The sequence below is a fragment of the Micromonospora palythoicola genome, assembly GCF_036689795.1.
GTDB classification, from domain to species: domain Bacteria; phylum Actinomycetota; class Actinomycetes; order Mycobacteriales; family Micromonosporaceae; genus Micromonospora; species Micromonospora palythoicola.
Genome location: NZ_JBAGKI010000027.1, coordinates 1 through 53,971, shown reverse-complemented (window position 1 = coordinate 53,971; position 53,971 = coordinate 1). Strand labels below are relative to the sequence as shown.

Below are 53,971 nucleotides of genomic sequence, written 5' to 3'. Positions count from 1 at the left end.
AGCTGACCGGGCTGGACGGCAGCACCCTGCCCCGTCCCGGTGACCAGGTCGCGGTGCTTGCTGACGAGCCGCCACGGCTGGTCGCGGTGGGTCGGGTCGCCGGCCCGGCCGCCGGTCGTCCGGAGGACCCGGACGATCCGCAGTCCGACCCGGTGCCCGACACGCTCGTCGTCGCGTACACCCGGCGGGCCTTCGACGAGCCGGTGCCGGCCGACGCGCTGCTCCTCGGCGGGCCGGTCACCCCACTCGACGCGGCGACGTTCCGCGAACTGGTCGACCGGCTCGGTCCGGCCCCGCAGCGCCGCACCTGGCTGGTCAGCCTGGACCTGCCGATCGAGGCCGACTCGCCGGCGGAGGCGGTCCGGCTGTTCTGGGCGTACGTGCAGGAACTCGGCCCCCGGGAGTTGCCGGCCTTCGTCTCGCCGTCGGGCGACGAGTTGGCCATGCAGGCGTTCGTGCTCGGCGCGGAGGCCAACCAGGACCCGGAAGAGGACGACTGACCGACCCGGTGCCCGTCACTGGACCGGCGCGGGCTCAGCGGCCCTCGAAGACCGGCTTCTGCTTGTCGACGAAGGCCATGGTGGCGGCCCGGTGGTCCGCAGTCGCGCCGCAGATCGCCTGCGCCTGCGCCTCGGCGGCCAGCGCGTCGGCCAGGGTGCCGGCGTCGGCGACGGAGAGCTGACGCTTTATCGCCCCGTACGCCACGGTCGGCCCGGCGGCGAGGCGGGCGGCCAGTTCCTGCGCGGTCGGTAGCACCTGCTCGTCGTCGCCCGTCAGTCGGTTGAGCAGTCCCAGCCGGCAGGCTTCCTCGGCGCGTACCGGCTCGGCCAGCATCAGCAGCTCGACGGCCTTGGCGTGGCCGACGAGCCGGGGCAGCGTCCACGAGGCGCCGGTGTCGGCGGCCAGCCCGACCTTGGCGAACGCCATCAGGAAGCTGGTGGACGGACCACCGATGCGGATGTCGGCCAGGAAGGCGAGGGAGGCCCCGGCCCCGGCGGCCATGCCCCGGACGGCGGCCACCACCGGCTTCGGCAGGCTCGCCAGCCGGGCGGCGATCGGGTTGTAGTGCGCCCGCACGGTGTCCAGCGGGTTGTCGTCGCCCGCCCGGAGGGTGTCGACGTGCTCGCGCAGATCCTGGCCGGCGCAGAACGACCCGCCCGCCCCGGCCAGCACCACCGCCCGGCAACCACGGTCGGACTCCAACTCGGCGAGGGTGTCCCGCAGTGCCTCCTTGAGCGCCACGTCGAGCGAGTTCATCGCCGTCGGGCGGTTCAGGGTGAGGGTGACGACGGCGTCGGTGCGGTCGACGAGCAGCGGCTCGGTCACGTGTGGCGACCCTTCTGTCGGGCTAACCGGTGTCCACCGTCGAGGCACTGCTCGACGTACCGGTCGGCGGCCGGTCGGAGCCGGGCCGCGTGGCGGTCGAAGAAGCTGGCCGCGGCGGTGCCGGGCCAGCGCTCGGGCAGCAGCGCCGGTGGCAGCTGCGGATCCCGGAACAGGAAGGTACGCCATGCGTGCACCAGCCGGAACCGGGCCGCGTACGCCTCCTCGTCGCCGCTGCGGGCGGTGACGCCGGTCAACAGCGTCCGCTGCTCGGCGACGAACTCCTCGTACGCCCGGCCGATCTCGGCCAGGTCCCAGGCCCGGCGGACCAGACCCATCGCGCCCGGCGTGCCGGCCGCGTGCGCCGCACTGAACCGCTCGAAGCGTACGCCCGCCTCGCTGAGCAGCAGGTCGACGTCCTCGGCCGGACGGGTGGCCACCCAGGTCTGCTCGTCCAACGTGCCGTAGCCGAGGTACCGCAGGTTGGCGGCGAGACGCTGACGGTCCCGGCGTGCGGTCGGTGCGTCCAGCACCAGCAGGTCGAAGCGCCCGTCCCAGGTGACCCGACCGGTGCGGTAGATCCGGGAGGCGGCCTCGTCGAGTCGGCGGGCCGCCTTCGGTGTGATCGAATATCCCGGTCCGGAGGTGAGCCTGATCGGTTCGAGCCAGCCCTGGCGCACCATTCGGGAGACCGCCGTCCGTACGGCAGGTGGCGCGATCCCGAGCGGCGCCAGCAGCTTGACCAGCGCGGCAACGGGTGCGCGACCACCCCGGGGCCGGAGGTGGTCGCCGTACAGGTCGAAGAGTGCCGACCGTGCCTGCATGACCGCACATTGTGACAGGCCATCTAAGGATAAGCTAGATGCTGTTACATCAATGCTGCTTCGGTTTGGGTCCGGCGGTGTTCATCAGGGAAAATCGTCGGTCGACACCCACGTGCAAGTTGCGGGTGGTCATGGCGAAGTGGCTGTGGGGCAACCCACCGACCCTGGTGTAGGTCTGAGGGGAGACAACATGGCGGCGATGAAGCCGCGGACGGGCGACGGTCCGCTGGAAGTCACCAAGGAGGGCCGGGGCATCGTCATGCGGGTCCCGCTGGAGGGCGGTGGCCGGCTCGTCGTCGAGATGACTCCCGACGAGGCGACTGCTCTCGGTGACGCGCTGAAGGCGGCCGCCGGCTGAGTGTGGCCGGCGCGTCGGCGACGCTCGCCGCCGCGGACAGTTCGTCTGGTTCCTGGCTCTGAGCCACCGGTCCCACCGGTGGCTCAGAGCCGTCACACCTTCGCGCGGTCCGACCCACCGCGCGTCCGTCTCCAGGAGGTACGGCTCCGCGTGCTCGCCATTCGTCTGACCGCCGAGCCGGAACGGCTCGACACCCTGATCGTGCCCGTGCGGCCCGGCGCCGCCGACGACACACCGGCCGAGGCGGTGCCGACCGCGGTGGCCCCACCCGACGGGATCGCCGACGAGGTGGCCGCATTGATCCCGGCGGCGCGGTTCTCGGGCCGGGCCGGCGAGGTGCACGTTCAGCTGCGCCCCGGGGGCGGTCCCGGGCGGCTGCTGCTGCTCGGGATCGGCGCGGCCGACGAGGCGGCGTGGCGGGCGAGCGGCGCGGCACTGGCCCGGGCCACCAAAGATGAGACTCATGTCACACTCGCGCTGCCGAGCGGGGTGGCACCCGAGGCGGTGCGCGGCCTGGCCGAGGGGCTGCTGCTGGCGTCGTACCGGTTCCGGCTGGGTGCGGACGCCGACGCGCCCGCGCTCGCCGACGTCGACCTGGCGGTCACCGACCCCGAGGCGTACGAGCAGGCCGTCGAGGTGGCGCGGACGACCGCCCGGATGACCCGACTGGCCCGGGACCTCACCAACATGCCCTCCTCGGTGAAGAACCCGCAGTGGTTCGCCGAGCAGGTCACCGCGGCCGCGGCCGACCTGCCCGGGCTCACGCTGCGGGTCCGCGAGCCGGAGCAACTGGCCGCCGAGGGCTTCGGCGGCATCCTCGCCGTCGGTGGCGGATCGGCCAGCGGCCCGCGCCTGGTCGAGCTGGACTGGCGTCCCGCGGACGCCCGGACCCATGTGGTCCTGGTGGGCAAGGGCATCACCTTCGACACCGGCGGCATCTCGATCAAGCCCGTGCCGGCGATGAAGCTGATGCGCAAGGACATGGCCGGTGCCGCCGCCGTCGTGGCGGCCACCCTCGGCGCCGCCACGCTGGGCCTGCCGGTCCGGGTGACCACGCTTGCGCCGCTGGCCGAGAACATGGTCAGCGGGGCCGCGTTCCGGCCCGGCGACGTCGTGCGGCACTACGGCGGGATGACCAGCGAGACGACGAACTCCGACGCCGAGGGGCGGCTGGTGCTCGCCGACGCGCTGGCGTACGCCGTCCAGGAACTCAAGCCCGACCTGCTTGTCGACCTGGCCACCCTGACCGGCGCCAACGCGGTGGCGCTGGGCACCCGCACCGGCGCCCTCTACAGCGACAACGACCAGCTCGCCGAGGATCTGCTGGCGGCGATCAGATCGGCCGGTGAGTCGGCCTGGCGGATGCCGCTGCCCGCCGACTACGTCGAGCACCTCGGCAGCGACCTGGCCGACCTGCACAGTGCGCCGACGCAGGGCGGCGGTTCCGTGCTGGCCGCGCTCTACCTGCGGGAGTTCACCGGCGAGCTGGCCGACCGGTGGCTGCACATCGACATGTCCGCACCCTCCTGGTGCGAACGCGACGACGCGGAGCTGACCCGGGGTGCGACCGGCTGGGGCGTACGCGGGCTGCTGCGCTGGTTGGCCGCGCTGGACTGACCCTGGAGTGCTGCCGGCCGGTCGGGGGGCCGCCAGCCGGACGGGCCGCGAGTGTGTGGGCTCAGCAGCGCACCGCGGCCAGCAGCCCGTGGCCGACCGGCAGCAGCGCCGGAATCCAGTGCTCCGACTCGCGGATGGCCTTCACCGTCTCGCGCACCAGCACCGTCTCCGAATCGCGGGCGGCCGGGTCACCGATCCGGCCGCCGGCCAGCGCACCGTTGAGCACCAGTACGCCGCCCGGCCGCAGCAGCCGCAACGCGGCGTCCACGCAGGCGGTGAAGCCGGTCACCTCGGCGTCGACGAAGACCAGGTCGTACGCGCCGTCGGCGAGCCGGGGCAGGACGTCCAGCGCCCGGCCGGTGATGATCCGGGTGCGGCCGGAGACGTAGCCGGCCTCGGCGAAGATGCGCCGGGCGATCCGCTGATGCTCCACCTCGACGTCGATGGTGGTGAGCACCCCGTCGGCCCGCATCCCGCGCAGCAACCACACCCCGCTGACACCGGTGCCGGTGCCGATCTCGACCACCGCGCGGGCGTTGCCGGCGGCGGCGAGCAGGCGCAACGCGGCACCCGCGCCTGCGGTGACCGCGTCCAGGCCGACCTCGCGGGCGAGGCTGCGGGCGGTCCGCAGGACGAGGTCCTCGGTGACGTACGACTCGGCGAACTGCAGGGCCGGGTTCGTCGAACTGCCGGAACCGGCGACCGTGGCGATGGGGCACCTCCGGGCGACGAGCATGATGCGCAGGGTGGTTGGGCACTGTGACTCTAGAGGCGGCCAGCTCTGAGCGCAGCGGGGCATCCACCCGCGGTGACAACCGCTGACCCGGTGCGGCGCATCCGTGCAATCCTGGAAGCGGTGTCCGTAGCCCGCGCCGGACCGCGGACGCGTGGACACCGGGGGACGGGAGTGGGAGGCACCGAGTGACCGACGGCTGGGACTGGCGCCAGCCCGGCGTGGGCGGAGCACCGGCCGGGCATCCGACGGCCGGGCATCCGACGGCCGGTGGACCGGGGACACCGCAGGACGGCGGCCATGCCGGGTCGCCGTGGTGGTCCGACGCGCTCGCCGATCCGTGGCGGGATCCGCACGCACCGGCGGCGGTGGTGCTGCCCGCGGCACCGGTCGTCGGCAGCGAACCGGAACCGGTCGTCGATCCCGACGCGGCTGGCCGGCCGAGACTCCAGCAACTGCTGCTCATTCCGCTGGTGATCGCCCTGCTCGCCGGCGCGCTCGGTGGTGCGCTGGGCTACGCCTTCGCGATCCGTGGTGGTGCCGGTGCGACGGTGCTGGGCGCGGTCCCCGGTGCGGCGCCCACGCTCGCCCAACGCCCGCCGGAGTCGCTGGCCGGCGTCGCCGAACGGGTGCTGCCCAGCGTGGTCACCGTCCGGGTCGCCGGCCTGGGTGGCACCAGCGAGGGCTCAGGCTTCATCGCCAGTGCCGACGGCCATGTGATCACGAACGACCACGTGGTGGCCGGCGGCACCGGCAAGGCGTCGGTCATCTTCAACGACGGCAGCTCGGCGTCCGCGACGGTGGTGGGACAGGACGCGGAGTCCGACATCGCGGTGATCAAGGTCTCCCGCACCGGGCTGCGCCCGGTGGAGTTCGGCGACTCCGACGCCCTGGCCGTCGGCGATCCGGTGCTGGCGATGGGTTCGCCGCTGTCGTTGGCGAACACGGTCACCGCGGGCATCGTCAGCGCCCTGGACCGGACGATGCACGCCGGCGAGCCGGGCGGACCGACGCGCTACTACGCCGCCATCCAGACCGACGCCGCGGTCAACCACGGCAACTCGGGCGGCCCGCTCGTCGACGCGGCGGGACGGGTCATCGGCGTCAACTCCACGATCAAGTCGCTGGTCGCCGAGGGCCAGGAGGCCGGCAACATCGGTCTTGCCTTCGCGATCCCGATCAACCAGGCGAAAAGGATCACCCAGGACATCATCGGCACCGGGAAGGCCCGCCGTACGGTGATCGGCGCCCAGGTGGGCGGGCCCGGCTCGGGCACCAACGGTGCCGGCGTACGCCTCGCGACGGTCGAGCCGTCCGGCCCGGCCGCCGGTGCGGGACTGCGCGCCGGTGACGTGATCCTGAAGCTGAACGGTCGCCCGATGACCGAGCCGACCGACCTCATCGCCCTGGTCCGTAAGTACGCGCCCGGCTCGGTGGTGACCGTCGAGTACCGCCGGGGCTCGACCCGACAGAACGCCTCGGTCACCCTCGCCGCGGACGCGAAGTGACCCCTCACCCTCTTCTGGCAGCGGCACCGACGTGCGTACTCTGGCTGCGGTAGCCGGGGGAAAGGGGGACCGAGGGTGTTCGAGAACCTGAACGTGTGGGAGGTCGGCGCGCTGCTGCTGCTGGCGCTGCTGATCTTCGGCGACCGGCTGCCGGCGGTGATCAGTGACGGGCTGCGGATGGTGCGCAATCTACGCAACATGGCCCGCAGCGCCACCACGGACCTGAGCAAGGAACTGGGCACCGACATCCAGTTGGAGGACCTGCACCCCAAGGCGTTCATCCGCAAGCATCTGCTCAGCGAGGAGGACGAGCAGGCGATCCGGAAGCCGCTTCAGGGCGTCTACGACGGTCTCCGCGCCGATGTCACCGGTGTGCACGACGAACTCAAGGACGTCGCGAACGCGGCCGACCCGCGCCGGCCCGGTCCGCCCCCGGCGAGCACCACCAGCCCGGTGCCGGCCCCCCGCGCGGTCAGCTACGACGACGTCACCTGACCGCCGCCACGAGAGGCGGCCTCCGCGCCTGAACCGGGTCCGGGCCGGGCGGGGTGTGGACCGGCGCGCTCAGCGTCCGGCCGGCTTGAGACCCAGCGGCTTGCCGAGCAGGGACTCGCGACGCAGCGCGAGCCGGTCGGCCACCTGGCCCAGCGCCTTCGACGCCGGAGAATCCGGCTCGGCGAGCACGATCGGGTTGCCCTCGTCGCCCGCCTCCCGGACCCGGGTGTCCAGCGGCACCTGACCCAGCAGCGGCACCGACGCGCCGATCGTCTGGGTCAGCGAATCCGCCACCGTCTGGCCGCCGCCGGCACCGAAGATCTCCATCCGGGAGCCGTCGGGCAGCTCCAGCCAGGACATGTTCTCGATCACACCGACCACCCGCTGGTGGGTCTGCAACGCGATCGCGCCCGCCCGCTCGGCGACCTCCGCGGCGGCGGCCTGCGGGGTGGTGACCACCAGGATCTCGGCGTTCGGCAGCAGTTGGGCCAGCGAGATCGCCACGTCGCCGGTGCCCGGGGGAAGGTCGAGCAGCAGGACGTCGAGATCACCCCAGTAGACGTCGGCGAGGAACTGCTGCAACGCGCGGTGCAGCATCGGACCCCGCCAGACCACGGCGGCGTTGCCGGCGGTGAACATCCCGATCGAGATGACCTTCACCCCGTGCGCCTGCGGCGGCATGATCATGTCTTCGACCCGGGTGGGCCGGCCGTCCGCACCGAGCATCCGCGGCACCGAGTGCCCGTAGATGTCCGCGTCCACCACGCCGACGGAAAGGCCCCGGGCGGCCAGTGCGGCGGCCAGGTTGACCGTCACGCTGGACTTGCCGACACCGCCCTTGCCGCTGGCCACCGCGTACACCCGGGTGCGAGAGCCGGGCTGGGCGAACGGGATCACCGGCTCCTCGGTCGCACCGCCGCCGCGCAGCTTCGCCTGGAGTTCCTGGCGCTGCTCGGTGCTCATCACCCCGAACTCGATCTCGACGCCGCTGACCCCGCTCACCGCGCCCACGGCCGCGGTGATGTCCGCCCGGAGTTTGTCCTTCAGCGGGCAACCGGCCACGGTCAGCAGCAACTCGACCCGGACCACGCCGTCCTCGCCGACCTCGGCGGAACGCACCATGCCGAGTTCGGTGATCGGCCGGCGGATCTCCGGGTCGTTGACGGTGGCCAGAGCGGCCAGGACGGCGTCGTTGACGGTGCTGACGGGAGCTGACATGCCCGTAATGCTACGTCGGCGGCAGGCTGTCACCGGTGCCGGTGACAGCGGTGTGAGCGAGTCGATCAGCTCTCCGGGCGGTGGGAGGTCGCCGGGTCGTGACGACCGTCACCCGGTTGGTCGCCGTCCACCTCGTCGCGGGGCTCGTCCAGCCCGTCACCACCGGCCCGGACGGCCGGGTCGTCCCGGTGCCGGCGCTCCAGCCGCTGTCGCCGCTGCGCCGCCTCGTCCAGCTCCTCGGCGAGCCGGGTCAACTCGGAGCGGACGAAGTCCCGGGTGGCCACCTCGCCGAGTGCGATCCGCAGTGCGGCGATCTCCCGGGCCAGGTACTCCGTGTCGGCCTTCTGCATGGTCGCCCGGCGTCGGTCCTCCTCCATCGCCACCCGATCGCGGTCGGCCTGACGGTTCTGTGCCAGCAGGATCAGCGGTGCCGCGTACGAGGCCTGAATGGAGAGCACCAGGGTGAGGAAGGTGAAGGTGTACGGGTCGAAGCGCATTCCCGCCGGGGCGAGAGTGTTCCAGAGGAACCATGCGCTGATCACCAGCGTCATGTAGACGATGAAGTTCGCCGTACCCATGCCACGGGCGATGCCCTCGGCCCAGCGTCCGAACGTCTCCTGATCCACCCGGGGCAGCTTGAATCCCCGGGGCTCCCGCGGTAGGTCGAGCCGTTCCGCGCGCCGCTGCTCAGTCATGGCCACCGTCCGTCGCCGGGTCCGGAACGGTCGGGGTTCCGTTCGTCAGGCCGCCCGACGCGGCATCCCGGTCCCGCCAGTCCCGGGGCAGCGAGTGGTCCAGCACGTCGTCGACGGTGACGGCACCCACCAGCCGGTTGTTCCGGTCGATCACCGGCATGGCCACCAGATCGTAGGTGGCCATCCGGCGGGTGATCTCCGGCAGTGGGGTGGTCGGACGCAGTGGATCGATGTCGTTGACCACCACCCCGCCGAGCAGATCGGCCGGGGGCTCGCGGAGCAGCCGCTGGAAGTGCACCATGCCCAGGTAGCGGCCGGTGGGGGTGGCCATCGGCGCCCGGGCCACGAACACCTGCGCGGCCACCGCCGGGGAGAGCTGCGGTTCCCTGATCCGCGCGAGGGCCTCCGCCACCGTCGCGTCCGGGGGCAGGATGACCGGTTCGGAGGTCATCACGCTGCCCGCCGTGCCCGGTGTGTACTTCAGCAACTGCCGCACCGAGTCGGCCTCGTCCGGTTCCATCAGGTCGAGCAGTACGTCCTGCTCCGGCGGCGGCAGCTCGCCGAGCAGGTCGGCGGCGTCGTCCGGGTCCATCTCCTCCAGGATGTCGGCGGCCCGTTCGCGGTCCAGCGCGGCGAGGATCTCCACCTGGTCGTGCTCGGGCAGCTCGCTGAGCACGTCGGCGAGCCGCTGGTCGTCCAGGGCAGCCGCGACCTCGTTGCGCCGGGCGTCGGGCAGGTCCTGGAGCGCGTTGGCCAGGTCCGCCGGGCGCATGTCCTCCAGTACGGCGAGCAGGTTGGCGGTGCCCCGGGTCTCCGCCACGCCGCTGAGCCCGCGTACCTGGTTCCACTCGACCTGGTGCAGGTGGCCCCGGCGAGCCAACCGGCCGGTCTGCTCGCGGACCGCCACCCGGGTCAGCGACCACTCGCCACCACGACTGCACTCCATCGCCACGTCGACCACCGACGCGGCCCGGCCCTCCGGTGCGACCTGCACCCGGCGGTCCAGCAGTTCCTGCAGGACGAGCAACTCGTTCGGGCGCTTCTCGAACCGGCGCAGGTTCAACGTGCCGCTGCCCAGCACGATGGCGTCGGCGTCGATCGAGGTGATCCGGTTGATGGAGAGGAAGATCCGTCGGCGCATCGGCATCTCGGCGACCAGACCGACGACCTCGGGCGGCCGTTGGCTCACGCGCAGCCGGGCCACCGCGTCGCGTACCCGGCCCACCTGGTCGCCGTTGGGGTCGAAGACAGCGACTCCGGAAAGTCGGGCGATGTACACCCGGGTCGGCGTGCTCACGGGCACCAGCCTAGGTGGTGTGTCGACGCCCCGGCCGACGATGCTCCAGGGGCGGCACGGCCGGGCAGTGACCCGGACATACGCCCCGAGGGCCTAGTGTCTATCAACATGTCGACCTTGGCTTACGAGATCGTGGACGTCTTCACCGACCGTCCGTACGCCGGGAACCCCCTCGCGGTGGTCTTCGGCGCCGACGGGCTGGCGACCGACCAGATGCAGGCTCTGGCGCGCGAGTTCAACCTCTCGGAGACGGTCTTCGTGCTGCCCGCCACGCAGGTCGGTGCCACCTACCGGGCGCGGATCTTCACGCCGGTCGACGAATTGCCGTTCGCCGGTCACCCGAGCGTCGGCGCTGCGGTCACCGCCGCTCGCCGAGGCCTCTTTCCGACCGGGCAGGTCAACCAGGAGTGCGGTGCCGGGGTGCTGCCGATCGAGGTGAGCGAGGGCGCCGCCATCCTCACCGGCGGCAGCCCCACCCTCGGGCCCGAACTGGAGCCGGAGCCGCTGCTCGAGATGGTCGGGCTCGGCGCCGAGGACCACCTCGGCCCGGCGCCCCGGGTCGCCGGCTGCGGCCTGGAGTTCCCGTTCCTGCCGGTACGCCCCGACGCCCTCGCCCGGGCCCGGCTGGACCCGGTGGCGGCCGGGCGGTACGGCATCGAGCATGTCAGCGTCTTCTCCTGGAACCCCGCGACCCAAACCGCGCACGCCCGGGTCTTCGTCCCCGGTCTCGGCGTACCCGAGGACCCGGCGACCGGTTCGGCCGCGCTCGGTCTCGGAGTGTGGCTGGTCGCCAGCGGCCTGCTGCCCGGCGAGGGACGATCGTCCTACACCGTCCGGCAGGGCGTCGAGATGGGCCGACCGGCCTCGCTGGCCTGCACCGTGACCGCAGCCGGTGGCGTGGCGGTGGGCACCACCGTCGCCGGTCAGGTGATGCCGGTGGCCCGGGGGGAGATCCTCGTCCCGCCGTTCGTCGGCTGACGGCCGACGCGGACCGGCCCGGATGCGAGAGGATGCCGCGGTGACCGACGAGCCTGAGAACCACCCACTGGTCGACGAGGCGATGAAGAAGGCCTCGGTGGCCTGGGTCGCGGTGGCCGGCAACCCGTCGCTGGCCCTGTGGTGCGTACCCCTGGAGGCCGCGCTGTTCGTGGTCAGCGGCCCCGGGGAGCAGTCCGCGCCGGGCCTGGCCGAGGCGGACGAGGCCCAGGTGACGCAGCGCGGCGATCACGGTGGCCGGATCGTCACCTGGCCGGCGCGGGTCAGCCGGGTGGCACCCGGCACCGAGCAGTGGGAAACGCTCGCCCCGTTGGTGGCGGCCAAACGGCTCAACGCGCCCGGACCCACCACGGAGCTCGTCGCCCGCTGGGCTGCCGACGGATGCGCCCTGGTGCGGCTCGCGCCGGCCGGCAAGCCGGCGCACGGCGACGAGTTGCCGTCCGGCTCGCTGGCCGAGCAGCCCCGGCCGACGCCGGCGGTGCGCGCCACCCGACGGCCGTTCCGGCTGCACCGCGTCCGGCGGCGCTGAGAACCTCGTTCGCGGCGACGTCGGCCCGGGGTGGCCGCGAGCTACGCGGGTGCGCCGACCGGGCTGGGAGCCTCGTCGACCAGGTCGACGACCTCGCAGAGGGATTCCAGGGTCCGACCGGCCCAGTCCGCGTCGAGGTTGAACACCAGATGGTCGGCGAGGTCGGGTGCGGCGAGCCGGACCGCGCTCAGGCCGGCGCGCTGCGCACCGGTCAACTCCTGGCTGCCCCCGTCACCGACGTAGAGACAGTCTGCTGGCGGCAGACCCAGCCGCGCACAGGCGGCCAGGTAGAGGCTCGCGTCCGGCTTGCAGCGCCCCACCTGCACCGAGAACACCCGAACGTCGAGCAGCGGGGCGACCGCCAGCTCCGGCAGGAACGTCGGCAGCTCATGGGTGCAGTCACTGATCACCCCGGTCCGTACGCCCCGCCGCCGCAGCGCCCGCAGGGTCGGCACGGCCTCGTCCCGTAACCGGGTGTCCGCACGTACGGCCTGGTGGCGGGCAACGGCTGCGGCTCGCAACGCCTCCGCCGAAGGGTGTACGCCGACCTGTTCGCACACCCAGCGCAAGGTCCCCTCGACGGTGTCGAAGCGCCCGCTGGCGCGTTCGTAGAAGCTGCGGTCGAGCACCTTGAGAAAGGTGTCCGGCGGACAGCCGAGCAGTTCGGCGGTGCTGAGGTGACCCTCGCCACGCTGAACCGGACGGGTCAACGTGCCGAAGAAGTCGAACAGCACCGCGCGGAACGTGGGCATGGAAACCGACTCCGGGCGGAAGGGAGGAGCCCTGGGTGAGGACGCGCATGATCGTAACCGAACGCTGACGGAAAGTGGTGCCCCTACGGCGTGTGAAGATTGCACCTCGTGGTCACCGAACCCCATCGTCCGCCGCTCGACCTGATGACCGGCGCGGCACTGGCCGTAGCCGTCTTCGCCGTCTCGTCGTCCGCGCCGCTCATCGCGTTCGCCGCCGCGCCCGCCCTGGCGGTCGCCTTCTGGCGCAACATGCTGGCCGTCGCCGTGCTGAGTCCGTTCGCGCTGACCCGCCGACGGTCCGAGTTCCGCTTCGTCACCACCGGCGCGGGCCGCCGCGAGGGCATGTTCTGCGTCCTCTCCGGGGTGGCGCTGGCGGCGCATTTCGCCGCCTGGATGCCGAGCGCGAAGCTCACCTCGGTGGCCGCGGCAACGGCGCTGGTGGCCACCCAGCCGGTCTGGCAGGGGCTGATCGCCCGGGCGCAGGGCCGCCGATTGCCGGTGGGTGTCTGGGCCGGCATCGGGGTGGCCGTGGTCGGGGCGGTGCTGGCGACCGGAGCCGACTTCACGGTCTCGGGTCAGGCCTTCACCGGCGATCTGCTGGCGCTGGCCGGTGGGCTGTTCGCGGCGGTGTACACCGCGCTGGGTGAGCGGGCCCGGGTCACCGTTAGCAACGCCACCTACACCACCATCTGCTACGGCGTGTGCGGCCTGATCCTGCTGGTGGTCTGTCTCGTCGGCCGGGTGCCGCTCAGCGGCTTCGACACCGGCACCTGGCTGGCCGTGCTCGCCCTGGTCGGCGGGGCACAGCTGCTCGGCCACTCGATGTTCAGCTACGCGCTGCGGCGGGTCTCGGCCACCACGGTGAGCGTGCTGATCCTGCTGGAGGCACCCGGCGCGGCGCTGATCGGCTGGGCGTGGTTGGGTCAGCTGCCCGACCCGGTGACCCTGCCCGGCCTGTCACTGCTGCTGGTCGGGGTGGCCGTGGTGGTGTTGTCCAGCGCCCGCACCGCCCGGCGTGCGACACGCGTCAGCACGGCGGTGCCGGCGGACGCGGTGCCGGTCCGCGACTGAGCAGTCGTGCTATCCAGGTTCGCCGCCGCCCGCCTCGGCGGTCACACCGGGCCGGACGGACATCCCTGGACCCCGCCGGCGCGCTACGACGCCACCGCGACCACGGCGGCGGCCAGGACGACAACCGCACCGGTGAACGCTGCCGCCGCGATACCTCGGCGGTCCTTCGGCAGTCGCCGGAACAGACGGGAGATCCGTCCGAGCACGGCCAGCGGCGTGGCCGCCAGCCAGATGTCACGTTCGACCCGACCGCCGGCGAAGGTCACCACCCCGGGCAGGTGACCGACGGCGCGCAGCAGCGGTCCGACCATGGCGCGGCTGCGCCCGCGCGGCGGAGCAGCCCCGGCCGTGATCGCGGCCAGAGCTGTTCGCAGGCCCTGCTCGTCGTTGGCCCAGTGGGCCCGGTAACTGATCACGCCGGTGGCGTCGAGAAGGTACGCCGAGTTGGGCTTCGGGCTCATCGCCCGGTGCAACCCGCCGTCCAGGTCGTCGACGGCCACCTCGAATGCGATCCCGTGGTGCTTGCGCAACTCCTCGGCATGCCGCCACTTGTCCTCGGCGGTCCGGGGCTGACCGAACCGCTCGCCCGGGTGCGCCTCGCGGGTGTTCACCAGAACGAACCGCACCCGATCGCCGAAGTCGCGGTGCAGGGCGCGCAACACCGGCCCGGCGCTCTCGGTGACCGGGCAGGTCCGTGAACCGAAGACCATCAGCACCGGCAGGTGACCGAGGTCGGCGTCGGTGAAGCGGCCGCCGCCCAGGGTCGGCAGGTCGAAAGCCGGCATCCGGTCACCGGGCGCGGGAGCATTCCGGTCGAACGTCAGATCGTCGAGCAGCAGGGCGGTGCGGAAGCGGGTGAACCGGTACTCCTCGCCCGCGTTGGTGGTCGACTGCGGCATGGGACCTCCTCAGTAATTGACCGATCGGTCAACTCAACGTGCATGACGAACGGGCGCTCGTCGCTGGCGAGGGTCAGCCAGACGCCCGCAGCAGCAGCCGGATGTCGGCCTTGGCGAGCAGCACCAGGGATGGGTCGTCGTGCGCCTTGGCCAGCAGCGCCAGCCCCTGTATCAGCGCCAGCGCACGGGTCGCGGCACTGTCGGCATCGACGTCGGCCGGCACGTCGCCGCGCCCCTTCGCCTCGCTGATGGCCGTGGCGAAATAGCCCGCCCAGCCGGACAGCACCCGCCCCGCCCGGGCTCGGCCGTCGTCGCCGTGACCGGCCACCTCGGCGGCCAGGTCGCCGAGTGGGCACCCGGGGGTCGCGCCGAACCGTTCCCGCATGAGCGAGAGCATCCGCACGAAGCTGTCGACGAACCGGTCGACGCGCGCCAGCGGCGGTACGTCCGCGACGAAGGCCTCCTCCAGCACGGCGTGCAGCATCTCCCAGTTGCGGTCCAGCACGGCTCCGCCGAGCGCTTCCTTGGATGGAAAGAAGTGGTAGAGGCTCCCCTTGTGGACACCTGCCGCCTTGCAGATCTCCTCGGTGCTGACCTCGGCCAGCGAGGCGCCGTGAACCAGGTCGCGCGCCACCGCGACGATGCGGTCCCGAGTGTCCCGAGCCACGACTCACTCCCCAGAATTGACTGCTCGGTCTAATTTAAGTCGTCGTTGACCGATCGGTCAAGTCCGAGGGCGCCGACCCGGCGGCCGGTCACACCTCGTGTACCTCGAGCACCCGGGTCTGCGGGGCGGCCTCGCCGAGCGCCACCCGCAGCGCGATCCGCTCCGGATCGGCCAGGTACGACTCGTATCCGGCCCGGGTGTCGAACCGGATGACGTGTACCTCAGCACCCCCGTCACCGGTGCGCAGCCGGCGTTCCAGCCGTCCGCCGTGGCGTGGCAGCAGCGCCAGCACGGTGTCCTCGTACCGTTGTCCGGCCTCGACCGCGCTGGCGGGAAGCTCCACCAGAGCGACCAGGCGCACCACGGCGGCCGGGTCGTTCACCAGCGACTTCCAGAACTGGTGGTCGACGTGACCACCGGGGATGCCCTCCCGACGACCGGTGTCGAGGTAGCCGTGCCGGCGGTAGAAGCCCGGAGCCTGGAACGAGAACGAGGCGACCGAGATCTCGGTGCAGCCCCGCCGTCGGGCCTCCTGCTCGGCCGCCGTCAGCAGCCGACCGCCCCAGCCTTCGCCACGGCGATCCGCGCGGACCCAGACCATGTTGATCCCGGCGCAGCCGCCCCAGGTCCACCCGGTGAGCCCGGCCATCAGCTCACCGCCCGCGTCGGTGACCCGGACGGACAGCGCCGCCTCGTCGGTGGCGCCGGTGGCCCGCTGGTTGAAACTGGTCAGCTCCGCGTCCAACCGGGCGGTCAGTTCCTCGTCCTCGCCCAGCACGTGCAGGTTGACGCCCTCCGCGACGGTCATGGCGCGGAGTATCGCAAGGTTTACCGACCGGGGCGACCCGGTTGCCCGGCCGACGCGACCTCAGGCCGGATGCCCCGGGTGGCCCGGCCCGTCCGGGATGCCCACCGCGGCGGCGCTGGCCGCCCAGAGTCGCGCCGCGAGCCCCGGGTCGGCCGCCTTGGGCCACGGGCGGCGTGGCCGGCAGTCGAAGTAGTAGCCACCGTTCGTCAGCCGGGAGCTGTCCTGGTTGGCGAGCCAGACCAACGTCTGGGCGCCCTTGGCCGGGCTGCGGAACGGCAGCAGACGCATGCCCAGGGCGACCACCCGACTCTCGTTGCCGAACCGGGTCCGCACCACCCCCGGATGGAAGCAGTACGAGTCGACCTGCGACCACCTGCGGGCCGCCTCCGCGGTGAACAGGATGTTCGCCTGCTTGCTGGTGCCGTACGCGGACATCGGGCGGTAACGGCGCAGCGGGGCGTTGAGGTCGTCCGGATCGAGGGCGCCGCTGCGGTGCGCGCCGGAGGCGGTCACCACCATGCGGCGTACCCGGTCGGCCAGGAGGTTGCTGAGCAGGAAGGGCGCCAGGTGGTTGGCCTGGACGGACAGTTCGAAACCGTCGACGGTGGTGACCGGCTGGAGCACGATCGCGCCGGCGTTGTTGGCCAGCACGTCGATCCGGTCGTACCCGGCGCGCAGCCGCTCGGCCAACCGCCGGACGTCGTCGAGGGCGGCGAAATCGGCCCGGAACACCTCGGGCCGCTCCCCGGAAGCCTCGCGGACCTCGTCGGCGGCGGCTCGCAGTCGGGCCGGATCCCGGCCGACCAGGACCAGCCGGTCGCCCCGGCAGGCCAGCTTGATGGCGGCGGCCAATCCGATGCCGGAGCTGGCCCCGGTTATCACGACCAGTCGGCGGTCAGTGACATCTTCCACAGGTCCATTCACCGCGGTCACGGCACGAGGTTACCGTGGCGTCACAAGCACCTCAGAGATCGTTGAGTCAGGGGCGGCGCTGTGGCCGTGCCCCGGAAGGAGCGCCGTCGATGGCGGTTGTCGGGCGTCCCCGCCGGTCCTGTCTGGCCGTGCCCGGATCGAGCGTCAAGATGCTCGGCAAGGCCCAGGGCCTTCCCGCCGACCAGGTCTTCCTCGACCTGGAGGACGCGGTCGCCCCACTGGCCAAGCCGGAGGCCCGCAAGAACATCGTGGCCGCGCTGAACGAGGGTGACTGGGCCGGCAAGACCCGGGTCGTCCGGGTCAACGATCTCACCACCCCGTGGACCTACCGGGACGTCATCGACGTGGTGGAAGGCGCGGGGGCCAACCTCGACTGCGTGATGCTGCCGAAGGTGCAGGACGCGGCGCAGGTGCAGTGGCTGGACCTGACCCTCACCCAACTGGAGAAGACCCTCGGCCTGGAGGTGGGCCGGATCGGCATCGAGGCGCAGATCGAGAACGCCGCCGGCCTGGTCAACGTCGACGCCATCGCCGCCGCGTCGCCCCGGGTCGAGACGATCATCTTCGGTCCGGCCGACTTCATGGCCTCGATCAACATGAGGTCGCTGGTGGTCGGCGCACTCATCCCCGACTACCCGGGCGACCCTTACCACTACATCCTGATGCGCATCCTGATGGCCGCCCGGATGCACGACAAGCAGGCCATCGACGGCCCGTTCCTGCAGATCCGGGACACCGACGGGTTCCGCGAGGTGGCGAAGCGGTCGGCGGCGCTCGGCTTCGACGGCAAGTGGGTGCTGCATCCCGGGCAGATCGATGCCGCGAACGAGGTCTACTCGCCGGCCCAGGCCGACTACGACCACGCCGAGTTGATCCTCGACGCCTACCAGCACTACACCTCGGAGGCCGGTGGCCGGCTGGGCGCGGTGATGCTCGGCGACGAGATGATCGACGAGGCGTCCCGCAAGATGGCGCTGGTGATCGCCGCCAAGGGCCGGGCCGCCGGCCTGACCCGCACCTCGACGTTCAGCCCGCCGGCCGAGTAACCGGGGCGATCACCCCGCGCCCGCCCCGACCTCGGCCGGGGCGGGCGTTCACCGGTCAGGTGGTGGAGGACGAGTTCGCGATGGCGAAGCCGATCGCGATGGCGTAACCGATGATCACCAGTGCGAGCAGGCCGGTGAGGATCCAACCGACGATGATGGCGGCCTTGGCCATCCCCTCGCCGCTCTCGCCGGTCTCCCGGATCTGACGCATGGCCACGTGCCCCATGATGGCGCCGACCGGGGCGGTGATGCACGAGCCGATCCCGATCAGGGAGAGGACCAGGGCGACGATCGCCAGCGAGTTCGTCTTCTGCTGCGGGTAGCCGTACCCGGGCTGGGGGTAGCCGTACCCGGGCGGGGGCGGCGGCGGGTAACCGGCGGGCTGGGCCGGCGGGTAACCGGCCGGCGGGTACGGCGCGGCAGCCGGGTCAGACTTCATCCCGGCGTACGGATCGGCCGGTGGCTGATACGGATCGTATCCGGACGGCTGCGGTGGAACGGCCGGCTGCGAGCTGACCGGCAGCGTCGGGTCGGCGGGCGGGCTGGACGGCTGGCCGGTCGATGCGGGGTCGGGCCAGCCGCCGGCCGGCGGGGGTTGCGTCATCGGGCTTCTCTTCCGTCGCGATGATGTGGCGCAGTCAGGGTAGTCATTGCCGCGCACCTCGCGACGCGCCCGGCACCGGGTGCGCGTTGCCCGACAGCGGCGGGAAAGGGCAGGATCTCGGCATGGGGATTGACGCGCGCGCGGCGGACCGCTCCGGCAACAGACCGAGACGGGACGTCAGCCGGCCGGGCATGAGCCGGCGACCACGCCCTGCCGCGACACCGGAGCCCGGCGACCAGGACGCACCGGCACCACTGCCCGAGCCGGTGACCATGCGGTTGGACGGCAAGGTCGCGCTGGTGACGGGGGCGGGCAGCCCGGACGGCATCGGGTACGCCACCGCTCGCCGACTGTCCGACCTGGGCGCCCGGGTGGCGATCGTGTCGACCACCCGGCGCATCCACGAGCGGGCCGGCGAACTCGGGGTGACCGGTTTCGTCGCCGACCTCACCGACGAGTCGGAGGTGGGCGCGCTTGCCGACGCCGTGGCCGAGCAGCTCGGCGACGTCGAGGTGCTGGTGAACAACGCGGGTCTGGCCAGCCGGGCCAGCCCGGAGGTGCTGCGCCCGGTGGCGCAGCTCAGCTACGACGAGTGGCGGGGCGAGATCGACCGGAACCTGACCACCGCCTTCCTGTGCAGCCGGGCCTTCATCGGCGGCATGGCCGAGCGCGGTTGGGGTCGGATCGTCAATCTGGCCGCCACCGCCGGTCCGGTCAACGCGCTGCCCACCGAGGCGGCGTACGCGGCGGCCAAGGCGGGCGTGGTGGGCCTGACCCGGGCGCTGGCCATGGAGATGATCGCCGACGGCGTGACGGTCAACGCGGTGGCTCCGGGCACCATCTACACCGCGGCCTCGACCATGGCCGAGATCAAGCAGGGTCTGGGTACGCCGGTGGGGCGGCCCGGCACGCCCGACGAGGTGGCCGCGGCGATCACCTTCCTCTGCTCGCCGGCCGCGTCGTACATCACCGGCCAGATGTTGGTGGTCGACGGCGGCAACAGCGTCCGCGAGGCCCAGTTCCGCTGAACGGGCTCAGGTGCTGGTGCCGTCGGAGCCGGCCCAGATCGCCAGGGCCAGCCAGCCGCAGCAGGCCAGCAGGAAGAGGCCGGTGAAGATGTAGCTGAGGATCAGGCCCCAGGTGGCGAGCTGCTCGCCGTCCTCGCCGCTGGTGCGCAGCTGCCGCTTGGCCAGGTGACCGAGGGCGATGCCGGCGGGTGCGAAGACGAAGGCGAAGACCAGCGAGAGGATGGCCAGCACGTTGGTGCCGCGCCCGCCGCCCTGCCCGGCCGGTGGTCCGTACTGCCCGTAGGGCACCTGTGGGGCGTACGGGGGTTGCTGAGCCCACTGCTGGCCGTGCGGCTGTTGGCCCGGATGCTCGTACGACGGCTGCCCGTACGCCGGCTGTTCGCCCTGCTGTCCGTACGGTTGGCCGTACTGCGGCTGCTGCCCGCCCGGCGGTGGCTCGTAGGGCGACGGTGGCTGGTCCGGCTCCGGTGGTTGGCCCACGCTCTCCTCCTACGGTCCCAACGTCCCTGGTGGGCGGGCCCCTCACTGCGGGACGCTACCCGCAGCGGTGAACCATTTCACAGCGGTTGGGTGGACTGGTCGCCTTGGCCCCCAGGGTCGGGCGACCGATACTGATCGAGCGTTTAGTTACCAGTGAGTAGGCGCTGAATCCCCGGAGGCTGAGATGGCTCGACTCGCCCAGACGCCCGGCCTGACCGACGAGCAGCGGGCGATCCTGCAGACCGTCCGGGAATTCGCGGACAAGGAGATCATCCCGCACGCGCAGCGCCTGGAGCACGCCGACGAGTACCCGGCCGACATCCTCGACGGGATGAAGGAGATGGGCCTGTTCGGGCTCACCATCGCCGAGGAGTACGGCGGTCTCGGCGAGTCCCTGCTCACCTACGCCCTCGTGGTGGAGGAACTCTCCCGGGGCTGGATGTCGATCTCCGGCATCGTGAACACGCACTTCATCGTGGCGTACCTGATCTCCCAGCACGGCTCCGCCGAACAGCGGGCCCGGCTGCTGCCGAGGATGGCCACCGGCGAGGTCCGCGGTGCCTTCTCGATGTCGGAACCGGAGTGCGGCTCCGACGTCTCGGCGATCAAGTCGAAGGCCGTCCGCGACGGCGACCGGTTCGTCATCAACGGCCAGAAGATGTGGCTCACCAACGGCGCGTACTCGTCGGTGGTGGCCACCCTGGTGCGCACCGAGACCGGCGCCGACTCGGTCTACGGCAACATGAGCACCTTCCTGCTGGAGAAGGAGCCCGGCTTCGGTGAGACCGCCCCGGGCCTGACCATCCCCGGCAAGATCGACAAGATGGGCTACAAGGGCGTCGAGACCACCGAGATGGTGCTCGACGGCGTCACCGTTCCCGACAGCGCCGTCCTCGGCGGGGCCGACCAGGTGGGTCGGGGTTTCTATCAGATGATGGACGGCATCGAGGTCGGTCGGGTCAACGTGGCCGCCCGCGCCTGCGGCATCTCCATCCGGGCCTTCGAACTGGCCGTCGGGTACGCCCAGCAGCGCCGGACCTTCGGCCAGCCGCTGGCGAAGCACCAGGCCATCGCCTTCAAGCTGGCCGAGATGGGTACGAAGATCGAGGCGGCGCACGCGCTGATGGTCAACGCTGCCCGGCTCAAGGACGCCGGCCAGCGCAACGACGTCGAGGCGGGGATGGCGAAGCTGCTCGCCTCGGAATACTGCGCCGAGGTCGTCCAGGAGGCGTTCCGCATCCACGGTGGCTACGGCTACTCCAAGGAGTACGAGATCGAGCGGCTGATGCGGGAGGCCCCGTTCCTGCTGATCGGCGAGGGCACCTCGGAGATCCAGAAGACCATCATCTCCCGCGGCCTGCTCCGCGACTACAAGCTCTGAGCGGTCAGCTCCGGCGGGTCAGCCCGGCGGCGGCCCGCTCCACGATCAGGCAGCGGTCCTCCACGTAGTCGATGCCGGCCTCCTCGGCGATCCGCCGGGCCTCCGGCGACACGATGCCGAGCTGCAACCACACCGCCGGGGCACCGATCGTCACCGCCTGCCGCACCACGTCCACGGCGTCGTCGGCCGGTCGGAACACGTCGACAAGGTCGACCGGGTGGGGGATGTCGGCCAGGGACCGGTACACCGGCTCGCCGAACAGTTCGTCGGCGGTCGGGTTGACCGGGATGATGCGCCAGCCGTGCCGCTGCATCTCCAGCGGTACCCGGTGAGCAGCCTTGAACGGATCGCGGGACGCACCGACGACGGCGATCACGGCGGCGTCGGCGAGGATCTGCTTGGCGGAACGCATCCGACGACTGTAGCCGCGTCGCTGTCAGGCTGCCCCCGATCGACCTTTCGACAACGCTCAGCCGCACCGCACCGCCGCGCCCCGTTCAGAGCAGGCTCAGCTGCTCCGGTGCTGGTGCGGGCTGCGGCGCAGCACGGTGGCCGCCGGCCTCGGCCCGGATCAGTCCGTGCCGGCGGGCGGCGATGCGGACCCGTGCGGTCAATTCCCGCTGGTAGGACTGCGGCGCGTACGCGCCCGCGCCGAACAGCTCCCGGTAGCGCGGCACCAGCCGGGGATACTCCCGCCCGAGCCACCGCGCGTACCACTCGCGGGCGCCGGGACGTAGGTGTAGCGCAAGCGGCGTCACGCTGGCCGCGCCCGCGGCGGCGATCGCCGCCACGGTGGCCTCGATCGACTCGTCCGAGTCGGAGAGGCCGGGCAGGATCGGCGCCATCAGTACGCCGACCTCGAATCCGGCGTCGGCGAACCGGCGTATCGCGTCGAGCCGGCGGCGTGGACTCGGCGTGCCGGGCTCGACCGAGCGCCACAGTCGCTCGTCGACGAAGCCGACCGAGAAGGAGATGCCCACCCGGGTGACCTCGGCCGCCTGCCGCAGCAGCGGGAGATCACGTTGGATCAGGGTGCCCTTGGTCAGGATCGAGAACGGATTCGCGAAGTCGCGCAGCGCCTCGATGATCGGCGGCATGAGCCGGTAGCGCCCCTCGGCCCGCTGGTAGCAGTCGACGTTGGTGCCCATCGCCACGTGCGCGCCGCGCCAGCGCGGCGCGGCCAGCTCACGACGCAGCAACTCACCCGCGTTGACCTTGACGACTACCCGGCTGTCGAAGTCCGCCCCCGCGTCGAAGTCAAGATAGGTGTGGGTATTTCGGGCAAAGCAGTAAAAACATGCATGACTGCATCCCCGGTACGGGTTGACGGTCCACTCGAACGGGACGCGGGAGGTGCCCGGAACCTTGTTGAGGATCGACTTGGCGCGTACCTCGTAGAAGGTCATCCCGGCGAAGTCGGGAGTGTCGAAGGTGCGGACGACCGCATCGGGCAGCGCCAGCGGCAGGGGTGGCGTCGCTGGCGCTGCCCGTCCGGGATTCTCCTCGACCGGGGGAGCGGTCAGGTTCTCCCAGCGCATGGCCAGTATTCGAACACATGTCCTAGTGGCGTGCAAGTGACTCGCCGGACACCTGTGTGTGGGGTGGCCGACGCTGGGGGGAGGATGAAGGCATGTCGACCTTCGTCTACGACGGGGACTGCGCCTTCTGCACCCGCTGCGCGGAGTTCATCGAGCGCCGGATTCCCACCGACGCCCGAGTGGTGCCCTGGCAATTCGCCGACCTCGACCGGCTCGGCCTGACCGAGGCGCAGTGCGAGGAGGCGGTGCAGTGGGTCGGCTCGGACGGCAGCCGGGCCGCCGGCCCGGACGCCATCGCGGCGCTGCTGGCCAGCAGCGGCCGTGGGTGGCGGCTCGCCGGAGCCGGGCTACGGATCCCGCCGGTACGCGCCGTCGCCTGGCCCGCGTACCGCTGGGTGGCCCGCAACCGGCACCGGATGCCCGGCGGTACGGCCGCCTGCTCGCTGCCCCAGGAAACTCGGGACCGCCTCTACGGCCCCTCCGGCGACTGACACCGCACCAGGGCGGACCGCCCGCCTGTTCCGTGCGTTACGTCTCGCGGGAGCCCTCGCGCCGAGCACGGATCGTGGGCCGGTCAGGGCGCCGTCGGGTCCGGCACCGGCTCGTGGCCACCGCGTCGTGTCCTCGCGGGCGTGGTTATGTCGGCCAGTGGATCCGCGTCGAGCCCGCGCTGATCGGGCGTGGACCTGCGGGACAGCAGCCGTCGCATTGCGACGAGCGGGCGGACCTTCTCCAGCGGTAGGAAGCTGGTCATGGCGACCAGGTGCGGGGCGAACGAGATGGTGATCGTCGCGATCGTCGCCAGGTGGAACGAGTAGAAGAACCCGACCATGGCCAGCCGCCAGCGCTCGGGCAGCACGAAGACCAGCGGGCTGAGCAGTTCGAACGCGAGGATGCCGAACTGGGCGACGAGCAGCAGGTGGGGCACCTGCGCGATCAGGTCCGCCAGGTCGGTGCCGCGTCGGATGATCGCCTTCGCGAGCACCGAGCCGGTGGCCCAGTCCAGGCCGCCGAAACGGAACTTGGCCCAGGCGGCCAGGAAGTAGGTGCAGATCACCGAGATCTGGGTGACCCGCAGCGCCCAACCGCCGGCCTCCGTCCTGGTCGGGTCGCCGTGCCGGGCGCGCCCGGCGGTGGGCAGCACGGCCAGCGCGACGAGCAGGGCGAACCGGTCGTGGTCCACCTTGCCGTAGCTCATCGCGATGATCATCCACTCCAGGTAGAGCGCGAAGACCGTCCAGCCGAGCAGCCGGTGAGCGCGTCCGGTCGCGGCGAGCAGGGCCAGCAGCAGCAGGGCCCAGAAGATCACGCTCACCAGCGTCGCGGTGGGGGTGGGTAGCGGCAGTACGCGCCCGACGAACAGCGGTTGGTAGAGGTTGCCGGGTACGTCGACGCGGTCGCGTACCCAGGGGGTGAACACGACCAGGTCGGCGGCGACGAACAGGTAGACGAGCGTGCGGAACGCGGCGACGCGACCGCGCGGCACCGCCTCGGTGAGCCAGCGGCTCATGGGGTGACCTGCCAGTGGACGACGGTCTCGTCGAGCCACCGGCCGGTGGGTCGACGGTCGGTGACGTCGTGCCACCGGATCACGATCCGGACCTCGGCCAGCTCCGGTGCGTCGGGGTGGCGTCGGCCGTACGCCTCGGCGATCTCGCGCAACCGGCTGGGGTCGGCGACGTACCGACTCTGCTGGCCCTCGATCTCGGCCCGGCGGATGCCGGTCGCCGCCTCACCCAGGTCGACGAGGTCGCCGTTGCGGTCGACCCCTTCCACCCGGGTGTCCGGTGCGTCCGCGTCGGCCGGATCGGAGGTGGAGTACATCCGGAAGGGGCCGAACGGGAAGTGGTCGTCGGCGCCCCAGACCGTGCCGGCGAGCAGGACGGCGAGGCCGAGTGCCGTCACCGCCACCCGGACCGTACGGCCGCGGCTCGTCAACGCATCCATCGGATGCCGAAGATACGGCACCGGCGGGCGTTGCAGTGGCCTGATCGGCGGGCCGTGTCCCAGCTGTGACGGGCCGGCGAGCGGACGGGTGCGCAGACGCCGCTGGCCGGGCCCGATCGGGGCCCGGCCAGCGTGCCGAGGTGAGATCAGTGCTTGTGCTCGGCGAGCTTCTTGCGCACGTCGTCCATGTCGAGCGCCTGAACCTGCTCGATCAGGTTCTCCAGAGCCGACTCCGGTAGCGCGCCCGGCTGGGCGAAGACGATCACGCCGTCGCGGATCGCCATGATGGTCGGGATGGACCGGATGTCGAACTTGGCGGCGAGTTCCTGCTGCGCCTCCGTGTCCACCTTGCCGAAGGTGATGTCCGCGTGCTTGTCCGACGATCGCTCGTAGACCGGAGCGAACCGCTTGCAGGGACCGCACCAGTCGGCCCAGAAGTCGACCAGCACGATGCCGTCGCCTTCGGTCACCTGGTCGAAGTTGGCCGTGGTCAGCTCGACGGTTGCCATGTGAGTCTCTCCGATCACGCGGAACAGCTACGTCTGGTGGAACCCGGGCGTACCCCTTCGCATTCCCGTCGTGGTGCCACCGTAACCCTGGTCGCAGTCCGGATGGGGTGTTTGCCCGCATCGATCGTCGTCGGTCTCCGCAGGCGTCCGCAGATCGCACATGCATGTCGCATTTGCGTGACCGCCCGTAATGGGAGCGTTTCCAATGAGATCAACGCTCTGACCGGGTACGAAGCGGTAACTTTGGCGCTGACTAGCAGCGATTCGACCTGCGGAGATCGCTTTTTGACCGATGATCTGTCACTCAGAGTAATGTAACAAAAAGATAAATGTGACCTCGGTCTCTGTGCGACCGGACCGGCGTGCGGCAGAATCTTGAAGCATCAGAGCGTGGGCGGCGGGTGCCGGGGAGGGCCCCGCCGCTCATTGCGTCCGGCCTCGGTCCAGCCGCGCCGGCCCCGCCCGCTCCGGTGCCTGTCGGTCTCGGCCGGTGTGACATTCCGCCGCCCGTCGCGCCCCCCGGTTCTCCTTAACCCTCGATAAGGCATGCTGTGCCGAACTCCGCCGCCTCCGTCGAGGGAGACCAGGATGCAGTTCGGCCGCTACTACGAGGAGTTCGAGGTCGGCGCGGTCTACCGGCACTGGCCGGGCAAGACGGTCACCGAGTACGACGACCACCTGTTCTGCCTGCTCACCATGAACCATCATCCGCTGCACCTGGACGCGCACTACGCCGAGAACGCGAGTCAGTTCGGGCGCAACGTCGTGGTCGGCAACTACATCTACTCGCTCCTGCTCGGCATGTCGGTGCCGGACGTCAGTGGCAAGGCCATCGCGAACCTGGAGATCGAGTCGCTGCGGCACGTCGCACCCACCTTCCACGGCGACACGATCTACGGCGAGACGACCGTGCTTGACAAGCGGGAGTCCGCCTCCAAACCGGATCGTGGCGTGGTGGCGGTGGAGACGCGCGGCTACAACCAGGACGGCACGTTGGTCTGCGTCTTCCGGCGCAAGGTGATGGTCCCCAAACGGGAGTACGCGGCGACAGCCGTTCCTGACGGCGTCGACCCCGAGCGGCCCAGCTTTCCCGAACCGCGCTGACCCGGGCGGTGGCGTCCCGGACCCGTCGCGGCCGGTCGACCGCGGCCGGCGTGCGTCCTCGGCTATCTGCTGACCGAGCTGTCGTTGACCGTCCTCGGCGCGGCGAGCCTGGGTAGGCGGTGGCACGCCGCGGCGGGTTCCCGCCGTAGGGGTTCGGTCCCCGTCCCGGGCGAATATGCTGGCGCCGGAGGTCCCGCCATGAGCGAGCGAATCACCACCGCCACCGCCTATTCCGCCACCGAGTGGGACCTGCTCACCGGTCTGCCCGGGCGGGTGATCGTGGCCGCCGCCCAACCCGGCCCGGGGCGTCCGCCCCGCAGCGTGGCGGCGGGTCTGGCCGGACTGGACGCGGTGGCGGCCGGACGAGCCTTCGACAGCGATCTGGTCCGGGCGGTGGTGGCCGCGATCTACGCCCGGCACGACGGGCCGTCCCGGCCGGCGGCGCCGCTCACCGATCTGGTGGACGTGCTCGCCGCCTGCCGGGCCGTCGTGCGGGTACTGGCTCGGCATGCCGATCCCGCCGACTCGGCCGCCTACCGGCAGTGGGTGCAGTCGGTGGCCGCCCGCGTCTGTCGCACCGCGTCCTCTTCTGTGCCCGGCGGCGTGCTGGCACCCGCCGACCGTCGATTCCTCGACCGGCTCGGCGGCGCCCTCGCCCTGCGCTGACCGGTGCGGTGACCGCGCACTCGACGGTGACCGCGGTCCGCCGCCGGCGGTCTGCGGGTGGTCCGCGTGTTTGCGGTGCACTGGATGGTGCTCACGGCGCCCAGCCGGTCCGATGACTGGCAGGTGGAGTTGGATCTGCCGGCTGGAAAGGTGATCGCCTGGTCGGCCCGGCCCTGGGGCCGCACCGACCTGCTCCGGGCGGCGGGGCGTAACCTGCGTGACCGTGACCGGTGAGCAGCTCGACGTCGGCGTGGGGCCCTGGCCCGGCGACCCGCCGGAGGATCCCCGCTACGACCCGGAACTGCTCGCCGCGGGGGACCGGCGCAACGTGGTCGACCGCTATCGCTACTGGCGACGCGAGGCCGTCGTCGCCGACCTGGACCGGCGACGCCACGACTTCCACGTGGCGATCGAGAACTGGCAGCACGACCTCAACATCGGCACGGTGGTCCGCAACGCCAACGCGTTCCTCGCGGCCGAGGTGCACATCGTGGGCCGGCGGCGCTGGAACCGCCGCGGCGCGATGGTCACCGACCGCTACCAGCACGTACGCCACCACGAGACGATCGACCAGTTGATCGTCTGGGCGGCGGAGCACGAGCTGCCGCTGGTTGGCATCGACAACCTGCCCGGCTGTCGGCCACTGGAGACCAGCACGCTGCCCCGGCGGTGCGTCCTGTTGTTCGGTCAGGAGGGTCCGGGGCTCTCCGAGGCCGCCCGTTCCGCGTGCGAGCAGGTCTTCTCGATCGCCCAGTACGGCTCGACCCGCTCGATCAACGCCGGGGTGGCGAGCGGCATCGCCATGCACGCCTGGATCCGCGCCCACGCCGACCCACCCCCGACCTGACCCCACCCCCACCGCTGCTGTTGACCATGAAGTTGTTGTCGCGACACGCCGAGGAGCGAGCTGACAACTTCATGATCGCGAAGGTCGGGGACGGGTGGTGGGCGGGGGAGGGGGTTGACGGGGGGCGGTTGGGGGGTGACGGTGGAGTGGTGACGGTTGCGGTGAGTTGTCCCAGATGCGGGGGGTCGGTCCGGTCGCCGGATCTGATGCACCCGGAATCCCGCTGCCCCGACTGTGGGCCGGTCGCGCCCCTGCATGTGCCCGAGCACATCGGCGCGGAGATCGTGGCCAGCGTGGTCGACCACATCCGGGCCACCGCCCAGCCGCAGCAGCCGGCGGCTCCGCTGTGGTGTCCGTGGCCGCTGCCGCCGGGCTGGACCACGACCGGCGTGGCGTGGGCCGGCGATGATCGGCTCGGAGTGCGGGCCACGGTGGTCGCCTGCGCCGGGCCGGCACCGTTGGGTGGTGGCCCGGCGGACCTGGTCTTCGTGGCGGAGGAGCCCGGCGTGGGGCTGGGCACGCGGTACGCCGGAGTGCCCGGGCCGGACGCGGGACCGGAACTGGTCGAGGCGCTGACCGACCCCGGCCCGGGGCATCCCGGCCATGTCGGACGCGCCGGGATCAGGGTGGCCGGTCACCCAACTCCACTGTGGCTGGTGAACTCGCTGCCGGATCGAAGCGCGTACGCCGGCGAGGCTCGGGGAATGTGGCTCTATGCGATAGCCTGGCCGGCGAGTGCGGGGCATCTGCTCGCGGAGGACGTGCTGCTGCACGACCTGGTCGAGTGGACGCCGTCCGAGCTCGTGTACGGCGCTCCATCTCCGTACCTGCACGGGAAGGCTTGACAAGTCTCCCGGAATGTCGGAGAACGGACGCAGATATTCACGGTAAGACACCACGCTGATACTCTGGGTGCCGCTGCGGTAATGGGACCCGGCGCCGCGCGAGAGGATGGCCCGCCATGGTCAAGAAGGTCCTCACCTGGGCCGGAATCGCATTCTTGATCTTCTTTGTCGCCTACCGGCCAAATTCCGCCGCGGACGTGTTCAAGTCGCTGGGCGGCGGCATCATGGACATCGCCCAGGGCTTCGGCGACTTCTTCACCTCACTGGTCGCCTAGCCTCCGATGGGAAGCCCCTCCGGCCCACCCTTCGATCCCGACGATCCCGACCGGGCCCGCCGGGAACGCGACACAGAGCCGATCCCTCGAATCGATCCCGACGACGGGCCGGGCTACGGCGCGGGCCCTCGCCTCTCCGACGGTCCGTCCTTCTCCGACGACGTCGGCTACGGCGACGGCCCGGGGTACGCCGGCGAAGGCCGGTCGGGGCGGGCCTGGGTGCGCGATCCGGAGGCCGGTTACCTCCACCCGGAGATCTCCGAGGAGGAGCTGGCCGGCCTGCGCGCCGATGCCAGCGGTGGCACCCCACGTCGGGTGCTGCCGCTGGAGGACGAACCCAGCTCGTTGGTGGCCCGGTACCTGTTCCCGACCGAGCGGTACCGGGGCGAGTGGAAGCGGCACTGGGTCCACCTCGCCACCCCGATCATCGTCGGCGTCGCCGCGACCTTCGTGCTCGGCTACCTCTCCGGCTTCCTCGCCGGTCAGGACGTCGGCGCGCTCACCACGATCGCGGTGCTGCTCTGGTTCGCGGTGATGGGCTGGGTGGCGTGGCGGGTCGCCGACTGGTGGTACGACCGCTTCATCCTGACCAACAAGCGGGTCATGGTGGTCAACGGGATCATCACCCGGCGGGTGGCGATGATGCCCCTGGTTCGGGTGACGGACATGAAGTACGAGCAGACGCCGGCGGGCCGGGCGCTCAACTACGGCACCTTCGTGCTGGAGTCCGCCGGCCAGGAGCAGGCGCTGCGCGAGGTCAAGAACCTGCCCAACCCCAACGAACTCTATCTGCGCGTCGTCGAGGAGATGTACGAGCCGCAGGCGGTCGAGGCCCGGCTGGGCAAGGAGCAGGACGAGGCGAAGGCCGACGACGGCGCCTGAAACTTCTTGTCCGAACATCGGAGATATTGCGCACCTTTCGTCCTCGACCCGCTGGTCCCGCTGTGGCAGGCTGCGGCAGGATCAGGCACGGAGGTGGTGTGTGGCCAGCAGCAACCCGCTGGAGGAGGAGTTCCGCGATTTCGTCGCGGCCCGCTCCGGCGCCCTGCTGCGGACCGCGTACCTGCTCACCGGCGACTGGGGCACGGCCGAGGACCTTCTCCAGACCGCGCTGACCAAGACGTACCTGGCGTGGAAGCGGCTGGGTGGGATCGAGGCGATCGAGCCCTACACCCGGCGTGTCATGGTCAACACCTCGACGAGTTGGTGGCGGCGTCGCTGGCACGGTGAGCGTCCGACCGAGGTACTGCCCGAGCATGCCGCGGCGGACGAGCTCGAACGCCAGCTGGACCGGGACGTGCTCTGGCGGCATCTGAGGGCCCTGCCCGCCCGGCAGCGTGCGGTGCTGGTGTTGCGCTTCTACGAGGACATGTCGGAGGCACAGACCGCCGCGATGCTCGAGATCTCGCCGGGCACCGTGAAGAGCCAGACCTCCCGGGCACTGGCCACGTTGCGCCGACGAATCGGCGCGGAGGAACCCTTCGGCCTGCGCGCCGGCAGGCCGGAGCCGACCGAGCAGCCGGCTGACCGGACCGGGCCCGGTAGTCCGCAACCGGAGGCCGCCGGGCGCCCCGTGCGGGCCGCCCAGCGCCCGCCCACCGGCGGGGTGGTACCGGCCCGTGGCGCCGGTACCGGTGCCACGGCCTCGCCTGACGGGATCTCCTCGCGCGGCACGCCCGCCTCGGCCGGGGGCGACGGACGTGACGTCCCGGCGACGGCACCCGGACCGGCGGCAGCGCAGCCCGACGCGCTGGTCGGAGAGCGGCGTTGACCCGGAAACCGGCAGCTCATGACAACCAGAGCCGGTTCCCGGATCGTCAATTGGACGTGTCGTCCGACGAGCTGGAAGGCGCCCTCCGGGAGATGCTGTCCCGGCGGGCGGCCGTGACGCGCGCGGTCGCCGCCGACCCGGCCGGTGCGGCGATCCGCCGGGCCGACCGGATCCAACGTCGCCGCACCCTGGCCGGGATGAGCACGGCCGTGCTGGTGGTCGTGGCGGTCAGCGCGGGCAGCCTGCACCTGCGCGACAACCGGCCGCCGGCGGGCGGAACGGTGGTGATCGGCGACCCGGATCAGCGGCCGCTCGTCGAACGCGTCACCGCACCGCCCGGGCCGGACACCGCGGCCCCGATCGCCGAGGTCGACCTGCTGATCGACGGCTCGATCGCCACCGCGCAGGGACGACGGGTGCCGCTGCTCGGCATCGGCGAGGTGGAACGGGTACACCGGCTCACCGACGGCCGTGGCTGGTTGGCGGTCGGGGCACCGACCCTGGCCGGGCGGTTCCTCTGGGCGGTGGCCGCGGATGGCACCGCGCAGGTGCTGCTGGCCGGTGCCGACGAGATCGTCCTGGACGCGGACGGCCGGCAGGTCGCCTGGAAGCAGGGCACGGTGCTGGCCGCCGCCGGGATCGTCAACGGTGAACTCGCCAGCACCGTACGGGCCGAGGCACCGGCCGAGGCGGTGCCGTTGCGGTTCGTCAACGGGGCGGTGCTGGTCAGGTTGGCGCCCGACCGCCCCGGGCATGCGCTGTGGACCCTGCGACCCGGTCCGCTGGACCTGGGCGGTGACCGAGCCAGCACCCACATCTTCGGCGCGCTGCCCGACGGACGCCTGGTCGGCGGGACCACTCCGGGCGTCGGGCTGCCCACCTGCCTGACCCTGCTCGACCCGGCCCGGGACCTGGCACCCAGCCAGCCGGACTGTGGGCCGGAGGCGGCCGGTGACGGCCGAGGTGCGGTGTCGCCCGACGGGCGCTGGCTGCTGGTCAACGGGCGGTCGGCGGGGGAGGACTCGGCGCTGCTGGTGGACCTGGCCACCTTCGAGCTGCCCACCGCCGTACGGCCGGCGGGACCGCCGATGACCGGCACCGTGGTCTGGCGCACCCCCGACACGGCCTACTACGCCGACGCCGCCGGTGGCCTGGTGCGGGTGGCCGTCGACCGGGTCGTCGCCGGCCGTCCCGCCGCACCGACCGCCCTGCCCGGCCTGCCCGCCGGTGAGCTACCGGTGGTGGTGAGCGGTGGCTGACCGGGCGACCGGTGACCGGTGACGATGACCTCCCGGATCGATCTGCACACCCACTCCACGGCCAGTGACGGCACTCTCCGCCCGGCCGAGCTGATGCGCGCCGCCGCGACGGCCGGACTGGACGTGGTGGCGATCACGGACCACGACACCACCGACGGCTGGGAACCGGCACTGCGAGCCCTGCCGACCGGGCTGCGGCTGGTCCGTGGCGCGGAGCTTTCCTGCCGGTGGGACGGTGAACAGCCGCCGGTGCCGCTGCACCTGCTGGCGTACCTCTTCGACCCGACGGATCCGGAGCTGGTCGCCGAGCTGACCAGGGTGCGGGCGGCGCGGTTGGCCCGGGGCGAACGCACGGTGGACCTGTTGCGTGCCGACGGCGTCGACGTGCACTGGCCGGAGATCCTGGCTCTGGCCGGCGGCGGGACGGTGGGCCGGCCGCACATCGCTCAAGCGCTCATCCGGGCCGGGCTCGTTGCCACCACCACCGAGGCGTTCGGGCCGGACTGGCTTGGGCAGCGGTACCGGCTGCCCAAGGAGGACATCGACGTGTTCCGGGCGGTCCGGCTGATCCGGGCGGCCGGCGGCGTGCCGGTGTTCGCCCATCCCCGGGCCAGCCGGCGCGGCCGGATCGTGCCGGACGAGCTGATCGCCGAGTTGGCCACGGCGGGACTGGTCGGGCTGGAGGCCGACCACGAGGACCATTCGCCCCGCGAGCGGGCCCACGTGCGCGGTCTCGCGGCCGAGCTGGGTCTGCTGGTGACCGGCTCCTCGGACTTTCACGGCAGTCACAAGGCGGTACGGCTCGGTGCCTTCACCACCGGTGTCGACGCGTACGAGCGGATCGTCGCGGCATCCTCCGGAGTGACCGAGGTCGCTTCGGGCTGACCTGGGTTTCGACGCCGACCGGCACGGCTACGGTGACCGGGTGGATCTCAAGCTCTTCGGCGAGGTCTTCGTGACCCTGCTGGTGATCGTCGACCCGCCCGGCATGATGCCGATCTTTCTGGCGTTGACCGGCCCGCTGTCCGCGCGGGAGCGCAACCGGGCCGCCTGGCAGGCGGTCGCGTTGGCGCTGGGCGTGATCGTGATCTTCGCGGTGGCAGGACAGACGCTGCTGGCCTACCTGCACGTCGACCTGCCCGCCTTGCAGGCGGCCGGTGGGTTGCTGCTGATCCTGGTCGCGCTGGAACTGCTGACCGGCAAGACCGACGACCCGACCAAGCAGGCCACCGCCAACATCGCCCTGGTGCCGCTGGGCACGCCGCTGCTGGCCGGACCCGGCGCGATCGTGGCGACGATGCTCTTCGTCCAGCAGGGCGACGGACCCGCCGACTTCGCCGCGATCGCCGCCGCCATCGTCGCGGTGATGCTCACCGTCTGGATCGTGCTGCGGTTCTCCGGCGGCATCGTGAAGGTGCTACGCCCCGGCGGCATCGAGGTGCTCACCCGGATCGCCGGCCTGCTGCTGGCGGCGATCGCCGTACAGCTCATCGCGGACGCGATCGCGGCGTTCGTGGCCCAGTACAACGCGGCCGGCTGACCGGGTCGCCCGGTCTGTCGGGGGTGGATGGCAGGATCAGGTGGTGCGACGAGCCTCTCCAGCCGGACGACCCGCCGCCGGTGGCCGCCCGCCCCGGCCCCGCGACGCGCAGCCCGAGCAACTCGGCTTCGAGGGCATGCCGGAGCGACTGTTCGTCTGCACCCCGAGCCGCCTGGGTGCCTACGCCGACTGTCCACGGCGTTACCGCTACTCCTACGTCGATCGCCCGGCGCCGCCGAAGGGCCCGCCCTGGGCGCACAACTCGCTCGGCGCCAGCGTGCACACCGCCCTGAAGAACTGGTACGCGCTGCCCGCCGACCGCCGCCGCCCGGAGGTGCTGCCGACCCTGCTCAAGAGCACCTGGGTACGCGAGGGTTACCGCGACGACGAGCAGGAGCGCGAGTCCTACCGGCGGGCCCTCGGCTGGCTGGAGGCGTACGTCGCCGGGCTGGACCCGGCCGACGAGCCGATCGGGGTGGAGCGGGTGGTGGCGGTGAAGACCGGGGTGCTGGCCTTCAACGGCCGTGCCGACCGGATCGACTCGCGGCCCGGCCCGCAGGGCCCCGAGTTGGTCATCGTCGACTACAAGACCGGCCGCTCCGGGTTGGACGGCGACGACGCGCGCGGTTCGCAGGCGCTGGCGCTGTACGCGTACGCGGCCGAGCGGGTGTTCCGCCGGCCGTGCCGCCGGGTCGAGTTGCACCATCTGCCGAGCGGCACGGTCGCCGCGCACGAGCACAGTGTCGAGTCGCTGGCCCGGCAGGTGACCCGCGCGGAGGAGACCGCCCGCGACATCATGGCCGCCGAGCGGTCGGTCGCCGACGGCGCTGATCCGGACGACGTCTTCCCGACCGCCCCCGGCCCGCGCTGCGCCTGGTGCGACCACCGGCGCACCTGCCCCACGGGTGCCGCCCTGCCGGGCAAGGAGCCGTGGGCGGCCGTGGAACGCTTCGCCGCGCCGACGACGGAGGACTGATCCGCGACCGACCTCTCGCCGGGTGTCAGGTGATGGAGGAAGCGGCGGTGAGACGCGCCGCGCGTTCCTTGGCGGCGCGCTGCATGGGGCCCTCCCGCCAGTCGCGGGGCAGGGCGGTGAGCGCGAGCCGCAGCGCGCGTACCGTCACGTCGGCCGACAGCGCGGTGGTCGACAGGCCCAGTCCGCCGTACAGCCGTCGGGCCCACGGCGGCAGCAGGGCGAGCGCGGTGCCGGCGATGCCCAGGTACGCCCACCGGGGCGGGCCGAGATTCAGCCCGATCCGGGCCGGCAGGCTGAGCTTCCAGGGCAGGGGTGGCGCGGTCAGGAACAGGGCGGTCTCGGCGGCCTCCCGGGTCATCCGCAGCTCTGGCCGGACCCGCCGGTAGTAGTCGGCCACCTCGGCGGCGGTCCCGGGCACGGTCTCGGGCGCCAGCCCGACGAGGGCGGCGGTCCGTCGCTGCTCGGTGTAGTAGCGGTCCACCTCGTCCGCGTCCAGCGGCACGCCGGCCCGCCGCGCGGTGTCGAGGAACGACTCCACCTCGGTGACGTGGACCCAGCGGAGCAGGTCCGGTTCGTCGATCCGGAACCGTTCGCCGGTGCCGGGGTCGACCGCGGTCATCCGGGCGTGCAGCCGACGCAGCCGCCGGCCGGCCCGCTCCGCCTCATCGGTGGTGCCGTAGACGGTGGTGCCCACGTAGTCGGCGGTGCGGATCAGACGCCCCCAGGCGTCCTGGCGGTAGTTGCTGTTCTGCGCCACCCCGGCCATGGCCCGTGGGTGCAGCGCCTGGAGGTAGAGCGAGCGCAGGCCGGCGACGAACAGGATCGGCTCCTGGTGCAGCTTCCAGGTGACCGAGGCGGGACCGAACAGGCCGACGTCGACGGTTTCCACCCGTCAAGGGTGCCACGCGAACCGAGGTGAACCCGTGCGGTCGGGTCTGCGTGTGGAGCAACAGGGCGTTGGGCGGATCAAGCACGGGCCCGTACGCTGACATCCACGATCATCCTCGGAGGTGCCGATGTTCGAGAAGGCGCTGGGCCTGCCCCTGCACGTACTGGTCGTGCACGCCGTCGTCGTGTTCGTGCCGCTGCTGGTGCTGCTCGCCCTCGCGTACATCGTGCTGCCCCGGTTCCGCGCCCGACTGGACTGGGCGGTGGCGGTCCTGGCGGTGGTCGCGCCGATCACCGCGTGGGTCGCCACGGAGTCCGGTGAGGCGCTGCAGGCCCGGCAGATCGCGCGGGGCTTCTCGGGCGAGATCCTCGACAAGATCAACGAGCATGCGGCACACGGCGACGTGCTGTTCCGCGTCACGCTGGGGCTCGGTCTGGCGGTAATCCTGTTGCTGGTCGCCACGAGCGGCCATCCCCGGGTGCCGAAGCTGCCCGGCTGGGTGCCGGCGGTGTTGTCGGTCGTGGTGCTGGGGCTGGGCGTCGCGGCCCTCGTCTACGTCTGGCTCAGCGGCCACTCGGGTGCCGAGATGGTCTGGGGCACCACCTACGAGTAGGCCGGCCACGGCCGTCCCGAGCGGATACACCCACCGCCGCGCCCGGGTGCCCGCTCAGAACAGCAGCCGGGTGCAGAGCAGACAGGTCAGCACCACCAGCACGGCTCCGGCGACCGCGCCGACGGCCCAGGTTACCCGCTGCGCCCGCTGCTCCTGCGCGTCCAGGCTGGCCATGTCCTGAGCCGGCAGCTGGCGGGGCGGTGCTGCCTGCAGGTGCACCGGGGGACGCCAACCGGGCGGCGGAGCGGTGGTGGGTGGCGGGCCGCTGTAGCCGCCCGCCCCACCGGAGGCGACACTCCGGGAACTAGTGCCTGGGATGTCGTTCGGGCCTGGGCCGCCGCTCGGGCCGGGGTCGCCGTTCGGGCCCTGGATGTCGCTCGGGGGCGGGATGTCGCTCGGGGGCGGGGTGTCGCTCGGGGGCGGGGAGTGACTCCCGTCTGGAACAGGGACGGGTACCGACGGGTCTGGGCGGTGACTCGCATCGGCCGTCGCCGGAACGCGCTCCGCGGGAGGGCCGGCGGAGCGCCCGTCGCCAGAGTCGGGCCGGCGCCAGGCGTCGTCCGGATCCGGACCGGATGGGGGCATCGTCACGCTGTCCGACGCTACCAACCACCTCGTCGCCGCTCCGCCAGGCCGCGCCTGTGGCGGTTGATACGAGCACCTTCGGGGATAGTGCTGGGTCTCACGAGACGGAGGCCGCACTATCCCCGAAGGTGCTGCGTCGACTGCGTGGGGCAGAGGGTTAATGTTGTCGTTCGTGAGCGATTGGCGGGGTGAGGACGATCGCGCGGTCGAGTTGACCGACGACTTGGTGGTGCTGCCGGAGCAGACCGCGGACGACACCGACCACGGGTGGGGCGAGCCGGCCGGCGGCAACGACGACTGGCTGCTCGCCGAGCGCCCGCCACACTGGGACTGAGCCCGGCAGGCGCCCGTCACCGTGCCCGCCGGCGCCCCTGCTGCGTCGGGCCCGCCTGCCAGCAGCTGTACTACCCGGCAGCGGTGCTCCTTGACAGGGTGGCCTTGCCGGCCGGCGCCGCAGCTTGCCGGTCACCCCAGCTTGCCGGTCAGCGCCGCAGCCTGCCGGCCAACCCAGCGCCTGCCGGTCAGCGCCGCAGCTTGCCGGCGACCCCAGCTTGCCGGTCAGCGCCGCAGCCTGTCGGTCAGCACCGCAGCCGGGGCGCACCGACGGTCAGGAAGGGCTGGCCGTGGCCGTCGCCTTGCTCGCTCCACCGGAGGATCCTCCCGACGAACCACCGGACGACCCGTTGCCGGAGCCCGACGAGCCGGAGCCGGACGAGCCGGAGCCGGACGAGGCGGAGCCGGTCGACGAGGAGTTCGAGGAGCCGCCGGAGCTGGCGCCGGACGACGAGGACTCCGACTTGGCACCGGAACCGTTCGACGTGGTGTCCGAGCCGGAGGAGCGGGAGTCGGTGCGGTAGAAGCCCGAGCCCTTGAAGACGATGCCGACCGAGTTGAACAGCTTGCGCAGTCGTCCCTCGCACGCCGGGCAGTCGGTCAGCGGCTCGTCAGAGAAGGACTGCACCGCCTCGAGCTGGTGACCGCACGCGGTGCAGGCGTACTGGTACGTGGGCACGTTCCCCTCCGGATCTGGCACGGCCGAATTGGCACTCGACGTATTCGAGTGCCAATGGTGCGTCATCGCCCCCCGGTTCGTCCAGCGGAAGTGTGGGGCACGACACCCGCGAGGGTCAGCAGGCCGCCGGTCGGCGTGACCACCGCCCGTACCGGCAGGTCGTGTGGTTCGGCCGGCACCTCGGAAAGCAGTTCACCGTCGTACAGCGGCACCACCGTGAGGGCGGTTGCCGGTACCCGCGCCAGGGCGCGGTCGTACGACCCGCCGCCGCGACCCAGGCGGATCCCTCGTCGGTCCACGGCCAGGGCGGGCACCACCACCAGGTCGGCGGTGGCCACGGCGGTGACCCCCAGCCGGGGGCCGGTCGGCTCGCGGATGCCCCGCCCGGCGGCGACCATCGCCTGCGGCCCGTCCCAGGCGGCCCAGTCCAGGTCGAGGTCGTCACGCAGCACCGGCAGCAACAGGTCCGCCCCGGCGGGCAGCGCCTCGGCGAGCACCGTCGGCAGCTCCGACCCGCCCGGCTCGCCACCGACCGGGGCGTACGCGGCTGTCCGGCCCGGTCGCAGCCGGCTGACCAGGGACGCCAGTTCGTCCTGAAGGCGTGCTGCGGCGGCGGCGCGCTCAGCGTCGGTGCGGGCGCGGCGTCGGGCGAGCAACTCGATCCGGGCGGCCTGCTTCGCGTCATGCGTCACTTCCGCTCCTTCCGCAAATTCCGGCACGCAACACTCCTCACGCAACGCTTGCCTACCCGTTGCTCTGTGTCAGCATCGCAGGCAACGGTCGCGCAACTTCCGGGGGGAAGGGGAAGCGTTGACGCTACGCGGGCGGTTGACCGCAGCCTTCCTGGCGGTGGCGTTCGGCCCGGTCCTGCTCGGTGCCGTCTTCGTCGCGTCCACCGTAGCGGCGGTCGACCGCAGTCGTGCGACCGAACGGCTGGCGGTGGCCGCCACGGCCGTACGTACCTCGGTCGACGCCCTCTGCCAGCAGCTACGCGCCGCAGCCGACGCGGTCGCCGTCACCGCTGACCACGCCGCGGCGGCCGCGCAGGTGGTCAGCCGGGGCCTGGCCACCGCGGTGCTCGTCACCGACGTGACCGGTCGGGTCGGCTACGCCACGCCGGACCCGCCCCCGGCACCCTGGCGGGACTGCACCGCGCAGAGTGCGCCCGGCGGAGGGGTCAACGCCCTGGTGGCGCGGGTGCAGCTACGCGACGCCGCCGGCGCGTCGCTGGGTACGGTGGCCGCCGCCCAGCCGGTCGACCCGGCCTTCGTCGCGCGGCTCGCCGCGGTGACCGGGGTGGCGGTGACCCTGCTCGACGGAGCCGCGCCGGTTCAGGTGGCCCACACCACGGAATCCGGCAACGGTCGGGACGCGGTGCTCGCCGCCGCGGCCTCGTTGCGCGACGAGCACGTCGCCGGCACCACCGACGGCCGGTACGTACGTCGCGCCGGTCCGACCGTCGGCCAGCCGCTGCCCCTGGTGCTCTCCGTACCCAGTGACCAGCCACCCGGGCTGCACGCGGTGCTGGTCGCCGTGGTGCTGACGGCCGCCCTGCTGGGCGTGGCAGCCGCCTGGCGGCTGGCCCGGGTCACCACCCGGCCACTCGTGGAACTGGCCGGTGCGGCGGACCGGGTCGCCACCGGCGATCTCACCGCCCGGGTGCCGGTACGCAGCCGCGACGAGATCGGCCGGCTGGCCGTCGCCTTCAATCGGATGACCCGCGAGACGGGCGGTTACCTGGCGGCGCTGACCAGCAGCCGGGACCAGTTGCGCGGGCACCTCGCGGTGCTCGGTGACACCCTGGCCAGTACCCACGACCTGCCCCGGATCCTGCGGGTGATCCTGCACAGCGCGCTCGCCGCGACCGGGGCCCGCGCGGGAGCCGTACTCCTCACCGAGCAGGGTGAGCAACTCGTCGCCCGGTGCAGCGAGGGGCTCGACGAGCGCGGTCCCGGCACCGCGCCACTGCGGGTGCCGCTGGGCAGCGGGGTGGTCGGCGCGGTCGCGGCGACCGGTCAGCCCCGTCGGGGTCGGGCCGAAGCGGCCAGTGTCGACCCGGACGAGCCGCGCTGCCGGACGTACATCGCGGTGCCGTTCGCCGCGCCCGACCCGACCGGCGGCGACGCCCCGGGCGGGGGCTCGGCGGCCGCCGCCCCGGCGCGACCGTCGGAGGTGGTGTTGGGCGTGCTGGCGCTCTACGACCGCCTCGGTGGCGACGAGTTCGACGACGACGACCTGGCCACCCTGCGCACCTTCGCCCGGCACGCGGCGGTCGCCGTGGACAACGTGCGCGTGCACGAGGAGGCGCAACGACTGTCGCTCACCGACCCGCTGACCGGGCTGTGGAACTACCGGTACCTGCGCGAGTCGCTGCGCCGGGAGGTGGAACGGGCCAGCCGGTTCGGCCGCATGGTCAGCGTCCTCGCCCTCGACCTGGACCGCTTCAAGCGGGTCAACGACACCTACGGGCACGCGGCCGGGGACACCGTGCTGGCCGAGTTCGCCCGGCGGGTACGCGGCGAGATCCGCGAGGTGGACCTGGCCTTCCGGCGGGGTGGCGAGGAGTTCGTGGTGCTGCTACCGGAGACCGACGCCCGTGGCGCGGCAACCGTCGCCGAGCGGCTCGGCGCGGCCGTTCGCGAAACCCCGGTGACGGTGGTGGGGCACGCCGGTGTCCGCGAGCTGATCCCGGTGACCGTCTCCGTCGGCATCGCCGTCTTTCCCGACCACGCCGACACCGGCCCGCAGGTGCTGGCGGCGGCGGACGAGGCGTTGTACGCCGCGAAGACCGCCAGCCGGGACACCTGGCGCCTGGCGCCGGCCCGGGAGCCGTCGCCGACCCGTGAGGTACCGGTGCCGGCGGTCGCCCGCAGCCCCGCCGACGGACTGCCCAGGGCCGGACCCGACGCGCCGAACACCACCGGCGACCCGTCGGCCGGACCCTGACGGGCCGGCACCGGCATCGACCCGCCGGACTCCGACCCGCCGGGCTTCGACCCGCCGGGCTTCGACCCGCCGGGCTTCGACCCGCCGGGCTTCGACCCGCCGGGCTTCGACCCGCCGGGCTTCGACCCCCGTCGGTCGGCCCGTCGCCCCGGTCCGGGCGGGCTGACCAGCGGCGGTCCGCCGACCCGACCGGGACACCACCGGCAACCGGCAGAACCGGTCCGGCGGGCGGCGCGTCTTCCGGTCCTCACCCGCCGAGTCAGGGCCGTGGCCGATAGTCTCGCGACATGTCGGAGCACTCAGCGAACCCCTCAGCGACCGCCGCCACCGGCCGTCCCCGTGCCGTCAAGGCCGTCATCCCGGCCGCCGGACTGGCCACCCGGTTCCTACCGGCCACCAAGGCCGTTCCCAAGGAACTGTTGCCGGTGGTCGACCGGCCGGTGCTGCAGTACATCGTCGAGGAAGCCGCCCAGGCCGGCATCGGCGACGTGCTGCTGATCACCGGCCGCGGCAAGACGTCGATGGTGGACCATTTCGACCGTCGCCCTGACCTGGAGGAACGGCTCGCGGAGAAGCCCGACCTGCTCGCCGCCGTCAAGCGGACCGAGGAACTGGCGTCCATCTACACCTGTCGGCAGCCGGAGCAGTTGGGTCTCGGGCACGCCGTCGGGTACGCCGAGTCGCACGTCGGCGACGAGCCCTTCGCGGTGTTGCTCGGCGACGAATTCGTCAACCTCAGCGAGCCGTTGCTGCCCGCGATGCTGGAACTCCAGGCCCGTACGGGCGGGGTGGTGCTCGCCTTCTTCGAGGTCGACCCGGCGGAGACGAAGCGGTACGGGATCGCCTCCGTCGAGCCGGCCGAGTCCGAGCTGACCGACATCGGCGAGGTCGTGAGGGTGACCGGCATGGTGGAGAAGCCGAAGCCGGAGGACGCGCCGAGCAACCTCGCCGTGCTCGGCCGGTACGTGCTGCCCGGCAAGATCTTCGACGCCATCCGCCGGACGGAGCCCGGCAGCGGCGGGGAGATTCAGCTGACCGACGCGATGGAGATCCTGCGTACCGAGGGCACACCGGTGCACGCGATCGTCTACCGCGGCACCCGCTACGACACCGGCATGCCGCTTGGCTACCTGCAGACCGTGGTCCAGATCGCGGCCGACCGCGAGGACCTCGGGAGCGAGTTCCGCAAGTGGCTGGCCGAGTTCGTCAACTCCGACGCGTCGGGCGGTCCGAATACATGACCGCGACGGCCGACGCCGAGGCGGCCGAAAACGGGTTGACGCCGCTCGCCGACTACCTGGGCAGCGTGCTGCGCAGGTTACGCGCGCTGCCTCCGCTCGACCTCGACCTCACCCAGGCGTACGGCAACGTCCTCGCCGAGGATGTCGTCGCTCCGCACTCCTTCCCGGCCTTCGACCAGGCGGCCGTGGACGGGTACGCCGCGCGCTGGGAGGACATCGCCGGTGGGGGCCGGGGCGTGGGATACGTCCCGGTCCAGTCGGGTCGGCCGGGTGGTCGCACCGTACGGCTCAACGTCGTCGGTGATCTCGGCGCGGCAAGCTGGCGGCCGGTCCGACTCACACCGGGGTCGTGTTTCTCGGTGGCGGCCGGCGCACCACTGCCGATCGGTGCCGACGTGGTCGTGCCGGTGGAGTGGACCGACCAGGGCATGGCGGCGGTGGAGATCTTCCGGGTCCCGAAACGGGGGTACGGGGTCCGGCGGACGGGCGAGGAGGTGACCGGCGGCGCACTGCTCGCCCGTTCCGGCACCTACGTCTCGCCGGCGCTGGTGGCGGTGCTCGCCGCGACCGGCATCGGCCATGTGGTGGTGCGTCCGAGCCCCCGGGTGGTGATCGTGGCCACCGGCGACGAACTCGTCGACGTGGGGCGGGGCAGCCAGCCGGGTCAGGTGGTGGACGCCAACTCGCACGCCCTGACCGCCGCGGCGGCGGAGGTGGGGGCGTTGGCCTACCGGGTGGGTATCTGTGACGACGATCCGGAGGGGCTGCGCGGGCTGCTGGAGGACCAGACCCTGCGGGCTGATCTGATCATCACGACCGGTGGCACCGGCACCGGGCCGGGCGACATGGTCCGCCGGATCCTGTCCCGTCGAGAGGGCAGCCGCGCGGGTCCGGTCACCTTCACGGACGTGGCGCTCTACCCGGGCACCGCCCTCGGCTTCGGCACAGTCGGTGCCGAGGAGGTCCCGGTGGTGTGTCTGCCCGGCGACCCGGGGGCCGCGATGATCGGCTTCGAGGTGCTGGCCCGGCCGGCGATCAATCTGCTGGCCGGCGCGGAGCCGGTGTTCCGGCCCAGCGTACGGGCGCACCTGCTGGAGACCGTCGCCTCGCCGGCCGGGCTGCGCGAGTTCCGGCCCGCACACGTCGCCGAGCGGCGGGGCGGGGGTTACACTGTCCAGCCGCTCAACGGCGGCCCGTTCACGCTCTCCGGCCTGGCAGAGGCGAACGGACTTCTCGTTCTCGGCGAGCGGGTGACCGCCGCGGCCGCCGGCTCCACCGTCGACGTGTTGCTGCTGGACCGCCGCCGGTGACCCACCGGTGACGCTCGGGAGTGGAGGTTCGGTGTTCCGACGGGCGCCTGGCTGGCCGGCGGTGCTCTCCGACGGCCCGGTACTCCTGCGGCCGTACCGGCGGTCGGACGCGGCGGCCTGGTCGCAGGTGCGCCGAGCCAACCGGGAATGGCTGGCCCCCTGGGAGTCATCGCTACCCGGTGACTGGGACGACCTGAACTCCCCGGCCACGTTCCGCTGGGTCTACCGCGACCAGCGCCGCTCGGCCCGCACCGGCGAGGGGATGCCGTTCGCGGTCTGTCTGCGCTCCGACGGTGTGGAGCGGCTGGTCGGTCACATCAACGTGGGCAACATCGTGCGCCGGGCCTTCTGCTCCGGATACGTCGGCTACTGGGTGGACCGGCGGGTGGCCGGCCAAGGCGTCATCCCCACCGCGCTGGCCCTGGCCGTCGACCACGCCTTCGGCCCCGGCGGTCTGCACCGGATCGAGGTCAACATCCGCCCGGAGAACCGGCCGTCCCGTCGGGTGGTGGAGAAGTTGGGCTTCCGCGAGGAGGCGTACCACCCGCGCTACATGCACATCGACGGTGCCTGGCGCGACCACATCGGCTACGCGATGACCAGCGAGGAGATCGCCGCCGAGGGCGGCCTGCTGGCCCGCTGGCACCGGCTGCGCGCCCGTACCCCGTGAGCCGTCCCACGTGCGGGATCGGCGCGGCGCGGCGGTTCCCGCGACGGTGACCCGTAACCTCAGGTAACTGCAAGCTGCGGCAGGCGCTGCCCGCTCCGCACGATTCACGTCGCCGACGCCGATCGGTGGAAGATCCTGCGGCCGGCTGGCGCTTGCTCCGAATCTGGTGACGGGAGGGGTGAGGGTGCCGACCTCGGTGCTCCTCGCCGTCCTCGCCGCCGCCGGGCTGCTCGCCCTCGCGCCGGCGCTGGTCCGCCGGTACGACGCCGCCGAGCGGCTGGTGGCGGAGCGGGCGCAGTCGACGGCGCGGGTGCTCCAGCGCCGCCGACGTCGCCGCACTGTCCCCGGGCGACGGCCGGTCAACCCGTCCCGCGCCCTGGTCATCACTCTCAGCGAAGATCCCGACTCGGGGGAACTCGCCACCCCGGTCTCCGGTCCGCCCGCCCTGCGGCGTGCGGTTCCCGCCCCGCCGCGCTCGGGCGAGGCACCCGGTCGGGTACCGCGCTCGCGTGCCGCCGGTCAGCCAGGTGACGCCTCCTCCGGCGATGCGGCAGCGCGCGGTGCGGCCGCCGGACGGGCACTACCGCGACGTTCCGGAAGGCCCAGCCGGCTGCGCGCCGTGCCGGCGGGCGGGAACCGTCCCCGCCGTCGCCCCGACCGCCGGCGCCACCACACCCCCGCCATCTACCGCCGTCGCCGGGTTCTGGCCGCGCTGGTACTGCTCAACGCCGTCGAGCTGGTCGGCGTGCTGGTGGTGGGCCCCGGATTCTGGATCAGCTTCGCGGTCACCGCCACCCTGCTGATCGTGTACGTCGTACACCTGCGCGCCCGCGCGGTGGCCGACCGCCGTCGTCGCCGGGCCCTGGCTCGCGAGGCGGCGTGGCTGGCCGCCCGCCAGGCCGAGGTACGCCGGGAGCAGGCCCGCCGGGCGGCGGCCCGCCGGGAGGCGCAGCGCCGCCTGGCAGCCCAGCGGGAGTCCGTCCGGCGCAGTGCGATGGGCCTGGACCGCCCGGCCGACCTGCCGCAGGCAGCCAACGGCGGCTCGGTCTCCTACCGCCGTGCCGGCGGCCTGCGTGGCCGCCCCTACGAGGCCGGCCCCGGCTCAAACAGCGCCTGACCCCTACCCTTCGCTCGCGCCCCTCGGCGGCGAGGCGACAGGTTCGGGGAAAGTGCTGGCTCGGGCCGGCCGAAGACCGCACTATCGGGGAAACTGCGCGGATCTCGCCCACCCGGCCCGGTCGGGTGGGCGGGGTGGTTCGCGGCGGGAGTGGGCGACCTGTTAGCCTTGTCGCCGGCCCGCCCGGTGAAAGCCGGGTGGGACCGACGCCGGTTGGTCGGCGGAGGGGCTGTGGCGCAGACCGGTAGCGCACCTCGTTCGCATCGAGGGGGTCAGGGGTTCAAATCCCCTCAGCTCCACCAGTAACACCGTTGAGCAGCGGAAACACTACTCGCATGATCGCTGCGTCGGCGACTCCGTCACGAAGCGGGTCCGGCCTGTCCAGCCTCAGCTGACTACCGACTCAGGCTCAGCCACAGGGCGGCCACGCAGACGGCGAGGAACACGGCTGGCCCGACGAGCTGGCGTGAGCCCACCCGCAGGTGGGCGGTGATCGCGCCGACGAAGTACAGCACGAGGCCGGCGGCGCTCAGTGTGCCGAGCGGCGGCACGGCGAACCCGACCAGCAACCCCACCGAACCCGCTGCCAGCACGAGGCCGAGCCGTGGTCCCCACGTGCGCGGCAGCCGCTTCATGTCGAGCTGCGCCCTGGGGTAGTCGTGGCCGATCAGATAGGTCACGGCCGCGCTGCCGGTGACAACTGCGGCGACGACGGTGACAGCGACGTATGCGGTGAACATGCTTTTTCCTTTGCCCGGGCGCGTACTGACCGCCCGAGGGACAGGTCGAGCAAGCGCGATGAGATCTGACAAGGATGACCGGCGTCACAGGCAGGTGGCCGGTGCGGCCGTGGCGGAGCACGCAGGCCGGGTCAGCGCCGGCCGCCGCCCTCGTCACGGAGGTAGTCGTCGATGAGGTGGTGCAGGCGGTCCTTTCCGAAGCTGCCTTCGTGCCCGGGACGTGTCAGCCGCACCGGAAGGTCGCGGAGCCGCCGGAGGGAGTGCGCGTACCGGCCTCGGTCGCTGCCCGGCAGGGAGTCGAGCAGGACGTCGTCGTAGATGACGTCGCCGCTGAACAGCGTGCCGTCGTGCTCGTCGAAAAGAGCGATGCTGCCGGGACTGTGACCGGGCAGGTGCAGTACGACGAGGCGGATGTCGTCCACCTCCAGGATGTCGCCATCGGCCAGCGACCGGGTGGGCGTCGCGGGTCGTACCCGGTAGGTTCCGATGTCGTAGCCGCCGTGCGGACGTGCGTTCAGCAGCGCCGGTGGCAGAGTTTCGGCCAGGCCCAGGTCGGCGGCCAACGTCGGCCCGTGCAACGAGCCCGGAGCGGGGTCGTCGACGTGTTCGAGCGGATGGGCCCACACCTCACCGAACTCGTGGGCCGATCCCATGTGGTCAAGATGCGCGTGGGTGAGGACCAGCACCGGTTCCCGGCCGAAGCGCTCCCGCAACAGCGGCACCAGCGCGGTGACACCGAGTCCACAGTCGACAAGCAGGTCCCGCCGGCGGCCGCGTAGATGCCAGAGGTTCGCCCGTAGCAGGCCACGGACGTGCGGTTCCTCGATCAGGGTGAGCCGCTCGGTCACGGCGGTGAAGCGGAACCATTCCGACGGCACCGGCAGCGGCAGGGTCGACCGTCGCATCCTGGTCACCCGGGCCGCCCTAGGTCGGATGTCGCGCCGACGACGGCGACGCGGATCGGCCGGTCCGGACGGGAATTCACAGGTTCGGCCATGGTCGTCCTTTCATCGACGACAGTCTCGTGAACCCGTCGAGGTGCGCACTCCCCCGGCAGGGGGAACTGGGTGGCTCGACCGGGGGAGAACGTCCGCCCTTGGATCACCGGCCGTCGTGGTGTTACGGCCCGGATTCGGATATGTGTCCACGTCTTGACGGGGATAAATGTTAACGCTATCAATGAGGTAGCGGGCACGGCGGGCACGGTCGGACGGGGACCGTGCCCGTCCCGGACGACCGGCTCGCGGTGGCGGGAGGGCGAGGGCGATGGCGCGTCGGAAGCTCACGTACCGCAGCTGGGCAGCGGTGACCGCCGCCCTGGTGATGGGGGCGATCAGCTCCCTGGTGGGGCCGGCCGCTCCGGCGCGGGCCGCCGCCGTCACGTTCACCAACCCGTTGGCCGAGCAGCGCGCCGACCCGCACATCTACCGGCACACCGACGGCTACTACTACTTCACCGCCACGGTGCCCGAGTACGACCGGATCGTGCTGCGCCGCGCCACCACCCTCCAGGGGCTCGCCACCGCGGCCGAGCGGGTGATCTGGCGCCGGCACGGCAGCGGCGAGATGGGCGCGCACATCTGGGCCCCGGAGATCCACTTCATCGACGGCCGGTGGTACGTGTACTTCGCCGCCGGCCGCACCGACGACATCTGGGCCATCCGGCCGTACGTGCTGGAGAGCGGCGCCGCGAACCCGCTCGACGGTCCGTGGCTGGAGCGTGGCCAACTCCAGCCGGCGCGCGGCAGCTTCTCCCTCGACGCCACCACCTTCGTGCACCACGGCCAGCGCTACCTGGCCTGGGCGGAGTACGCCGGCAACAACTCGAACATCTACCTCGCCCGAGCGGTCAACCCCTGGACGTACGCGGGCACCCCGACCCTGATCGCCACCCCGACGTACGCCTGGGAGACCCGGGGTTACCGGGTGAACGAGGGACCGGCGGTGCTGATCCGCAACGGCCGGGTCTTCATGACCTACTCGGCGAGCGCCACCGACGCCAGTTACGCCGTCGGGCTGCTCACCGCCTCGGCGAACAGCGACCTGCTGAACCCGGCGTCCTGGAGCAAGCGCAGCACACCGGTGCTGGCCAGCGACAGCCGGACCGGCCAGTACGGCCCGGGGCACAACTCGTTCACCGTCGCCGAGGACGGCAGCGACGTGATCGTCTACCACTCCCGCAACTACGAGCGGTACCTCGGCAACGGCTACGACCCGCTCAACGACCCGAACCGGCGGACCCGGATCCAGCGGGTCTACTGGAACGCCGACGGCACTCCGAACTTCGGCGTACCGGTGCCGGACGGCCTGACTCCGGTCCGGCTGCGCGCCCACGACCTGCCCGATCGCTACCTGCGGCACTGGGAGTTCCGGGTCCGGCTGGAGCCGAACGTGACGAACCTGGCCGACTCGCAGTTCCGGATCGTCGCCGGCCTGTCGAACTCCGCGGCGATCTCGCTGGAGTCGACGAACTACCCCGGCTACTTCCTGCGGCACCGCAACCACCAGATCTGGGTGGAACGCAACGACGGCTCGAACCTCTTCCGGCAGGACGCCACCTTCACCCGCCGCTCCGGGCTCGCCGACCCGACGAAGGTGTCCCTGGAGTCGGTCAACTTCCCCGGCCAGTACGTCCGTCACCGGGACGGCCTGCTCTACCTGGAGCCGGTGCCGGACGCGGCCGCCCGCGCGTCGGCCACCTTCGCCCTGGAGTAGACCGCCGCGACCGACTCGGGCCGGACTGTCGGAGGGCGTACCTAGACTCCCCCGACATGGCGACGGTGACCTTTGTGGACGAGAGCACCGCGGGGGCCCGGACTCCCGCGTGGGCCTTGCAGATCTTCGAGGAGCGGTTGACGCTTCGTGAGCTGATCCGCCGGCGGATCCACCAGGAGGTCGCCGAGCACAACGCGGCCAGCCCGCGGCCACGCCGGTCGCTGGTGCAGCCGACCTCGACCGAGCGGGCACTCAACGGTGACCCGGGCGAACGGCCCCGGCGCCGGGTAGACCCGCAGCGACAGATCGCCCTCGCCGAGCAGGCGTTCCGCAGCAACGGTTTCGTGGTGCTGGTCGGTGACCGCCAGGTCGAGGAGCTGGACGACGAGGTCGACCTGCGGCGCGACACCGAGGTCACCTTCCTCAAGCTCGTCCCGCTGGTCGGTGGCTGATGACCACCACCACCGAAACCGTCTGGTACGCCGACCGGGCCCGCGAGCTGGTCGCCGCGAACGACCTGGACAAGTTGGCAGCTCACCTGCACACGCACGCCCGGCTCTGCCGCGACAACCCTGAGGTACGCACCGCACTGCGCGCACTGTCCCGTCCGGACGTGACGTGTCTCGTGCTGGCCATGGGCGCTCTCGTGCGGCAGGACCGGGTCCGCGCCTGGCCGCCGCGCGATCTGATCGGTCAGCTGTCCCGCCGGTTGCCCACCGAGCTGGCACCGGACCAGCTCCAGCAGCTCGCCGCGTTCGCCGTCGACGAACCGTACGCGTTGTCACCGACCGCCCTGGAGACGGTGGCCCGTGGCCTGGCCGCCACCGGCCCGATTCCGGCCGACCTGATGGACGCCCTCGTCGACCGGTCCGACGAGAGCCAACGGTTGCGGCAGTTCATTGCCGAGGTGGCCGGGCCACGGCTCGACCCGGGCGACCCCTGGGCCCGGCAGATCCTCACCGAGCTGCCCACCCTCGACCCGGCGTGGCGGCAGTTGGTCGGCCACGCCAGCACCGCCACCATGCCCCGCCCGAGCGCCGGCTGGTCGGCCGAGGCGGCCCGACTGCTCGCCGAGGTGGACCCGCGCGAGGCGGGGCAGCTCGTCGACAGGTGGTTGGCCAGCGCCTCCCGCGCCCCGCACGCGCCGCCGAGCTCGGTGAACGCCGACCTGCTGCGTGGCCTGCTCTGGCTGGTCGAGCGGACCGGACCGACACCGGATCAGGTACGCCGGATCGGCGGCCTGGTCGAGGCGATGCTGCGTCGACTACCCGGCGTCGGACCGGCCTGCCCCAAGGTGGCCAACGCGGCGGTCGGGGTGCTCGGGCGGCTCGACGGCGAGCCGGCGCTGGCGCAACTCGCGCGGCTGTCGGCCCGGGTCACCTTCAAGGGCACCCGCAAGGAGATCGACAAGGCGCTCGACGCTCGTGCCGCCGCCCTCGGCATCAGCCGGGACGAGATCGAGGAACTGGCCGTCCCGGACTACGGCCTGACCGGGGTGGGGCGGCACGAGGTACCGCTCGGCGGCTGCCGGGCCGAGCTGTCGATCGTGTCCGCAGGTGTCACGCTGACCTGGTACACCGAGGCCGGCCGGCGGGTGAAGAGCCCACCGGCATCGGTACGCCGGGAGCACGCGGCGGAGTTGGCCGACCTGAAGGGTCTGGCCAAGGAGATCAGCGGCATGCTCGCCGCCCAGGTGGCCCGGCTGGACCGGCTCTTCCTGGCGCAGCGCACCTGGAGCTTGGCCCAGTGGCGGCAGCGCTACCTGGATCACCCGCTGGTCGGCACGCTGGCCCGCCGGTTGCTGTGGCTGGTCGACGGGGTGCCCTGCGGTTGGGCCGACGGCGCGCTGCGCACCGTGGACGGCACCGCGGTGGTCGCCGGCGACGACGCCGAGGTGCGGATCTGGCACCCGATCGGCCGGCCGGTGCCGGAGGTGGTCGGTTGGCGCGAGTGGTTGGCGCGGCACCGCATCGTCCAGCCGTTCAAGCAGGCACATCGGGAGGTCTACCTGCTCACGCCGGCCGAGGAGACCACCAGCACGTACTCGAACCGGTTCGCCGGGCACATCCTGCGTCAGCACCAGTTCCATGCCCTGGCCGCGGCCCGGGGCTGGACGGACCGGTTGCGGTTGATGGTCGACGACTCCTATCCGCCGACCTTCCGGGAGCTGCCCGGTTGGGGGCTGCGCGCCGAGTACTGGGTGGAGGGGATCGGCGACGAGTGGGACACCGACACCACCGACAGCGGGTCCTACCTCCGACTGGTCACCGACCAGGTGCGTTTCTACCCGATCGCCGCCGCGCAGAACTGGTCGCACGCCTCCGGAGGCGGCTACTCCGCAGCGCGGTGGACGGACGCCCGGCCGGGGGATCCGTTGCCGCTGGACCGGATCCCGCCGCTGGTCTTCAGTGAGATCATGCGGGACGTCGACCTCTTCGTCGGGGTGGCCAGCGTCGGCAACGATCCGACCTGGTCGGACGGCGGCCCGCAGGGCCGGTTCCGGGACTACTGGTCGTCGTACAGCTTCGGGGAGTTGTCCGCTACCGCCGAGACCCGACGGGAGTTGCTGGTCCGGCTGCTGCCTCGACTGGCAGTGGGCCAGCGGGCCCGCATCGACGGCCGCTTCCTGGTGGTCGACGGTGACCTGCGTACGTACCGGATCCACCTGGGTTCGGGCAACATCCTGATGAGCCCGAACGACGAGTACCTCTGCATCGTGCCGGACCGGGGCGCGGGCCGGACCGGAGAGCAGCAGTTCCTGCCGTTCGAGGGTGACGGTTTGCTCACGGTCATCCTCAGCAAGGCGATCCTGCTGACCAAGGACGCCGAGATCACCGACGCGTCGATCACCCGTCAGATCAGCTCCACCGGGTAGCCGCCGGGACGGTATCGCGGTCCCGTGTGGTCTGCCCCGCGATACCGTGGTCGGGTGCGAGGCGAAGCGGTCACCACCGGGCGATGGCTCCGGTTCGTGCTGCTGGCCTGCACCCTGTCCGGGTTCGCCGCGATGCACAGCCTGGGGCACGATCCTGTCCTCGGTCTGGCCGGCCACGGCGGCCATGCCGGACCGATCTCGTCAGCTGACGTGGACGACGGCTGCCACGACGAGCGCTGTGTGGCACCGGCCGCCCAGATCACGGAGGAGCCGGGGCATGGCCACCCCTCAGGCTGGGCGGTCTGTCTGGCCGTCGCCACCGGCCTGGCACTCGCCACCGTGTTCGCCGCCCGTCATCTTCGACGTACGCGCAGCGTGAGGACGCCGGATCGGCAACTCACCCGGGCTCGGGGCGGCCGCGCCCCGCCAGCGTTTCCCATGATCGGTCTGACCACGGCCTCGGCGTCGGTGCTGCGGATATAGGAGCGACACGCGGGCACCCGGATTGGGTGGCCGCACCGACTCGCTTCTGTCCACCGAATCTGGAAAGGCCCTGTCAAACATGAACCGTTTCTGTCCACGCCGTGCCGTCTGGGTCGGCGTGAGCCTCACCGTGGCGATCGGTCTTGCCGGTTGCGGTGCCGACCATTCGGTCGGCGCTGGCCACAACATGCCAGGTAACCCGTCGGCCAGCGCGATCAGCGGAAATGCCGCCACCAGCAACGCGGCCGACGTGATGTTCGCGCAGATGATGATCCCGCACCACGAGCAGGCAATCGAGATGTCCGACCTGGCCACCACCCGCGCGTCCGATCCGGAGGTGCGGCAACTCGCCAGGCAGATCAAGGACGCTCAGGCGCCCGAGATCACCCAACTGAAGACCTGGCTCAGCTCCTGGGGCGCGCCGATGCCGATGGCTGGCGGCGGCGACCACGGCATGCCCGAGATGGACCACGGGATGCCGGGCATGATGTCCGAGGCCGACATGACCCGGCTTGCGGCAGCCTCCGGTGCCGAGTTCGATCGACAGTTCCTGACCATGATGATCGTTCATCACGAGGGGGCCGTCACGATGGCCGAGCAGGAGACGGCTCAGGGCGCCAACCCGGACGCCAAGGCGTTGGCGCAGCGCATCGTCACCACGCAGCAGGCCGAGATCGACACCATGAGGAAGATCCTCGCCCGGCTCTGACGTCGGCCGGTGCCCGGGCGCTTCCGCAGCCCGGGCACCGTCCCGCGCCGCCGACCGCTTCCGGTCGGTGTCGTTTGTTAGCCCGGGGTGAGTACGGCGGCGGTGCGGACGAGCGCGCCGTCGACCGCGAAGCGTCCGTTGATCAGGGCGGGTGGCCGGGCTGTCGCCGCGTCGGTGACCCGGGTGGGTGAGATCCGCGCGGTGAAGGTCCCGGCATCGGGATCGAGGTGCACAAGTGCGTCGTGGAAGTCCAGCCAGCTGCCGACGACCGGATGCCACACCTTGTAGACGGTCTCCTTCGCGCTGAAGAACACCGCGGGCCAGCAGATGCCCGGCGGCAGCCGCTCGACCTGCTCGTCCTCCTCGGGCAGGCAGATCAGTCGGCGTACGCCCGGACCGAGTTCGCGGTTCTGCTCGGCGTCCATGCCGACCGCGCGGATCTCGTCGCTGCGCGCGACGGCCGCGGCGCAGTAGCCGCGGGTGTGGGTGATGGTGCCGACCAGGCCCGCCGGCCAGACGGGTGAACGGTCGGCGGCGGCCGGTACGGCCACCGGCGGCAGACCGAGAGCGGCCATCGCCCGGCGGGCACACACCCGCCCGGCGGTGAAGTCGCGGCGGCGGCTGTCCACCGCGCGGTCCCCGAGGCAGGTCGCCTCGGCCGGGTGCAACTGTCCGGACCAGTCGTCCGGACCCGCCACGGCCACCGCGACGGCAGGCGGGAGCAGGTCACGCACCCGCGGCTCCAGGGTCGTGCTTTCGGTCAGTGGTGACGGCAGCAGCGACCGGCGACGATGGATGCATCCGGGTGATGCGATGCCTGGGGCAGGTCGCGGCGGCCATGGTTGGTCAACGTACCGCAACGACGTAACGGCGCAGCGTCCCCGGACGCTGTAGGTGCGCATGGGCATGTTCGGCCCGGCGGTGGGCGGGCGCGCCCGCCGCCACCGGTGGAGGCGGAAAGGAGCGCGATGACGGGTGTTACGGATCGCTCGGGAGTCACGACGGCGGCGAACGGAGCCGCTGCGGGTTGGGCGGGCGCGCACGCTCCGGTGACCCCCGAATGGACGTGTCGCACCTGCGCCGCCGAATGGCCATGTGCGCCCAGACGCGAACAGTTGCTCGCCGAGTACGGCGTGGATCGGGCGATGCTCAGCGTCTACCTGGGCGCCTGTCTCGCCGCCGCCGCCGAGGACCTGCACGTCGCCGGGGCGACGTCGTTGCGGGACCGGTTCTTCGGCTGGTTGCCGCGCCGCCCGCTGTCCGGCGGGTCGTCCCGCCCCGACACTTCCACGACAGGCGATGCAGCCGGAAGCGGACCGGCATGACGGATCGGTTCAGCAGTGCCCTGGGGGGTGCCTGGTGGGCGCAGCGTCCGCGGAACGTCACGCAACGGCGACGGCGATCCTGAATTCTTGTCGCATTCAGCGATCGTCGGAAATCTGACCCACGCCGCCCCGTTGTGCCCTCGGTCGCGGGTGGTTAAGCTGCAGGTGCGCGCCCCAATCGCCCGCTTCCCCCGTGGCAGGC

The 53,971-nt window shown here is 72.1% G+C and carries 62 protein-coding genes, 1 tRNA gene and 1 pseudogene (1 of these 64 cut by a window edge); 39 read left to right on the top strand and 25 right to left on the bottom strand.

Annotation, left to right across the window (positions count from 1 at the left end; genetic code table 11):
* Window positions 1–500 carry the 3' portion of a hypothetical protein gene (locus tag V5O40_RS14735; RefSeq protein ID WP_332905948.1) on the top strand. The gene continues 124 nt to the left of window position 1, outside the view, so 500 of the gene's 624 nt are visible here — the last part of the coding sequence; the start codon falls outside the window, past its left edge; its stop codon occupies window positions 498–500.
* A 34-nt stretch (window positions 501–534) separates the two neighbouring features.
* Here the strand turns inward: V5O40_RS14735 and V5O40_RS14730 are convergent, their stop codons facing one another.
* Both V5O40_RS14730 and V5O40_RS14725 read right to left on the bottom strand, forming a co-directional pair.
* Entirely contained in the window at window positions 535–1,326 is a 792-nt protein-coding gene (locus tag V5O40_RS14730) for an enoyl-CoA hydratase-related protein (RefSeq protein ID WP_332905947.1), read from the bottom strand.
* Complete coding sequence (locus V5O40_RS14725; RefSeq protein ID WP_332905946.1) at window positions 1,323–2,147, bottom strand: PaaX family transcriptional regulator; 825 nt, start codon at window positions 2,145–2,147, stop codon at window positions 1,323–1,325. Before V5O40_RS14725 ends, V5O40_RS14730 begins: the two co-directional genes overlap by 4 nt.
* 190 nt (window positions 2,148–2,337) lie before the next feature.
* On the opposite strand from V5O40_RS14725, the gene V5O40_RS14720 reads away from it, so the two are divergent.
* Both V5O40_RS14720 and V5O40_RS14715 read left to right on the top strand, forming a co-directional pair.
* A complete protein-coding gene (locus V5O40_RS14720) occupies window positions 2,338–2,505 on the top strand; it encodes a DUF3117 domain-containing protein (protein WP_013283866.1) in 168 nt (55 codons plus the stop codon).
* Window positions 2,506–2,655: 150 nt separating this feature from the next.
* On the top strand, window positions 2,656–4,122 hold the full coding sequence (locus V5O40_RS14715) for a leucyl aminopeptidase family protein (protein ID WP_332905945.1): 1,467 nt from the start codon (window positions 2,656–2,658) through the stop codon (window positions 4,120–4,122).
* Between the two features lie 61 nt (window positions 4,123–4,183).
* On the opposite strand, the gene V5O40_RS14710 is transcribed toward V5O40_RS14715, so the two are convergent.
* A complete protein-coding gene (locus V5O40_RS14710; RefSeq protein WP_332905944.1) occupies window positions 4,184–4,858 on the bottom strand; it encodes an O-methyltransferase in 675 nt (224 codons plus the stop codon).
* 185 nt (window positions 4,859–5,043) lie between these two features.
* On the opposite strand from V5O40_RS14710, the gene V5O40_RS14705 reads away from it, so the two are divergent.
* Together V5O40_RS14705 and V5O40_RS14700 are read left to right on the top strand one after the other, a co-directional pair.
* Window positions 5,044–6,363: a S1C family serine protease gene (locus tag V5O40_RS14705; RefSeq protein WP_332905943.1), complete on the top strand. Its 1,320-nt coding sequence runs from the start codon at window positions 5,044–5,046 to the stop codon at window positions 6,361–6,363.
* Window positions 6,364–6,438: 75 nt separating this feature from the next.
* The gene (locus V5O40_RS14700; RefSeq protein ID WP_332905942.1) at window positions 6,439–6,858 is read left to right on the top strand and encodes a Sec-independent protein translocase family protein; all 420 of its coding nucleotides are present in this window, start codon (window positions 6,439–6,441) and stop codon (window positions 6,856–6,858) included.
* A 69-nt stretch (window positions 6,859–6,927) separates the two neighbouring features.
* On the opposite strand, the gene V5O40_RS14695 is transcribed toward V5O40_RS14700, so the two are convergent.
* The 3 genes from V5O40_RS14695 to V5O40_RS14685 form a co-directional block, all read right to left on the bottom strand.
* Complete coding sequence (locus V5O40_RS14695) at window positions 6,928–8,076, bottom strand: Mrp/NBP35 family ATP-binding protein (protein WP_332905941.1); 1,149 nt, start codon at window positions 8,074–8,076, stop codon at window positions 6,928–6,930.
* A 65-nt stretch (window positions 8,077–8,141) separates the two neighbouring features.
* The gene (locus V5O40_RS14690; protein ID WP_332905940.1) at window positions 8,142–8,771 is read right to left on the bottom strand and encodes a DUF1003 domain-containing protein; all 630 of its coding nucleotides are present in this window, start codon (window positions 8,769–8,771) and stop codon (window positions 8,142–8,144) included.
* Window positions 8,764–10,068 carry a magnesium transporter MgtE N-terminal domain-containing protein gene (locus V5O40_RS14685; RefSeq protein WP_332905939.1) on the bottom strand — a complete coding sequence of 435 codons (1,305 nt, stop codon included), beginning with the start codon at window positions 10,066–10,068 and terminating at the stop codon, window positions 8,764–8,766. Before V5O40_RS14685 ends, V5O40_RS14690 begins: the two co-directional genes overlap by 8 nt.
* A 108-nt stretch (window positions 10,069–10,176) precedes the next feature.
* Here V5O40_RS14685 and V5O40_RS14680 point away from each other — a divergent pair, with 108 nt between their 5' ends.
* Both V5O40_RS14680 and V5O40_RS14675 read left to right on the top strand, forming a co-directional pair.
* Window positions 10,177–11,046 carry a PhzF family phenazine biosynthesis protein gene (locus tag V5O40_RS14680; protein ID WP_332905938.1) on the top strand — a complete coding sequence of 290 codons (870 nt, stop codon included), beginning with the start codon at window positions 10,177–10,179 and terminating at the stop codon, window positions 11,044–11,046.
* A gap of 22 nt (window positions 11,047–11,068) precedes the next feature.
* Entirely contained in the window at window positions 11,069–11,593 is a 525-nt protein-coding gene (locus tag V5O40_RS14675) for a hypothetical protein (protein ID WP_332905937.1), read from the top strand.
* Window positions 11,594–11,634: 41 nt separating this feature from the next.
* Here V5O40_RS14675 and V5O40_RS14670 read toward each other — a convergent pair whose 3' ends face one another.
* Entirely contained in the window at window positions 11,635–12,345 is a 711-nt protein-coding gene (locus V5O40_RS14670; protein ID WP_332905936.1) for an HAD family hydrolase, read from the bottom strand.
* Between the two features lie 144 nt (window positions 12,346–12,489).
* On the opposite strand from V5O40_RS14670, the gene V5O40_RS14665 reads away from it, so the two are divergent.
* A complete protein-coding gene (locus tag V5O40_RS14665) occupies window positions 12,490–13,416 on the top strand; it encodes a DMT family transporter (protein WP_332905973.1) in 927 nt (308 codons plus the stop codon).
* 83 nt (window positions 13,417–13,499) lie between these two features.
* Here V5O40_RS14665 and V5O40_RS14660 read toward each other — a convergent pair whose 3' ends face one another.
* The 4 genes from V5O40_RS14660 to V5O40_RS14645 all read right to left on the bottom strand — a co-directional run bounded on the left by V5O40_RS14660 (window position 13,500) and on the right by V5O40_RS14645 (window position 16,702).
* Complete coding sequence (locus V5O40_RS14660) at window positions 13,500–14,315, bottom strand: TlpA family protein disulfide reductase (protein ID WP_332905935.1); 816 nt, start codon at window positions 14,313–14,315, stop codon at window positions 13,500–13,502.
* Window positions 14,316–14,388: 73 nt separating this feature from the next.
* Window positions 14,389–14,982 (bottom strand): TetR/AcrR family transcriptional regulator, encoded by a 594-nt coding sequence (locus tag V5O40_RS14655; RefSeq protein WP_332905934.1) that lies wholly within the window; start codon window positions 14,980–14,982, stop codon window positions 14,389–14,391.
* 88 nt (window positions 14,983–15,070) lie between these two features.
* Window positions 15,071–15,790: a GNAT family N-acetyltransferase gene (locus V5O40_RS14650; protein WP_332905933.1), complete on the bottom strand. Its 720-nt coding sequence runs from the start codon at window positions 15,788–15,790 to the stop codon at window positions 15,071–15,073.
* A 60-nt stretch (window positions 15,791–15,850) separates the two neighbouring features.
* Window positions 15,851–16,702, bottom strand: coding sequence for an SDR family NAD(P)-dependent oxidoreductase (locus tag V5O40_RS14645; RefSeq protein ID WP_332905972.1), 852 nt, complete (start codon window positions 16,700–16,702; stop codon window positions 15,851–15,853).
* Between the two features lie 110 nt (window positions 16,703–16,812).
* Here V5O40_RS14645 and V5O40_RS14640 point away from each other — a divergent pair, with 110 nt between their 5' ends.
* A complete protein-coding gene (locus tag V5O40_RS14640; RefSeq protein WP_332905932.1) occupies window positions 16,813–17,769 on the top strand; it encodes an HpcH/HpaI aldolase/citrate lyase family protein in 957 nt (318 codons plus the stop codon).
* Window positions 17,770–17,824: 55 nt separating this feature from the next.
* On the opposite strand, the gene V5O40_RS14635 is transcribed toward V5O40_RS14640, so the two are convergent.
* The gene (locus tag V5O40_RS14635; RefSeq protein WP_332905931.1) at window positions 17,825–18,373 is read right to left on the bottom strand and encodes a DUF4190 domain-containing protein; all 549 of its coding nucleotides are present in this window, start codon (window positions 18,371–18,373) and stop codon (window positions 17,825–17,827) included.
* A 191-nt stretch (window positions 18,374–18,564) separates the two neighbouring features.
* Here V5O40_RS14635 and V5O40_RS14630 point away from each other — a divergent pair, with 191 nt between their 5' ends.
* On the top strand, window positions 18,565–19,401 hold the full coding sequence (locus tag V5O40_RS14630) for an SDR family NAD(P)-dependent oxidoreductase (RefSeq protein WP_332905971.1): 837 nt from the start codon (window positions 18,565–18,567) through the stop codon (window positions 19,399–19,401).
* A 6-nt stretch (window positions 19,402–19,407) separates the two neighbouring features.
* On the opposite strand, the gene V5O40_RS14625 is transcribed toward V5O40_RS14630, so the two are convergent.
* Window positions 19,408–19,881, bottom strand: coding sequence for a DUF4190 domain-containing protein (locus V5O40_RS14625; protein ID WP_332905930.1), 474 nt, complete (start codon window positions 19,879–19,881; stop codon window positions 19,408–19,410).
* Window positions 19,882–20,065: 184 nt separating this feature from the next.
* On the opposite strand from V5O40_RS14625, the gene V5O40_RS14620 reads away from it, so the two are divergent.
* Window positions 20,066–21,262: an acyl-CoA dehydrogenase family protein gene (locus V5O40_RS14620; protein WP_332905929.1), complete on the top strand. Its 1,197-nt coding sequence runs from the start codon at window positions 20,066–20,068 to the stop codon at window positions 21,260–21,262.
* Between the two features lie 4 nt (window positions 21,263–21,266).
* Here the strand turns inward: V5O40_RS14620 and V5O40_RS14615 are convergent, their stop codons facing one another.
* Together V5O40_RS14615 and V5O40_RS14610 are read right to left on the bottom strand one after the other, a co-directional pair.
* Window positions 21,267–21,674: a CoA-binding protein gene (locus V5O40_RS14615; RefSeq protein WP_332905928.1), complete on the bottom strand. Its 408-nt coding sequence runs from the start codon at window positions 21,672–21,674 to the stop codon at window positions 21,267–21,269.
* A gap of 85 nt (window positions 21,675–21,759) precedes the next feature.
* Window positions 21,760–22,800 (bottom strand): Rv2578c family radical SAM protein, encoded by a 1,041-nt coding sequence (locus V5O40_RS14610; RefSeq protein WP_332905927.1) that lies wholly within the window; start codon window positions 22,798–22,800, stop codon window positions 21,760–21,762.
* 92 nt (window positions 22,801–22,892) lie between these two features.
* On the opposite strand from V5O40_RS14610, the gene V5O40_RS14605 reads away from it, so the two are divergent.
* Window positions 22,893–23,291, top strand: coding sequence for a thiol-disulfide oxidoreductase DCC family protein (locus V5O40_RS14605; RefSeq protein WP_332905926.1), 399 nt, complete (start codon window positions 22,893–22,895; stop codon window positions 23,289–23,291).
* Window positions 23,292–23,374: 83 nt separating this feature from the next.
* On the opposite strand, the gene V5O40_RS14600 is transcribed toward V5O40_RS14605, so the two are convergent.
* The 3 genes from V5O40_RS14600 to trxA form a co-directional block, all read right to left on the bottom strand.
* Window positions 23,375–24,310 (bottom strand): MFS transporter permease, encoded by a 936-nt coding sequence (locus V5O40_RS14600; protein ID WP_332905925.1) that lies wholly within the window; start codon window positions 24,308–24,310, stop codon window positions 23,375–23,377.
* Window positions 24,307–24,747 carry a hypothetical protein gene (locus V5O40_RS14595; RefSeq protein ID WP_332905924.1) on the bottom strand — a complete coding sequence of 147 codons (441 nt, stop codon included), beginning with the start codon at window positions 24,745–24,747 and terminating at the stop codon, window positions 24,307–24,309. Before V5O40_RS14595 ends, V5O40_RS14600 begins: the two co-directional genes overlap by 4 nt.
* 146 nt (window positions 24,748–24,893) lie before the next feature.
* Window positions 24,894–25,256 (bottom strand): thioredoxin, encoded by a 363-nt coding sequence (gene trxA, locus V5O40_RS14590; RefSeq protein WP_269739941.1) that lies wholly within the window; start codon window positions 25,254–25,256, stop codon window positions 24,894–24,896.
* 588 nt (window positions 25,257–25,844) lie between these two features.
* Here trxA and V5O40_RS14585 point away from each other — a divergent pair.
* The 12 genes from V5O40_RS14585 (at window position 25,845) to V5O40_RS14530 (ending at window position 34,539) form a co-directional block, all read left to right on the top strand.
* A complete protein-coding gene (locus V5O40_RS14585) occupies window positions 25,845–26,360 on the top strand; it encodes a MaoC family dehydratase (RefSeq protein ID WP_332905923.1) in 516 nt (171 codons plus the stop codon).
* A 198-nt stretch (window positions 26,361–26,558) separates the two neighbouring features.
* Window positions 26,559–27,026 (top strand): hypothetical protein, encoded by a 468-nt coding sequence (locus V5O40_RS14580; protein WP_332905922.1) that lies wholly within the window; start codon window positions 26,559–26,561, stop codon window positions 27,024–27,026.
* A 57-nt stretch (window positions 27,027–27,083) separates the two neighbouring features.
* The gene (locus V5O40_RS14575; RefSeq protein WP_332905921.1) at window positions 27,084–27,260 is read left to right on the top strand and encodes a hypothetical protein; all 177 of its coding nucleotides are present in this window, start codon (window positions 27,084–27,086) and stop codon (window positions 27,258–27,260) included.
* Entirely contained in the window at window positions 27,250–27,873 is a 624-nt protein-coding gene (locus V5O40_RS14570) for a TrmH family RNA methyltransferase (RefSeq protein ID WP_332905920.1), read from the top strand. The genes V5O40_RS14575 and V5O40_RS14570 overlap by 11 nt, the downstream gene beginning before the upstream one ends.
* 146 nt (window positions 27,874–28,019) lie before the next feature.
* A complete protein-coding gene (locus tag V5O40_RS14565; RefSeq protein WP_332905919.1) occupies window positions 28,020–28,718 on the top strand; it encodes a DUF6758 family protein in 699 nt (232 codons plus the stop codon).
* A 116-nt stretch (window positions 28,719–28,834) separates the two neighbouring features.
* Window positions 28,835–28,993, top strand: coding sequence for a hypothetical protein (locus tag V5O40_RS14560; RefSeq protein ID WP_007455302.1), 159 nt, complete (start codon window positions 28,835–28,837; stop codon window positions 28,991–28,993).
* A 6-nt stretch (window positions 28,994–28,999) separates the two neighbouring features.
* Window positions 29,000–29,875: a PH domain-containing protein gene (locus V5O40_RS14555; protein ID WP_269739936.1), complete on the top strand. Its 876-nt coding sequence runs from the start codon at window positions 29,000–29,002 to the stop codon at window positions 29,873–29,875.
* Window positions 29,876–29,975: 100 nt separating this feature from the next.
* On the top strand, window positions 29,976–30,764 hold the full coding sequence (locus V5O40_RS14550; RefSeq protein WP_332905918.1) for a SigE family RNA polymerase sigma factor: 789 nt from the start codon (window positions 29,976–29,978) through the stop codon (window positions 30,762–30,764).
* A gap of 56 nt (window positions 30,765–30,820) precedes the next feature.
* Window positions 30,821–32,023 (top strand): hypothetical protein, encoded by a 1,203-nt coding sequence (locus tag V5O40_RS14545; protein WP_332905917.1) that lies wholly within the window; start codon window positions 30,821–30,823, stop codon window positions 32,021–32,023.
* Between the two features lie 24 nt (window positions 32,024–32,047).
* Window positions 32,048–32,908 carry a PHP domain-containing protein gene (locus V5O40_RS14540; RefSeq protein WP_332905970.1) on the top strand — a complete coding sequence of 287 codons (861 nt, stop codon included), beginning with the start codon at window positions 32,048–32,050 and terminating at the stop codon, window positions 32,906–32,908.
* Window positions 32,909–32,948: 40 nt separating this feature from the next.
* Entirely contained in the window at window positions 32,949–33,563 is a 615-nt protein-coding gene (locus tag V5O40_RS14535) for a MarC family protein (protein WP_332905916.1), read from the top strand.
* Between the two features lie 136 nt (window positions 33,564–33,699).
* Window positions 33,700–34,539 (top strand): RecB family exonuclease, encoded by an 840-nt coding sequence (locus V5O40_RS14530; RefSeq protein WP_408631881.1) that lies wholly within the window; start codon window positions 33,700–33,702, stop codon window positions 34,537–34,539.
* Window positions 34,540–34,564: 25 nt separating this feature from the next.
* On the opposite strand, the gene V5O40_RS14525 is transcribed toward V5O40_RS14530, so the two are convergent.
* A complete protein-coding gene (locus tag V5O40_RS14525; protein ID WP_332905914.1) occupies window positions 34,565–35,428 on the bottom strand; it encodes an oxygenase MpaB family protein in 864 nt (287 codons plus the stop codon).
* 127 nt (window positions 35,429–35,555) lie between these two features.
* Between V5O40_RS14525 and V5O40_RS14520 the strand changes: the two genes are divergently transcribed.
* Complete coding sequence (locus V5O40_RS14520; RefSeq protein ID WP_332905969.1) at window positions 35,556–36,041, top strand: DUF2231 domain-containing protein; 486 nt, start codon at window positions 35,556–35,558, stop codon at window positions 36,039–36,041.
* A 54-nt stretch (window positions 36,042–36,095) separates the two neighbouring features.
* Here the strand turns inward: V5O40_RS14520 and V5O40_RS14515 are convergent, their stop codons facing one another.
* A complete protein-coding gene (locus V5O40_RS14515; RefSeq protein ID WP_332905913.1) occupies window positions 36,096–36,260 on the bottom strand; it encodes a hypothetical protein in 165 nt (54 codons plus the stop codon).
* Between the two features lie 538 nt (window positions 36,261–36,798).
* Between V5O40_RS14515 and V5O40_RS14510 the strand changes: the two genes are divergently transcribed.
* Both V5O40_RS14510 and V5O40_RS14505 read left to right on the top strand, forming a co-directional pair.
* On the top strand, window positions 36,799–36,960 hold the full coding sequence (locus V5O40_RS14510) for a hypothetical protein (protein ID WP_332905912.1): 162 nt from the start codon (window positions 36,799–36,801) through the stop codon (window positions 36,958–36,960).
* A 289-nt stretch (window positions 36,961–37,249) separates the two neighbouring features.
* Window positions 37,250–37,483, top strand: coding sequence for a hypothetical protein (locus V5O40_RS14505; protein ID WP_332905974.1), 234 nt, complete (start codon window positions 37,250–37,252; stop codon window positions 37,481–37,483).
* Window positions 37,484–37,545: 62 nt separating this feature from the next.
* On the opposite strand, the pseudogene V5O40_RS14500 reads toward V5O40_RS14505, so the two are convergent.
* Window positions 37,546–37,704 (bottom strand): annotated as a pseudogene (locus V5O40_RS14500) (FmdB family zinc ribbon protein); the annotation flags it as partial.
* Window positions 37,701–38,330, bottom strand: coding sequence for a 5-formyltetrahydrofolate cyclo-ligase (locus V5O40_RS14495; protein WP_332905911.1), 630 nt, complete (start codon window positions 38,328–38,330; stop codon window positions 37,701–37,703). The gene V5O40_RS14495 and the pseudogene V5O40_RS14500, both read right to left, overlap by 4 nt.
* A gap of 118 nt (window positions 38,331–38,448) precedes the next feature.
* Between V5O40_RS14495 and V5O40_RS14490 the strand changes: the two genes are divergently transcribed.
* The 6 genes from V5O40_RS14490 to V5O40_RS14465 all read left to right on the top strand — a co-directional run bounded on the left by V5O40_RS14490 (window position 38,449) and on the right by V5O40_RS14465 (window position 45,224).
* Window positions 38,449–40,584 carry a GGDEF domain-containing protein gene (locus V5O40_RS14490; RefSeq protein WP_332905910.1) on the top strand — a complete coding sequence of 712 codons (2,136 nt, stop codon included), beginning with the start codon at window positions 38,449–38,451 and terminating at the stop codon, window positions 40,582–40,584.
* Between the two features lie 287 nt (window positions 40,585–40,871).
* Window positions 40,872–41,825, top strand: a complete 954-nt coding sequence (locus tag V5O40_RS14485; protein ID WP_269739924.1) for a UTP--glucose-1-phosphate uridylyltransferase — start codon at window positions 40,872–40,874, stop codon at window positions 41,823–41,825.
* Window positions 41,822–43,135 (top strand): molybdopterin molybdotransferase MoeA, encoded by a 1,314-nt coding sequence (locus tag V5O40_RS14480; protein WP_164446207.1) that lies wholly within the window; start codon window positions 41,822–41,824, stop codon window positions 43,133–43,135. The genes V5O40_RS14485 and V5O40_RS14480 overlap by 4 nt, the downstream gene beginning before the upstream one ends.
* A 61-nt stretch (window positions 43,136–43,196) precedes the next feature.
* Window positions 43,197–43,805: a GNAT family N-acetyltransferase gene (locus tag V5O40_RS14475; RefSeq protein WP_332905968.1), complete on the top strand. Its 609-nt coding sequence runs from the start codon at window positions 43,197–43,199 to the stop codon at window positions 43,803–43,805.
* Between the two features lie 178 nt (window positions 43,806–43,983).
* Entirely contained in the window at window positions 43,984–44,922 is a 939-nt protein-coding gene (locus tag V5O40_RS14470) for a hypothetical protein (protein WP_408631879.1), read from the top strand.
* A 225-nt stretch (window positions 44,923–45,147) separates the two neighbouring features.
* Window positions 45,148–45,224: transfer RNA gene (locus tag V5O40_RS14465), tRNA-Ala, on the top strand.
* A 93-nt stretch (window positions 45,225–45,317) separates the two neighbouring features.
* Here the strand turns inward: V5O40_RS14465 and V5O40_RS14460 are convergent.
* The gene (locus V5O40_RS14460; RefSeq protein ID WP_332905908.1) at window positions 45,318–45,662 is read right to left on the bottom strand and encodes a DoxX family protein; all 345 of its coding nucleotides are present in this window, start codon (window positions 45,660–45,662) and stop codon (window positions 45,318–45,320) included.
* 131 nt (window positions 45,663–45,793) lie between these two features.
* Complete coding sequence (locus tag V5O40_RS14455; protein WP_332905907.1) at window positions 45,794–46,567, bottom strand: MBL fold metallo-hydrolase; 774 nt, start codon at window positions 46,565–46,567, stop codon at window positions 45,794–45,796.
* Window positions 46,568–46,928: 361 nt separating this feature from the next.
* On the opposite strand from V5O40_RS14455, the gene V5O40_RS14450 reads away from it, so the two are divergent.
* The 5 genes from V5O40_RS14450 (at window position 46,929) to V5O40_RS14430 (ending at window position 52,444) form a co-directional block, all read left to right on the top strand.
* A complete protein-coding gene (locus V5O40_RS14450) occupies window positions 46,929–48,377 on the top strand; it encodes a family 43 glycosylhydrolase (protein ID WP_332905906.1) in 1,449 nt (482 codons plus the stop codon).
* Window positions 48,378–48,433: 56 nt separating this feature from the next.
* Complete coding sequence (locus V5O40_RS14445; protein ID WP_332905905.1) at window positions 48,434–48,829, top strand: hypothetical protein; 396 nt, start codon at window positions 48,434–48,436, stop codon at window positions 48,827–48,829.
* A complete protein-coding gene (locus tag V5O40_RS14440) occupies window positions 48,829–51,252 on the top strand; it encodes a DUF4132 domain-containing protein (protein ID WP_332905904.1) in 2,424 nt (807 codons plus the stop codon). The genes V5O40_RS14445 and V5O40_RS14440 overlap by 1 nt, the downstream gene beginning before the upstream one ends.
* 54 nt (window positions 51,253–51,306) lie before the next feature.
* On the top strand, window positions 51,307–51,735 hold the full coding sequence (locus V5O40_RS14435; RefSeq protein WP_332905903.1) for a hypothetical protein: 429 nt from the start codon (window positions 51,307–51,309) through the stop codon (window positions 51,733–51,735).
* A gap of 118 nt (window positions 51,736–51,853) precedes the next feature.
* Window positions 51,854–52,444 carry a DUF305 domain-containing protein gene (locus tag V5O40_RS14430; protein WP_332905902.1) on the top strand — a complete coding sequence of 197 codons (591 nt, stop codon included), beginning with the start codon at window positions 51,854–51,856 and terminating at the stop codon, window positions 52,442–52,444.
* Between the two features lie 77 nt (window positions 52,445–52,521).
* On the opposite strand, the gene V5O40_RS14425 is transcribed toward V5O40_RS14430, so the two are convergent.
* Window positions 52,522–53,178, bottom strand: coding sequence for a 4'-phosphopantetheinyl transferase family protein (locus V5O40_RS14425; RefSeq protein ID WP_332905901.1), 657 nt, complete (start codon window positions 53,176–53,178; stop codon window positions 52,522–52,524).
* A 411-nt stretch (window positions 53,179–53,589) separates the two neighbouring features.
* Between V5O40_RS14425 and V5O40_RS14420 the strand changes: the two genes are divergently transcribed.
* Window positions 53,590–53,769 (top strand): hypothetical protein, encoded by a 180-nt coding sequence (locus tag V5O40_RS14420; RefSeq protein ID WP_408631878.1) that lies wholly within the window; start codon window positions 53,590–53,592, stop codon window positions 53,767–53,769.
* The last annotated feature ends 202 nt before the right edge of the window (window positions 53,770–53,971 follow it).

What these genes read in the sequence shown, in the direction of transcription:
- V5O40_RS14675 (WP_332905937.1), top strand. Translation starts at nt 11,069, where the DNA reads ATGCGAGAGGATGCCGCGGTGACCGACGAGCCTGAGAACCACCCACTG.
- V5O40_RS14680 (WP_332905938.1), top strand. Translation starts at nt 10,177, where the DNA reads ATGTCGACCTTGGCTTACGAGATCGTGGACGTCTTCACCGACCGTCCG.
- V5O40_RS14615 (WP_332905928.1), bottom strand. Translation starts at nt 21,674, where the DNA reads ATGCGTTCCGCCAAGCAGATCCTCGCCGACGCCGCCGTGATCGCCGTC.
- V5O40_RS14630 (WP_332905971.1), top strand. Translation starts at nt 18,565, where the DNA reads ATGAGCCGGCGACCACGCCCTGCCGCGACACCGGAGCCCGGCGACCAG.
- V5O40_RS14520 (WP_332905969.1), top strand. Translation starts at nt 35,556, where the DNA reads ATGTTCGAGAAGGCGCTGGGCCTGCCCCTGCACGTACTGGTCGTGCAC.
- V5O40_RS14640 (WP_332905932.1), top strand. Translation starts at nt 16,813, where the DNA reads ATGGCGGTTGTCGGGCGTCCCCGCCGGTCCTGTCTGGCCGTGCCCGGA.
- V5O40_RS14420 (WP_408631878.1), top strand. Translation starts at nt 53,590, where the DNA reads ATGCTCAGCGTCTACCTGGGCGCCTGTCTCGCCGCCGCCGCCGAGGAC.
- V5O40_RS14480 (WP_164446207.1), top strand. Translation starts at nt 41,822, where the DNA reads ATGACCGCGACGGCCGACGCCGAGGCGGCCGAAAACGGGTTGACGCCG.
- V5O40_RS14665 (WP_332905973.1), top strand. Translation starts at nt 12,490, where the DNA reads ATGACCGGCGCGGCACTGGCCGTAGCCGTCTTCGCCGTCTCGTCGTCC.
- V5O40_RS14650 (WP_332905933.1), bottom strand. Translation starts at nt 15,790, where the DNA reads ATGACCGTCGCGGAGGGCGTCAACCTGCACGTGCTGGGCGAGGACGAG.
- V5O40_RS14540 (WP_332905970.1), top strand. Translation starts at nt 32,048, where the DNA reads ATGACCTCCCGGATCGATCTGCACACCCACTCCACGGCCAGTGACGGC.
- V5O40_RS14455 (WP_332905907.1), bottom strand. Translation starts at nt 46,567, where the DNA reads ATGCGACGGTCGACCCTGCCGCTGCCGGTGCCGTCGGAATGGTTCCGC.
- V5O40_RS14710 (WP_332905944.1), bottom strand. Translation starts at nt 4,858, where the DNA reads ATGCTCGTCGCCCGGAGGTGCCCCATCGCCACGGTCGCCGGTTCCGGC.
- V5O40_RS14555 (WP_269739936.1), top strand. Translation starts at nt 29,000, where the DNA reads ATGGGAAGCCCCTCCGGCCCACCCTTCGATCCCGACGATCCCGACCGG.
- V5O40_RS14440 (WP_332905904.1), top strand. Translation starts at nt 48,829, where the DNA reads ATGACCACCACCACCGAAACCGTCTGGTACGCCGACCGGGCCCGCGAG.
- V5O40_RS14690 (WP_332905940.1), bottom strand. Translation starts at nt 8,771, where the DNA reads ATGACTGAGCAGCGGCGCGCGGAACGGCTCGACCTACCGCGGGAGCCC.
- V5O40_RS14445 (WP_332905905.1), top strand. Translation starts at nt 48,434, where the DNA reads ATGGCGACGGTGACCTTTGTGGACGAGAGCACCGCGGGGGCCCGGACT.
- V5O40_RS14560 (WP_007455302.1), top strand. Translation starts at nt 28,835, where the DNA reads ATGGTCAAGAAGGTCCTCACCTGGGCCGGAATCGCATTCTTGATCTTC.
- V5O40_RS14485 (WP_269739924.1), top strand. Translation starts at nt 40,872, where the DNA reads ATGTCGGAGCACTCAGCGAACCCCTCAGCGACCGCCGCCACCGGCCGT.
- V5O40_RS14610 (WP_332905927.1), bottom strand. Translation starts at nt 22,800, where the DNA reads ATGCGCTGGGAGAACCTGACCGCTCCCCCGGTCGAGGAGAATCCCGGA.
- trxA (WP_269739941.1), bottom strand. Translation starts at nt 25,256, where the DNA reads ATGGCAACCGTCGAGCTGACCACGGCCAACTTCGACCAGGTGACCGAA.
- V5O40_RS14605 (WP_332905926.1), top strand. Translation starts at nt 22,893, where the DNA reads ATGTCGACCTTCGTCTACGACGGGGACTGCGCCTTCTGCACCCGCTGC.
- V5O40_RS14660 (WP_332905935.1), bottom strand. Translation starts at nt 14,315, where the DNA reads ATGCCGCAGTCGACCACCAACGCGGGCGAGGAGTACCGGTTCACCCGC.
- V5O40_RS14720 (WP_013283866.1), top strand. Translation starts at nt 2,338, where the DNA reads ATGGCGGCGATGAAGCCGCGGACGGGCGACGGTCCGCTGGAAGTCACC.
- V5O40_RS14595 (WP_332905924.1), bottom strand. Translation starts at nt 24,747, where the DNA reads ATGGATGCGTTGACGAGCCGCGGCCGTACGGTCCGGGTGGCGGTGACG.
- V5O40_RS14460 (WP_332905908.1), bottom strand. Translation starts at nt 45,662, where the DNA reads ATGTTCACCGCATACGTCGCTGTCACCGTCGTCGCCGCAGTTGTCACC.
- V5O40_RS14580 (WP_332905922.1), top strand. Translation starts at nt 26,559, where the DNA reads ATGAGCGAGCGAATCACCACCGCCACCGCCTATTCCGCCACCGAGTGG.
- V5O40_RS14585 (WP_332905923.1), top strand. Translation starts at nt 25,845, where the DNA reads ATGCAGTTCGGCCGCTACTACGAGGAGTTCGAGGTCGGCGCGGTCTAC.
- V5O40_RS14725 (WP_332905946.1), bottom strand. Translation starts at nt 2,147, where the DNA reads ATGCAGGCACGGTCGGCACTCTTCGACCTGTACGGCGACCACCTCCGG.
- V5O40_RS14670 (WP_332905936.1), bottom strand. Translation starts at nt 12,345, where the DNA reads ATGCCCACGTTCCGCGCGGTGCTGTTCGACTTCTTCGGCACGTTGACC.
- V5O40_RS14450 (WP_332905906.1), top strand. Translation starts at nt 46,929, where the DNA reads ATGGCGCGTCGGAAGCTCACGTACCGCAGCTGGGCAGCGGTGACCGCC.
- V5O40_RS14600 (WP_332905925.1), bottom strand. Translation starts at nt 24,310, where the DNA reads ATGAGCCGCTGGCTCACCGAGGCGGTGCCGCGCGGTCGCGTCGCCGCG.
- V5O40_RS14530 (WP_408631881.1), top strand. Translation starts at nt 33,700, where the DNA reads ATGCCGGAGCGACTGTTCGTCTGCACCCCGAGCCGCCTGGGTGCCTAC.
- V5O40_RS14695 (WP_332905941.1), bottom strand. Translation starts at nt 8,076, where the DNA reads ATGTCAGCTCCCGTCAGCACCGTCAACGACGCCGTCCTGGCCGCTCTG.
- V5O40_RS14635 (WP_332905931.1), bottom strand. Translation starts at nt 18,373, where the DNA reads ATGACGCAACCCCCGCCGGCCGGCGGCTGGCCCGACCCCGCATCGACC.
- V5O40_RS14620 (WP_332905929.1), top strand. Translation starts at nt 20,066, where the DNA reads ATGGCTCGACTCGCCCAGACGCCCGGCCTGACCGACGAGCAGCGGGCG.